Source organism: Nocardia sp. NPDC050408 (genome assembly GCF_044458905.1).
Lineage (GTDB): Bacteria > Actinomycetota > Actinomycetes > Mycobacteriales > Mycobacteriaceae > Nocardia.
This window is the reverse complement of the sequence record NZ_JBITIL010000008.1, coordinates 228,104-282,085: the sequence shown is the minus strand read 5'-3', so window position 1 is coordinate 282,085 and position 53,982 is coordinate 228,104. Positions and strand designations below refer to the sequence as shown.

Annotated in this window: 51 protein-coding genes, 1 tRNA gene and 1 rRNA gene (1 of these 53 running past the window's edge); 46 read left to right on the top strand and 7 right to left on the bottom strand. The window is 65.2% G+C overall.

What is annotated here, in order from left to right; all coding sequences use genetic code 11:
• The first annotated feature begins 160 nt into the window (after window positions 1–160).
• From rrf to recN, 7 genes are all read left to right on the top strand, one after another.
• Window positions 161–277: ribosomal RNA gene (gene rrf / locus ACIBJI_RS24840) — 5S ribosomal RNA — on the top strand.
• 1,018 nt (window positions 278–1,295) lie between these two features.
• Window positions 1,296–2,171, top strand: a complete 876-nt coding sequence (locus ACIBJI_RS24835) for a tetratricopeptide repeat protein (RefSeq protein ID WP_397086137.1) — start codon at window positions 1,296–1,298, stop codon at window positions 2,169–2,171.
• Between the two features lie 470 nt (window positions 2,172–2,641).
• Window positions 2,642–3,538 carry an HAD-IIA family hydrolase gene (locus ACIBJI_RS24830; protein WP_364354573.1) on the top strand — a complete coding sequence of 299 codons (897 nt, stop codon included), beginning with the start codon at window positions 2,642–2,644 and terminating at the stop codon, window positions 3,536–3,538.
• Between the two features lie 13 nt (window positions 3,539–3,551).
• Window positions 3,552–3,860: a hypothetical protein gene (locus ACIBJI_RS24825; RefSeq protein ID WP_364354570.1), complete on the top strand. Its 309-nt coding sequence runs from the start codon at window positions 3,552–3,554 to the stop codon at window positions 3,858–3,860.
• Window position 3,861: 1 nt separating this feature from the next.
• The gene (locus ACIBJI_RS24820) at window positions 3,862–4,683 is read left to right on the top strand and encodes a TlyA family RNA methyltransferase (protein WP_364354567.1); all 822 of its coding nucleotides are present in this window, start codon (window positions 3,862–3,864) and stop codon (window positions 4,681–4,683) included.
• Entirely contained in the window at window positions 4,680–5,672 is a 993-nt protein-coding gene (locus ACIBJI_RS24815) for an NAD kinase (RefSeq protein ID WP_364354564.1), read from the top strand. Before ACIBJI_RS24820 ends, ACIBJI_RS24815 begins: the two co-directional genes overlap by 4 nt.
• The gene (recN, locus tag ACIBJI_RS24810) at window positions 5,650–7,419 is read left to right on the top strand and encodes a DNA repair protein RecN (protein WP_364354561.1); all 1,770 of its coding nucleotides are present in this window, start codon (window positions 5,650–5,652) and stop codon (window positions 7,417–7,419) included. Before ACIBJI_RS24815 ends, recN begins: the two co-directional genes overlap by 23 nt.
• Before the next feature lie 5 nt (window positions 7,420–7,424).
• Here the strand turns inward: recN and ACIBJI_RS24805 are convergent, their stop codons facing one another.
• Window positions 7,425–7,844 (bottom strand): SRPBCC family protein, encoded by a 420-nt coding sequence (locus ACIBJI_RS24805; RefSeq protein ID WP_364354558.1) that lies wholly within the window; start codon window positions 7,842–7,844, stop codon window positions 7,425–7,427.
• A gap of 159 nt (window positions 7,845–8,003) precedes the next feature.
• Between ACIBJI_RS24805 and steA the strand changes: the two genes are divergently transcribed.
• From steA to der, 12 genes are all read left to right on the top strand, one after another.
• Complete coding sequence (gene steA / locus ACIBJI_RS24800) at window positions 8,004–9,218, top strand: putative cytokinetic ring protein SteA (RefSeq protein WP_364354555.1); 1,215 nt, start codon at window positions 8,004–8,006, stop codon at window positions 9,216–9,218.
• Complete coding sequence (locus ACIBJI_RS24795; protein ID WP_396960537.1) at window positions 9,215–10,162, top strand: copper transporter; 948 nt, start codon at window positions 9,215–9,217, stop codon at window positions 10,160–10,162. Before steA ends, ACIBJI_RS24795 begins: the two co-directional genes overlap by 4 nt.
• A 130-nt stretch (window positions 10,163–10,292) precedes the next feature.
• The gene (locus tag ACIBJI_RS24790) at window positions 10,293–12,014 is read left to right on the top strand and encodes a CTP synthase (protein WP_396960538.1); all 1,722 of its coding nucleotides are present in this window, start codon (window positions 10,293–10,295) and stop codon (window positions 12,012–12,014) included.
• Window positions 12,015–12,674, top strand: a complete 660-nt coding sequence (locus tag ACIBJI_RS24785) for an NUDIX domain-containing protein (RefSeq protein WP_396960540.1) — start codon at window positions 12,015–12,017, stop codon at window positions 12,672–12,674. It begins immediately after the preceding gene.
• A gap of 12 nt (window positions 12,675–12,686) precedes the next feature.
• Window positions 12,687–13,637 (top strand): site-specific tyrosine recombinase XerD, encoded by a 951-nt coding sequence (gene xerD, locus ACIBJI_RS24780; RefSeq protein ID WP_396960542.1) that lies wholly within the window; start codon window positions 12,687–12,689, stop codon window positions 13,635–13,637.
• A 172-nt stretch (window positions 13,638–13,809) separates the two neighbouring features.
• The gene (locus ACIBJI_RS24775) at window positions 13,810–14,274 is read left to right on the top strand and encodes a cupin domain-containing protein (protein ID WP_364354541.1); all 465 of its coding nucleotides are present in this window, start codon (window positions 13,810–13,812) and stop codon (window positions 14,272–14,274) included.
• Window positions 14,275–14,499: 225 nt separating this feature from the next.
• The gene (locus ACIBJI_RS24770; protein ID WP_364354598.1) at window positions 14,500–15,444 is read left to right on the top strand and encodes a ParA family protein; all 945 of its coding nucleotides are present in this window, start codon (window positions 14,500–14,502) and stop codon (window positions 15,442–15,444) included.
• Window positions 15,445–15,614: 170 nt separating this feature from the next.
• The gene (locus tag ACIBJI_RS24765) at window positions 15,615–16,418 is read left to right on the top strand and encodes a segregation/condensation protein A (protein ID WP_364354595.1); all 804 of its coding nucleotides are present in this window, start codon (window positions 15,615–15,617) and stop codon (window positions 16,416–16,418) included.
• 638 nt (window positions 16,419–17,056) lie between these two features.
• A complete protein-coding gene (scpB, locus tag ACIBJI_RS24760) occupies window positions 17,057–17,725 on the top strand; it encodes an SMC-Scp complex subunit ScpB (RefSeq protein WP_396960561.1) in 669 nt (222 codons plus the stop codon).
• 363 nt (window positions 17,726–18,088) lie between these two features.
• Entirely contained in the window at window positions 18,089–19,273 is a 1,185-nt protein-coding gene (locus tag ACIBJI_RS24755; protein ID WP_397086122.1) for a pseudouridine synthase, read from the top strand.
• A 32-nt stretch (window positions 19,274–19,305) separates the two neighbouring features.
• Window positions 19,306–20,016, top strand: coding sequence for a (d)CMP kinase (cmk, locus tag ACIBJI_RS24750; RefSeq protein ID WP_364354532.1), 711 nt, complete (start codon window positions 19,306–19,308; stop codon window positions 20,014–20,016).
• 64 nt (window positions 20,017–20,080) lie between these two features.
• Complete coding sequence (der, locus tag ACIBJI_RS24745; protein WP_364354529.1) at window positions 20,081–21,496, top strand: ribosome biogenesis GTPase Der; 1,416 nt, start codon at window positions 20,081–20,083, stop codon at window positions 21,494–21,496.
• A gap of 52 nt (window positions 21,497–21,548) precedes the next feature.
• On the opposite strand, the gene ACIBJI_RS24740 is transcribed toward der, so the two are convergent.
• On the bottom strand, window positions 21,549–22,373 hold the full coding sequence (locus ACIBJI_RS24740) for an NAD(P)H-binding protein (RefSeq protein ID WP_364354526.1): 825 nt from the start codon (window positions 22,371–22,373) through the stop codon (window positions 21,549–21,551).
• 84 nt (window positions 22,374–22,457) lie between these two features.
• On the opposite strand from ACIBJI_RS24740, the gene ACIBJI_RS24735 reads away from it, so the two are divergent.
• The 3 genes from ACIBJI_RS24735 (at window position 22,458) to ACIBJI_RS24725 (ending at window position 24,799) form a co-directional block, all read left to right on the top strand.
• Window positions 22,458–23,408: an Lrp/AsnC family transcriptional regulator gene (locus ACIBJI_RS24735; protein ID WP_364354523.1), complete on the top strand. Its 951-nt coding sequence runs from the start codon at window positions 22,458–22,460 to the stop codon at window positions 23,406–23,408.
• 78 nt (window positions 23,409–23,486) lie between these two features.
• Window positions 23,487–23,780, top strand: a complete 294-nt coding sequence (locus ACIBJI_RS24730; RefSeq protein ID WP_364354520.1) for a metalloregulator ArsR/SmtB family transcription factor — start codon at window positions 23,487–23,489, stop codon at window positions 23,778–23,780.
• 17 nt (window positions 23,781–23,797) lie between these two features.
• A complete protein-coding gene (locus ACIBJI_RS24725) occupies window positions 23,798–24,799 on the top strand; it encodes an LLM class flavin-dependent oxidoreductase (protein ID WP_364354517.1) in 1,002 nt (333 codons plus the stop codon).
• Here the strand turns inward: ACIBJI_RS24725 and ACIBJI_RS24720 are convergent.
• Window positions 24,796–25,326 (bottom strand): hypothetical protein, encoded by a 531-nt coding sequence (locus tag ACIBJI_RS24720; protein ID WP_364354514.1) that lies wholly within the window; start codon window positions 25,324–25,326, stop codon window positions 24,796–24,798. The two genes, ACIBJI_RS24725 and ACIBJI_RS24720, sit on opposite strands and share 4 nt — an antisense overlap.
• A 123-nt stretch (window positions 25,327–25,449) precedes the next feature.
• Between ACIBJI_RS24720 and ACIBJI_RS24715 the strand changes: the two genes are divergently transcribed.
• Window positions 25,450–26,202: an acyl-[acyl-carrier-protein] thioesterase gene (locus ACIBJI_RS24715; RefSeq protein ID WP_396960558.1), complete on the top strand. Its 753-nt coding sequence runs from the start codon at window positions 25,450–25,452 to the stop codon at window positions 26,200–26,202.
• Between the two features lie 93 nt (window positions 26,203–26,295).
• Window positions 26,296–26,369, top strand: a tRNA-Pro gene (locus ACIBJI_RS24710).
• A 110-nt stretch (window positions 26,370–26,479) separates the two neighbouring features.
• Here ACIBJI_RS24710 and ACIBJI_RS24705 read toward each other — a convergent pair.
• The 4 genes from ACIBJI_RS24705 to ACIBJI_RS24690 all read right to left on the bottom strand — a co-directional run bounded on the left by ACIBJI_RS24705 (window position 26,480) and on the right by ACIBJI_RS24690 (window position 30,568).
• A complete protein-coding gene (locus tag ACIBJI_RS24705) occupies window positions 26,480–27,841 on the bottom strand; it encodes a site-specific integrase (RefSeq protein WP_397086118.1) in 1,362 nt (453 codons plus the stop codon).
• 273 nt (window positions 27,842–28,114) lie between these two features.
• A complete protein-coding gene (locus ACIBJI_RS24700; protein WP_397086116.1) occupies window positions 28,115–28,417 on the bottom strand; it encodes a hypothetical protein in 303 nt (100 codons plus the stop codon).
• A 421-nt stretch (window positions 28,418–28,838) separates the two neighbouring features.
• Window positions 28,839–29,276, bottom strand: coding sequence for a helix-turn-helix domain-containing protein (locus tag ACIBJI_RS24695; RefSeq protein WP_397086114.1), 438 nt, complete (start codon window positions 29,274–29,276; stop codon window positions 28,839–28,841).
• A gap of 542 nt (window positions 29,277–29,818) precedes the next feature.
• Window positions 29,819–30,568 carry a helix-turn-helix domain-containing protein gene (locus ACIBJI_RS24690; protein ID WP_397086112.1) on the bottom strand — a complete coding sequence of 250 codons (750 nt, stop codon included), beginning with the start codon at window positions 30,566–30,568 and terminating at the stop codon, window positions 29,819–29,821.
• 764 nt (window positions 30,569–31,332) lie between these two features.
• On the opposite strand from ACIBJI_RS24690, the gene ACIBJI_RS24685 reads away from it, so the two are divergent.
• The 22 genes from ACIBJI_RS24685 to ACIBJI_RS24580 all read left to right on the top strand — a co-directional run.
• Window positions 31,333–32,142, top strand: a complete 810-nt coding sequence (locus ACIBJI_RS24685; RefSeq protein WP_397086110.1) for a helix-turn-helix domain-containing protein — start codon at window positions 31,333–31,335, stop codon at window positions 32,140–32,142.
• 189 nt (window positions 32,143–32,331) lie between these two features.
• Complete coding sequence (locus ACIBJI_RS24680) at window positions 32,332–33,696, top strand: cytochrome P450 (RefSeq protein WP_397086108.1); 1,365 nt, start codon at window positions 32,332–32,334, stop codon at window positions 33,694–33,696.
• A 114-nt stretch (window positions 33,697–33,810) separates the two neighbouring features.
• The gene (locus tag ACIBJI_RS24675; RefSeq protein WP_397086106.1) at window positions 33,811–34,155 is read left to right on the top strand and encodes a hypothetical protein; all 345 of its coding nucleotides are present in this window, start codon (window positions 33,811–33,813) and stop codon (window positions 34,153–34,155) included.
• 1,071 nt (window positions 34,156–35,226) lie between these two features.
• Entirely contained in the window at window positions 35,227–35,802 is a 576-nt protein-coding gene (locus tag ACIBJI_RS24670) for a hypothetical protein (protein WP_397086104.1), read from the top strand.
• The gene (locus ACIBJI_RS24665; protein ID WP_397086102.1) at window positions 35,799–37,037 is read left to right on the top strand and encodes a cutinase family protein; all 1,239 of its coding nucleotides are present in this window, start codon (window positions 35,799–35,801) and stop codon (window positions 37,035–37,037) included. The genes ACIBJI_RS24670 and ACIBJI_RS24665 overlap by 4 nt, the downstream gene beginning before the upstream one ends.
• Window positions 37,037–38,188 carry a lipase family protein gene (locus ACIBJI_RS24660; protein ID WP_397086100.1) on the top strand — a complete coding sequence of 384 codons (1,152 nt, stop codon included), beginning with the start codon at window positions 37,037–37,039 and terminating at the stop codon, window positions 38,186–38,188. The genes ACIBJI_RS24665 and ACIBJI_RS24660 overlap by 1 nt, the downstream gene beginning before the upstream one ends.
• A 294-nt stretch (window positions 38,189–38,482) precedes the next feature.
• A complete protein-coding gene (locus ACIBJI_RS24655) occupies window positions 38,483–40,054 on the top strand; it encodes a cutinase family protein (RefSeq protein ID WP_397086098.1) in 1,572 nt (523 codons plus the stop codon).
• A gap of 130 nt (window positions 40,055–40,184) precedes the next feature.
• Window positions 40,185–40,916 carry a hypothetical protein gene (locus ACIBJI_RS24650; protein WP_397086096.1) on the top strand — a complete coding sequence of 244 codons (732 nt, stop codon included), beginning with the start codon at window positions 40,185–40,187 and terminating at the stop codon, window positions 40,914–40,916.
• Window positions 40,917–41,212: 296 nt separating this feature from the next.
• Window positions 41,213–41,581, top strand: a complete 369-nt coding sequence (locus ACIBJI_RS24645) for a hypothetical protein (RefSeq protein WP_397086094.1) — start codon at window positions 41,213–41,215, stop codon at window positions 41,579–41,581.
• Entirely contained in the window at window positions 41,578–41,874 is a 297-nt protein-coding gene (locus ACIBJI_RS24640; RefSeq protein WP_397086091.1) for a hypothetical protein, read from the top strand. The genes ACIBJI_RS24645 and ACIBJI_RS24640 overlap by 4 nt, the downstream gene beginning before the upstream one ends.
• Window positions 41,875–41,999: 125 nt before the next feature.
• The gene (locus ACIBJI_RS24635; protein ID WP_397086089.1) at window positions 42,000–42,908 is read left to right on the top strand and encodes an alpha/beta fold hydrolase; all 909 of its coding nucleotides are present in this window, start codon (window positions 42,000–42,002) and stop codon (window positions 42,906–42,908) included.
• Complete coding sequence (locus ACIBJI_RS24630) at window positions 42,905–43,138, top strand: hypothetical protein (RefSeq protein ID WP_397086087.1); 234 nt, start codon at window positions 42,905–42,907, stop codon at window positions 43,136–43,138. The genes ACIBJI_RS24635 and ACIBJI_RS24630 overlap by 4 nt, the downstream gene beginning before the upstream one ends.
• 18 nt (window positions 43,139–43,156) lie before the next feature.
• Window positions 43,157–43,801, top strand: coding sequence for a hypothetical protein (locus ACIBJI_RS24625; protein WP_397086085.1), 645 nt, complete (start codon window positions 43,157–43,159; stop codon window positions 43,799–43,801).
• A gap of 15 nt (window positions 43,802–43,816) precedes the next feature.
• The gene (locus ACIBJI_RS24620) at window positions 43,817–44,623 is read left to right on the top strand and encodes a hypothetical protein (RefSeq protein ID WP_397086082.1); all 807 of its coding nucleotides are present in this window, start codon (window positions 43,817–43,819) and stop codon (window positions 44,621–44,623) included.
• A gap of 206 nt (window positions 44,624–44,829) precedes the next feature.
• Window positions 44,830–46,077, top strand: coding sequence for a hypothetical protein (locus ACIBJI_RS24615; RefSeq protein ID WP_397086080.1), 1,248 nt, complete (start codon window positions 44,830–44,832; stop codon window positions 46,075–46,077).
• The gene (locus ACIBJI_RS24610; protein ID WP_397086077.1) at window positions 46,074–47,546 is read left to right on the top strand and encodes an SCO6880 family protein; all 1,473 of its coding nucleotides are present in this window, start codon (window positions 46,074–46,076) and stop codon (window positions 47,544–47,546) included. Before ACIBJI_RS24615 ends, ACIBJI_RS24610 begins: the two co-directional genes overlap by 4 nt.
• Before the next feature lie 158 nt (window positions 47,547–47,704).
• The gene (locus ACIBJI_RS24605; protein WP_397086075.1) at window positions 47,705–49,267 is read left to right on the top strand and encodes a hypothetical protein; all 1,563 of its coding nucleotides are present in this window, start codon (window positions 47,705–47,707) and stop codon (window positions 49,265–49,267) included.
• Window positions 49,268–49,432: 165 nt separating this feature from the next.
• A complete protein-coding gene (locus ACIBJI_RS24600) occupies window positions 49,433–50,401 on the top strand; it encodes a C40 family peptidase (RefSeq protein ID WP_397086073.1) in 969 nt (322 codons plus the stop codon).
• A gap of 516 nt (window positions 50,402–50,917) precedes the next feature.
• A complete protein-coding gene (locus tag ACIBJI_RS24595; RefSeq protein WP_397086071.1) occupies window positions 50,918–51,598 on the top strand; it encodes a hypothetical protein in 681 nt (226 codons plus the stop codon).
• Window positions 51,595–52,140 carry a hypothetical protein gene (locus tag ACIBJI_RS24590; RefSeq protein ID WP_397086069.1) on the top strand — a complete coding sequence of 182 codons (546 nt, stop codon included), beginning with the start codon at window positions 51,595–51,597 and terminating at the stop codon, window positions 52,138–52,140. Before ACIBJI_RS24595 ends, ACIBJI_RS24590 begins: the two co-directional genes overlap by 4 nt.
• Window positions 52,137–53,255, top strand: coding sequence for a hypothetical protein (locus tag ACIBJI_RS24585; RefSeq protein WP_397086067.1), 1,119 nt, complete (start codon window positions 52,137–52,139; stop codon window positions 53,253–53,255). Before ACIBJI_RS24590 ends, ACIBJI_RS24585 begins: the two co-directional genes overlap by 4 nt.
• Before the next feature lie 124 nt (window positions 53,256–53,379).
• On the top strand, window positions 53,380–53,982 hold the 5' portion of the coding sequence (locus tag ACIBJI_RS24580; RefSeq protein ID WP_397086065.1) for a hypothetical protein. Its footprint extends 273 nt past the window's final position; the window shows 603 of its 876 coding nt (coding positions 1–603); its start codon is at window positions 53,380–53,382; its stop codon lies off the right edge, out of view.

Below are 53,982 nucleotides of genomic sequence, written 5' to 3'. Positions count from 1 at the left end.
GTACTAATCGGCCGAGGACTTACCAACAAAGAAGCTACGCGTCCACTGTGCGGTATCTGAAACAACACACAGATCACCGAGAAGACAGACACGAGGAAACCCCTTTTATGTTGGGGGTGGGTATCGGGTTTGGCTCTCTGTGTGGATAGTTTCATAGAGTTACGGCGGCTATAGCGGTGGGGAAACGCCCGGTCCCATTCCGAACCCGGAAGCTAAGGCCACCAGCGCCGATGGTACTGCACTCGACAGGGTGTGGGAGAGTAGGACACCGCCGGAACATCCTTCACGATAGGGGACCCAGAACTGGGTCCCCTATCGTCGTTTTTGTACCTATATCTATGCCGTGCTCGGGCCCGACCGCCGTCACGTGATTGAATTCAGGGGTTCGACAACCTCTGGCCGAACTCTAGAAAGGGGCCACCGTGTCGGAACAGAACGACGGCCGGAAGTCCTTCCGGCAAGGAGGCCCCGACCGCGATCGAGGCAGTGCCTCTCGCGGCTCTTCCGACCGAGGTGACTCCAGCGAACGGCGCGGTTTCAAACGTAGCGGCGACTCGACCCGAAGTGGCTCGAATGACCGCGGCGACTTCAACCGCAGCAACGATTCCAACGACCGCAGCTCCGGCGACCGCGGTGGTTTCAAGCGCAGCAGCTCCGGCGAGCGCGGCGACTCCGGAAGTCGTGGCGGCTCCAACCGCGGTGCCGATGATCGCGGCGGTTTCAACCGCGGCGGCGCCGGTGGTCGCAGTGGTTTCGAGCGCGGCGACTCCGGTCAGCGCGGTGATTCCGGTGAGCGTGGTTTCAACCGTGGCGGTTCGGGCGAGCGCAGTGGATTCAAGCGCTCCAGTGATTCCGGTGACCGCGGTGGTTTCAGCCGTGGCGGCTCCGGTGACCGCGGTGGTTTCAACCGGGGCGGCTCCGGCGAACGCGGCGGGTTCAACCGCAGCGGCGATTCGGGCCGACGCGGCGATGCAGGTGATCGTGGTGGCTCGGGCGAGCGCGGCCGTTTTGATCGGGGCGATTCCAGCGATCGTGGTGGTTTCAGCCGTGGCGGTGATTCCGGTGAGCGCCGTGGCTTCAAACGCGGCGGCGATTCCGGACAGCGCAGTGACTCCGGCGATCGAAGTGGTTTCGGCCGTAGCGGTTCCGGGGACCGTAGCGGTTCCAACCGCGGTCCCGGCGACCGCGGTGGTTTCAGTCGCGGCGGTTCGGGTGAGCGCGGCGGTTTCAACCGTAGTGACTCGGGTGAGCGCGGTGGTTTCAAGCGTGGCGGTGACTCCGGTCAGCGCGGCGACGTGAACGAGGGCGCCGGGTTCAAGCGACGCGATGACGCCGGTCAGCGCGGCGGTTTCAACCGTGGCGGTGACTCTGGTGGTCGCGGTGACTCCGGTCAGCGCGGTGGCTGGAACCGTGGCGACGACCCGCAGGATCGCCGTCGGGGTGGTGAAGGCGCACGTGCCGGGACCGGTTCGGCTGAGCGACGCGCACCGCGTCCCGAAGAACCCGATCTGCCCGATGACGTCCAGGCCACCGACCTCGAAACCGAGGTGCGCCGCGACCTGTTGAGCCTGGACAAGGGCAACGCCGAAACCGTGGCCCGGCATCTCGTGATGGCGGCCCGACTCATCGACGACGACCCGCGTCTCGCCTTGGCCCACGCACGGGCGGCGCGCCAACGTGCGGGCCGTATCGCCGTGGTCCGCGAAACTGCGGGCGTCACCGCTTACCACGCGGGTGAATGGGCCGAAGCCCTTTCCGAGTTGCGCACCGCCCGCCGGATGTCCGGCGGTTCCGGTCTGCTCGCCGTCATGGCGGACTGCGAACGCGGCCTCGGTCGCCCCGAGCGCGCCATCGAACTGGGGCGCAGCGATGAGGCCCGCGCCCTGCGCGGTGACGAGGCCACCGAACTCCGCATTGTGGTCGCCGGTGCCCGCATGGACCTCGGCCAATACGACCAGGCCGTAGTCACCTTGCAGACCTCGGACCTCGACCCCTCCCGCACCGGCTCCGCCGCCGCCCGCCTCTTCTACGCTTATGCCGACGCCCTGGTCGCGGCGGGCCGCACGGCCGAGGGACTCACCTGGTTCCTCAACGCAGCCTCCGCCGACCTCGATGGTGAAACCGACGCCGAGGAACGCGCCGAGGAACTGACCGGCGACGCCGAGCTGTAGGGCACAGCGGCTGGGACTCGACCCGAAGAGTTCGTCGACTCAGGTCGCACGTGCAGAAGGGATCCAGTCGGCCGCAAGGGCATGGAATGCGGGCGCAGGTGCCCGGGTTTTGTCGGAAGCGGCGGCACAGTTTCACGTCGGGCCTGTCCAACGAAGGCGTGGCTTCTGAGATTGTGTACGGCCCTGCCCAATATCCGCCAGTTCTGGTCTGCTCGTCGTCGGGGCTGACTGCGAACGCGGTCTCGGTCGTCGGCGAACGTCCATCGAAGTCGGCTGCGAGTCGCGGAAACACGGTGGTCGGTGTTGCGCAACACGCTGGCTATGCGACGTTGCACGTCGCGCTGGCAAATTCGAGTGTGTGCTCGAAATGGGCTTGCGGCATACGGTCGGTCGACGCCGTCATTTTTCCTGTCGGCGGACTGGCGTAGGGTTCGGGAAAGTGTCGGTCGGTTACGTGGAGTGAGAGTGGTGTGAAGCGGCTACGAGAGCGGTATGAAGCCCTGCTGCTGGATCTGGACGGCACGCTGTATCGCGGGCCCGAGGTGATCGAGGGCGCGCCGGAGGCGTTGGCGGATTCCGTTGTGGCACAGCGGCTTGTCTATGTCACGAATAATGCGAGTCGTGGTCCTGATGTGGTTGCGCGACATTTGGCCGAGCTGGGATTCGCGGCGGAAACCGATGATGTCGTGACCAGTGCGCAGGCCGCGGCACGGTTGTTGGCGGAGCGGCTCGATCTCGGGGCAACGGTGTTGATCGTCGGCACCGATGACCTGGCCAAGGAGGTCGAAGCGGTCGGGCTGCGTTCGATCCGGCGTTTCAATGGCGCTGCGCCCGCTGCTGTCGTACAAGGACATTCACCCGAAACCGCCTGGCCGGATCTCGCGGAGGCGGCCTACGCGCTGAGCGCCGACGCATTGTGGGTTGCCGCCAATACCGATAAGACGCTGCCGAACGAGCGCGGCCTCGCGCCCGGCAACGGTGCCATGGTCGCCGCGCTGCGCGCCGCCTCCGGCAGAGAGCCGGTAGTAGCGGGCAAACCCTATGCGCCACTGCTCGAGGACGCCTTGGTGCGCGCCGGAACGCGCAGCGCGCTGGTCGTGGGCGACCGCCTGGACACCGATATCGAGGGCGCCAACCGCGTCGGCCTCGAATCGTTGCTGGTCCTGACCGGCGTGAGCACCCTCGACGAACTACGCGACGCCCCGGCGGACCTGATCCCGACCTACGTCTCGGCGTCATTGGACGCACTGAACCATCCGCCGGTCGAGGACGAGGCGACCGACCTCGCCGACGACTTGGCGCAACGCTTACGGCGTAACCCGGGACGAGCCGTAAGGGTGCGGGCGTCCGGTTCGGAAATCCGATAGCGTTGACCTCACGATGACTACTCCGATGCCACGCCCCAACGGCCCCGGCTCCGGCTCGAACGGACCGCGCCCCGGCCCACCGCTGCCCGGCCAGCATCTGCCGGGTGCACAGGGACGCCCGGAGCCTGCCGATCCGACGCGGATCCGCGCCGAGATCGACAGTCTGCTCGCCGAACTCGACGCTCGTCCGGCCTGGACCGGCCTGGCGGCGCCCCCTCCGACAGACTCCGATTCCGGCGCCGATATCACCCGGCGCGCCCGCATCCTGGAGCAGGCACATGAGGTGCTCGTACAGGCACTGGCCACGGTGGACAAGATCTGAGGTGGCCAGGCGCGCGCGGGTGGACGCCGAATTGGTTCGCCGCGGATTGGCGCGATCGCGTGAACATGCGGTCGAGTTGATCGGTGCGGGCCGCGTCCTGATTGCTGGAACGGTCGCCGTGAAGCCTGCGACCGCGGTGGAGACGGGCACGCCATTGATCGTGCGTGAGGAGCCCGACGAGGTGTCGTGGGCGTCGCGTGGTGCGCACAAGCTGCTCGGCGCGCTCGAGGCATTCGAACCCCAGGGCTTGACAGTTGCGGGGAAGCGCTGTCTGGATGCTGGTGCCTCGACCGGAGGCTTTACCGATGTACTGCTTTCCAGGCAGGCGCGTGAGGTCGTCGCCGTCGATGTCGGTTATGGCCAGCTGATCTGGCGGCTGCAGAACGATGACAGGGTGCGGGTTCTCGATCGCACCAATGTCCGCGTCATCACCCCAGAATCCATCGGCGGCACGGTAGACCTCGTCGTCGGCGATCTGTCGTTCATCTCGCTGAATCTGGTGCTTCCCGCACTCGCGGCCTGCACCGCAGCGGGGGCCGACCTGTTGCCTATGGTCAAACCCCAGTTCGAGGTGGGCAAGGAGCGAGTAGGCTCCGGCGGTGTGGTGCGGGATCCCGAATTGCGCGCGGAAGTAGTGCGCGATGTCGCGGCGGCCGCCGCCGAATTGGGCTTGCGCACCGTCGGGGTGGTGGCCAGCCCGCTGCCCGGCCCATCGGGCAATGTCGAATACTTTGTGTGGCTGCGTAAAGACGGGCAGTTCGAGTACGACGGCGAGCAGGTCGCGCTGCTCGTCGAACGTGCGGTTGAGGAGGGTCCACAGTGAACGCGCTGACGCCGGCCGAATCCAGAGAGATTCTGCTGGTTTCGCATCCGGGCCGGGCGGAGATCATCGAAACCGCCCATCGCGTGGCGAAGATATTCGCAGATGCGGGCATCGGGCTGCGCGTGCTCGCGGACGAGGCGGACAGCACCCGATTCGACTGTGAGTCCGACACCGCGAGCGGGACAGCCGTCGCGGAACCGGGCGGATACCCGGCACGCGTGGTCGAACACTGCCCGGACGCGGCGGTCGGCTGCGAGATGGTGCTCTCGCTCGGCGGTGACGGCACCTTCCTGCGCGCAGCAGAATTGGCCAGGCCAGCGGGGGTGCCGGTGCTCGGAATCAACCTGGGTCGCATCGGTTTCCTCACCGAGGCCGAGGCCGAACACCTCGATGAGGCGTTGGCCAGCGTGGTCCGCGGCGACTACCAGCTCGAGCATCGGATGACCATCGACGTGAACGTCCGGGTGGACGACGAGATCGTCGAAACCGGTTGGGCGCTCAATGAAGCCAGTATCGAGAACGCCTCGCGTATGGGTGTGCTCGAGGTGGTCCTGGAGGTCGACGGGCGTCCGGTTTCGCAATTCGGCTGCGACGGCATCCTCATCTCCACACCGACCGGATCTACCGCCTACGCGTTCTCCGCGGGCGGCCCGGTGGTGTGGCCGGAACTCGAAGCGCTGCTGGTGATTCCGAGTAATGCGCACGCCCTGTTCGCGCGGCCGCTGGTGACCAGTCCGGAGTCCAGGATCGCGGTCGAATCCGTTGCGGCTGGCCATGATGCGATAGTTTTCCTGGATGGCAGGCGCACCCTGGCATTGCCGAAGGGTGGACGGCTCGAGGCGGTCCGCGGTGGCGAACCGGTGCGGTGGGTGCGGTTGGATTCCGCGCCGTTCGCCGACCGGATGGTGCGCAAATTCCAATTGCCCGTGACAGGCTGGCGTGGCCGACGGCGAACGGAGATCACACGTGCTGACAGAGATCAGGATTGACGGGCTTGGCGTCATATCCACGGCTACCGCGCAATTCCATGAGGGTCTGACGGTTCTGACCGGTGAGACCGGTGCCGGTAAGACGATGGTAGTGACCAGTCTGCACCTGCTCAGCGGGGCACGGGCCGATGCGGGACGTGTCCGGTTGGGTGCGGAACGGGCCGTGGTCGAGGGACGGTTCACCGTCGACGAGGTGAATACGACCGCGCAGAAGCAAGTGCAGGAAGTCCTGGAATCGGCTGCGGCCGAACGCGATGACGACGGCAGCATCATCGCGATCCGCACCGTCGGCAGTGATGGACGCTCCCGTGCGCATCTCGGGGGGCGCGGTGTACCAGCTTCTGTCCTCGCCGATTTCACCGCGCCGTTGTTGACTGTGCACGGTCAGAACGACCAACTGCGGCTGCAGCGTCCGGATCAGCAGCTGTCGGCGCTGGATCAGTTCGCCTCCGGTGCGGTCGGTTCACTGCTGCGTAAGTACCAGGTGCAGCGGCGATCCTGGCTCGACGCCCGCAATGAGCTGGTCGAACGTACTGCGCGCAGTAGGGAACTCGCGCTGGAGGCCGACCGGCTGAAGCATTCGCTAGCCGAGATCGATGCCATCGCACCGGAACCCGGTGAGGATGAGCGCATAGTCGACGAGGTGCGTAGGCTCAGCGATCTGGATTCGCTGCGTGAGGCCGCCGCGATCGCGCACGATGCCTTGGCCGGTCCCGCTGATTCGCCCGAAGACGGTTCGGGCGCACTGGAATTGCTCGGCGCCGCGCGTGCCCGCATCGAATCGGCCCACGATCCGGCACTGACCGCGCTCGGGCCGCGGCTCGATGAGGCCATCGCGGTGGTCGTCGATCTGACCACCGAACTCAGTGGCTATCTTTCGGATTTGCCTTCGGACCCGGGCGCTTTGGATTCGCTGCTCACCCGGCAGGCGGAATTGAAATCGCTGACCCGCAAGTACGCGCCGGATATCGATGGGGTGATCGCGTGGGCGGCTGAGGCGCGCACCCGTCTCGGTTCGCTCGATGTCTCCGAAGAGGCGTTGGCCGCGCTGGCGGCGGAGGTGGATATCGCCGCGGACCGCGTTTGTGAGGCAGCGCGCAAATTGACTGCGGCGCGTACCAAGTCGGCGGGCAAGCTGGCTTCCGCGGTGAGCGCCGAACTCGGTGGGCTCGCGATGGGTAAGGCGAAGCTCGAGGTCGTGGTGCGGCCGGTGCCCGCGAGTCCGCAGGATTCCGCGCCACTGACGGTGGATGGGCAGGAATTGCATGCGGGTTCGACCGGTGTCGACGAAGTGGAATTCCGGTTGTCCGCGCATTCCGGCGCGCAGTCATTGCCGTTGAGCAAGAGCGCATCCGGTGGTGAGCTCTCGCGCGTGATGTTGGCACTCGAAGTGGTGCTCGCCAGTTCGGATCACGGCGCGACCATGGTGTTCGATGAGGTCGATGCCGGTGTCGGTGGCCGGGCCGCGGTCGAGATCGGCCGTCGGCTGGCACGGCTCGCGCGCACCCATCAGGTGATCGTGGTGACACACCTGCCGCAGGTCGCGGCATTCGCCGACACCCATCTCGTGGTGGACAAGTCCGATGACGGCAAGGGCAAGGTCAACAGCGGTGTCCGGGCATTGACCAAGGATGAGCGCGTCATCGAATTGGCCCGCATGCTGGCCGGTCTCGATGACACCGAAACCGGCCGAGCTCACGCCGAGGAACTGCTCGAAACCGCCCGCGCCGAACGCGCCCTCGCCTGACGGGGTCAGCGCAGGGCTTTTTGGGCGCCCTTGATGAACTGGTTGATGAGGTTCTTCAGGCCCAATTCCAGAACCTTCGCGGGAACGGGAAGGCTGGGCTCGGACTCCATCGTGTAGGAGACCAAGGTGCCGTTGTCGGCGTCGGTGAAGGTGATGGTGCCGACGTGCCGTTTCACCGGGACACCCTTGATGATCTTGTATTCCATCAATTCGCCGGGAACGAGCTTGGTGGTCTCCTCGACGAAGCCGACGCCGGCCTTGCCGATGAGGTATTGCGCACCGACGCCATTCGGGGTGGGCGATCCGGGGGTCTTCAGGGTGAAATCGACCGGGATGTAGGGGTTGATGCCATCGCGCTCGGTGAAGAACTTGTAGACGACATCGCGTGGTGCCGCGATCACGGCGTCGACGGTGCTGCTGACCATGGTGTCTCCTCTTCGAGATATCTGTGACCCGCAGCATACGGGTACTGGTCGGTGCGCTCCCTGCGCGGCGTGGTGTTCGTGTTATCACAGTGACGAATGTGATTGGTGATGCGGCGCGCCTCCACCAATGGTTGAGGGTTTGCGGCCAGGATCGGCCCCATGAAGATGTTGGCGTTGTTGTCGAAGAGCACCGAAGTGCTACCGGGGCTGACCGGGGTGGCTCGGGTTGACCGCAACACCAGGCGTCTGCTGAAGCGGGTCGGGCCCGGTGATGTCGTAATACTCGATGAGATGGATCTGGATCGGTTCACCGCCGATCGGTTGGTCGAGGCGGGCGTGGCCGCGGTGGTGAATACTTCGCCATCGATATCCGGTCGCTACCCCAATCTGGGACCGGAAGTATTGGTCGCCCACGGAATCCTGCTGCTGGACACTGTCAGTTCGGATGCCTTCCGGATCAAGGACGGCACCAAGGTCCGCATAGACGAGGGCGTCGTCTACTCCGACAAGCTGGTCAAGAAGGAGCCCGAGGTCCTGGTCACGGCCATCCAGCTGACCGAAGCCGATATCGCCGAGCGGATGATCGCGGCGCGCAACGGCCTCGCCGATCATCTGGAGGCATTCGCGGGCAACACCATCGAATTCATTCGCACCGAGAGTGCGCTGCTCATCGACGGTATCGGGGTGCCGGAGCTGGAGCTGGACATGAAGAATCGGCATGTGGTCGTGGTGGCCGACGGCCCGGACCATGCGGACGATCTCAAGCGACTAAAGCCGTTCATCAAGGAGTATGCCCCGATCATGGTCGGCGTGGGCCGTGGCGCGGACACCTTGATGAAGCAGGGCTACCGCCCCGATCTGATCGTCGGCGACCCGGACGACATCACCACCGCCACCTTGAAGTCCGGTGCCGAGATGATCCTGCCCGCCGATACCGATGGCCACGCCAAAGGTCTGGAGCGCATCCAGGATCTCGGCATCGGCGCGACGACCTTCCCTTCATCCGGCGCACCTGCCGACCTGGCCCTGCTGCTGGCCCACCATCACGGCGCATCGCTCATCGTGACCGCCGGTGCCGCCGCCTCACTGGACGATTTCTTCGACCGCGGTCGCCGCGACAGCAATCCGGCGACCTTCCTCACCCGACTGAAAATCGGCACCGAACTCATGGATGCCAAGGCCGTCGCCACGCTCTATCGAAACCGGGTGTCCGGCACCGCCATCGCGATGGTCGTACTCGCCGCCCTGGTCGCGGTGATCGTGGCGATGCTCGCCTCGAATATGGGGACCGAGGCAGTGGAGTGGGCCGCCGATACCTGGAATCGGTTCGATCTCTGGGCACGCGGCCTAGCCGGTGCGGGAGGCAACCGATGATTTCGATTCGGCAGCATGCGGTTTCGATTGTCGCGATCTTCCTGGCCCTCGCCCTCGGCGTGGTGCTCGGGTCACAGACCGTGGCGGCGGACCTGCTGTCCGGATTGCGCGCGGATAAAACAGATCTGCGCAAACAGCTCGACGTGACCAACGATCGGAACCGGCGCCTCGGCGATGAAATGAATGCCGCGGACCGATTCATCGCCGGATCGGCGGGGCGCATCCTCGGCGGCACGCTGACCGATCGCAGCGTCGTGCTGTTCACGACCCCCGATGCCGAACCCGCCGATGTCGAGGCCGTCGCAAGAGATCTGGAAACCTCGGGTGCCACCGTGACCGGCCGCATCGCACTCACCGATGCCTTCCTCGACGCCGCCGAGGGTGACCGGATGCGCACCGCGGTCACCAATGTCATTCCCGCGGGCGCGCAGCTGCGCACCGGTCAGGTGGATCAGGGCAGTATGGCGGGGGATCTGCTCGGCCTGGTGCTGCTGCTCGATCCGGCGAGCGCGCAACCGCGCAGCACCCCGCAGGAGTTGAGTCTGGTGCTGGAGACGTTGCGCGGCGGCGGGTTCCTCGCCTACGGCGACACTCCGACGCAGGTCGCGGATCTCGCCGTGGTCGTCACGGGCGACGGCGCGAAGTCCGGCGAGAACAGTCAAGGCAGCAATATCGCCCGATTCGCAGGCGCTCTGCGTGGGCGCGGTGCTGGTGTGGTGCTCGCGGGTCGGTCCGGCGCCGCCGACAATCCGGGCCCGCTCGCGATCATTCGTTCCGATGCCGCGCTGGCCACGGCCGTCACCACCGTCGACAATCTCGATCGCGATATCGGTCGCGTCACCACCGTGCTCGGCCTGAGCGAGCAGCTCAACGGCGGTGCGGGCCGATACGGAACCGGCACCAAGGCGACCTCCCTCACACTCGTCGCGCCGCCCGCGAGCTGATCCGCTCGACCCGCACTGCCCCGTGCTGCGAACATGGCGCACGGACTGAATCCGATCAATGGCAGCGACTCGGTGGCAAACGTGCGTGGTGTGTGATCAGACCAGCAATTTCGTGTTACCGTGAAGACCCGTGGGTCATACACGGAATCAGGCGCGAACGGCCACGAAGCACATCTTCGTCAGCGGTGGTGTCGCCTCCTCATTGGGTAAGGGTCTTACCGCCTCCAGCCTCGGTCAGTTGCTGACCGCGCGCGGACTGCGGGTGACCATGCAGAAACTCGACCCGTACTTGAACGTCGATCCGGGCACCATGAATCCGTTCCAGCACGGAGAAGTGTTCGTCACCGAAGACGGCGCGGAGACCGATCTCGATGTCGGCCACTACGAGCGGTTCCTCGATCGCGACCTGTCCAAGGACGCGAATGTGACTACCGGGCAAATCTATTCGTCGGTGATCGCCAAGGAGCGCCGGGGCGAATACCTCGGTGACACGGTGCAGGTGATCCCGCACATCACCGATGAGATCAAGAGTCGCATCCTGGCGATGCAGGGCCCGGATCTACAGGGGCAGGTGCCCGATGTGGTGATCACCGAAATCGGTGGCACCGTCGGCGATATCGAATCGCAGCCGTTCCTCGAGGCCGCGCGCCAGATCCGCCACGATGTGGGCCGGGACAATGTGTTCTTCCTGCACGTATCGCTGGTGCCCTACCTCGCGCCATCGGGTGAGCTCAAGACCAAGCCGACCCAGCATTCGGTGGCGGCGCTGCGCAATATCGGTATCCAGCCCGACGCGCTGATCCTGCGTTGTGATCGCGAGGTGCCGCAGGCGCTCAAGAGCAAGATCGCGCTGATGTGCGACGTGGATGTGGACGCGTGCATCTCTACCCCGGACGCGCCGTCGATCTACGACATCCCCAAGGTGCTGCACCGTGAGGGCCTGGACGCCTATGTAGTGCGCCGGCTCGGGCTGCCGTTCCGGGACGTGGACTGGACCGTGTGGGGTGATCTGCTGGATCGGGTGCACCAGCCGCGGGAGACGGTCGAGGTCGCACTGGTCGGCAAGTACGTCGATCTGCCCGATGCGTATCTGTCGGTGACCGAGGCGTTGCGCGCGGGCGGATTCGCCTCGCGGGCCAAGGTGAATATCCGCTGGGTGCAGTCCGATGAGTGCGAGACCCCGTCGGGTGCGCAGGCCGCACTGCGCGATGTGGACGCGGTGCTGATTCCGGGCGGGTTCGGTATCCGCGGTATCGAGGGCAAGGTCGGCGCCATCAAATATGCGCGGATCAGGGGGCTTCCGCTGCTGGGCCTGTGTCTGGGTCTGCAGTGTGTGGTCATCGAGGCCGCGCGTTCGGTCGGTCTGGCGGAGGCCAATTCGGCCGAATTCGAGCCGGACACACCGCATCCGGTGATTTCCACCATGGCCGATCAGAAGGAGATCGTCGCCGGTGAGGCCGATCTCGGCGGCACCATGCGTCTCGGCGCCTACCCGGCGACGCTGCAGAAGGGGTCGGTGGTAGCGCAGGCCTACGGCACCGACCAGGTCTCCGAGCGGCACCGGCATCGCTACGAAGTCAACAACGCCTACCGCGACAAGATCGCCACCAGCGGTTTGAAATTCAGTGGTACCTCACCGGACGGGCATCTGGTCGAATTCGTCGAGTTGCCCGCGGATAGGCATCCGTTCTTCGTGGCCACCCAGGCGCATCCGGAGCTCAAGAGCCGCCCCACCCGGCCGCATCCGCTGTTCGCGGCGCTGATCGCGGCGGCACTGAAATATAAACTGGCCGAGCGGCTTCCGGTCGATATCCCGGACGAAGAGTTCGCGAACGCAGATCAGGCGTCGTAGATGAGTGATAACGGGGGAGCCCAGCCGGGCAGCCACGATTTCGAGACCGTGGCGAGCAAGACCATGTACAGCGGTGCCATCCTCGCGTTGCGGCTCGACCAAGTGGCCATGCCGGGCGGACGCGTCGTCGAGCGCGAGGTGATCGAACATCATGCGGCGGTTGCGGTCGCGGCCATCGATGATGCCGACAATGTGGTGTTGATCAGACAGTATCGGCATCCGATCGGTCAGCGGCTGCTCGAGCTGCCCGCCGGACTGCTCGATGTGCCCGGCGAGGATCCGCTGGCTGCGGCCAAGCGTGAATTGGCCGAGGAGACCGGACTGGCCGCCAGGGAATGGTCGGTCTTGGTGGATGTCGCGCTCTCGCCCGGATTCACCGATGAGGCGCTGCGGGTATACGCCGCTCGGGGCCTGTACGAAACCGACCGGCCGGAGCCGGAATTGGAGGAGGCGGACCTGGAATTGGTCCGACTGCCGGTGGAGGAGGCTGTGCGGGCTGCATTGGCCGGTGAGATCGTCAATGCCACGGCCGTCGCCGGTCTGCTCGCGCTCGCGGCCGCCAGGGCGAGCGGGGCGCAGTTGCGACCGGCCGACGCGCCATGGCCGGGGCAGCCCACCGCGTTCCTGCGCCGCAAGGCGCAGCGGCAGTCCGCGGACTGACGGGTCTGGGCGGTGCTCGCACGGGAGGTGGACGCCTACCTCGATCATCTTGCGGTCGAGCGCGGCGCCGCCCGCAACACCCTCGGTGCGTACCGTCGCGATCTCGATCGGTATCGGGATTTCCTGACCTCGCGCGGGATTACGGCGCTGGAACAAATTTCCGAATCCGATGTCGCGGAGTTCACGATGGTGCTGCGGGCGGGTGGGCAGACGCACCCGCCCCTTGCCGCGAGTTCGGTCGCTCGTGCGCTGATCGCAGTGCGCGGGCTGCATCGCTTCGCCGCGGCGGAGGGCGTGACGAGTGCCGATGTCGCACATGCGGTGAAGCCGCCGACCCCCGGACGGCGGTTGCCGAAAGCGCTGCCTTACGACCAGGTGTTGCGGTTGCTGGAGGCCGCGGGGGGCGGGTCGATCGGTGATGCGAACGGGGCCGGAGCCGATGGTGGGCCGCGCGGATTGCGTGATCGGGCGCTGCTCGAGCTGTTGTATTCGACCGGGGCGCGGATTTCGGAGATGGTCGGACTCGATGTGGACGACCTCGATGCCGAGGAGCGGGCTGTTGTATTGCACGGCAAGGGCGGCAAGCAGCGCATGGTTCCGATCGGCAGGCCCGCGCTGGCGGCCGTCGATGCGTATTTGGTGCGGGGGAGGCCGGTGCTCGCCGTGAACGGGAAAGGGACTGCGGGCGCGCTGTTTCTGAATGCACGCGGCGGTCGGTTGTCACGGCAGAGTGCCTGGCAGGTTTTGCAGACCGCCGCTGAGCGGGCTGGTATCGGAGCCACGGTTTCGCCGCATACGCTGCGTCATTCCTTCGCAACGCATTTGCTCGACGGGGGTGCGGATGTGCGCGTGGTTCAAGAACTTCTGGGACATGCTTCGGTGACGACCACTCAGATCTACACATTGGTCACTGTGAACACGCTTCGTGAGGTTTGGGCCACCGCTCATCCGCGCGCTCGCTGACTCTGTGCCTTGCGCAGGATTTTGCGCGCCGAGTTCGGGTTAGCCCGACGGATCCGTGTGCGGTGTACAAAACGTGCGCAGAGCGTATCGACCGGGAAGAAATGGGACTACGGTCCGGTTGTGTTGGATGCGGGATCGGGTGGTCTCGGCATGCCGATGTGAGGTGAGTTGGATGGCAAGGGCTTTCATCGTTCAGGAGCGCGATGTCGAGGCGGTATCGCTGCCCGGCGGCGGTTCGTTCCAATTGCTCGAGGACAGTGTGAACACCGACGGGCTGTTCGGAGCGAATCGGCTTGTCCTGCAGGCTGGCGCGGATGGGACCAGGCCGCACCATCACACGAAGTCAACGGAAATCTTCTATGTCCTGGACGGGACAATGGAATTCCTCGTCGACGGCGAACGTCATGCGGTCGCGAAGGGTGGTCTGGTGGTGGTTCCGCCGGGTATTGTGCATGCCTTCGGGGCCTCCGTGGACGGTCCCGCCGAGTTCTTCGCGGTACTCACACCAGGTATCGTCCGGTTCGAGTACTTCCGGCAACTCGGTCGTATCGCTCGGGGTGAGGCGGATTGGGACAGTATGGATGAACTCCACGATCGGTTCGACGTCCATTTCGACGGCGGACCGGATTGGCGCTAGGGGAGCGGATGCCCGCGCAGGTAAACGCGGGTGTCGCGTGTCCGAGCGTGGGTCTTGCGCTGTCAAGCGGTAGCGTCTATCGAGAGCTGGACCGTGCGAAAGTTAGGTCGGGCCTGATCGGCCTCGCTACGCTCGGGCAGATGATGCCGGAGGCGGCGAAGGCAACGGGCAGGAACGTATAAGGAGCAGCGGATCGTGACGACAGCCGGTGCGGCAGAGCCGCCGATGAGTGCTGGGGCGCAGCCGCTTACGGGTCCCCGAACGGGTCCGTACTCGGCAGCCGCGGCGGAAACGCTGTGGGGCGACGGCGCCGAACCCGTCCCCGAGGACGCGACGCTCGGTCCGACCGGGCGCCCGCTGCGTGTCGTGCCCGAACCTCCGCCGATCGAGCATCACGGTGATGCGCTGATCGTCGCGATGTGCAATCAGAAGGGTGGCGTCGGCAAGACTACCTCGACCATAAACCTGGGCGCCGCGCTCGCGGAGTGCGGTCGGCGGGTGCTGTTGGTGGATTTGGATCCGCAGGGTGCGCTGTCGGCGGGATTGGGTGTGGCCCTTCACGATCTCGATCTGACCGTGCACAGCCTGCTTATCGGATCCAAGGTCTCGATCGACGATGTCCTGATGGAGACCCGGGTCGAGAATCTGGATCTGCTGCCGAGCAATATCGATCTGTCCGCCGCGGAAATCCAGCTGGTCAACGAGGTCGGCCGGGAGCAGACGCTGGGTCGCGCGCTGGAATCGGTGCGTGATCGCTACGACTACATCCTCATCGACTGCCAGCCATCGCTCGGCCTGCTCACGGTGAATGCGTTGGCCTGCTCCGATGGCGTGATCATTCCGATGGAGTGCGAGTACTTTTCACTACGCGGACTCGCCCTGCTCAACGACACAGTGGAGAAGGTGCGGGACCGCCTGAACCCGCGGCTGAGCCTGTACGGCATCGTTGTGACCATGTTCGATGCGCGGTTACTACATTCGCGTCAGGTCATGGCGCGGGTCGTCGAGGTATTCGGCGACCTGGTGTACGACACGGCGATCATGCGCACCGTGCGCTTTCCGGACGCCAGCGTCGCAGGTGAGCCCATCACTACGTGGGCACCGAAATCCAGTGGAGCCGAAGCATATCGGGCGATGGCGCGGGAAGTCATCCACCGGTCCGGCCGGTGATCGGCGGTACTGAACCGGCACCATCGACGAACACGGATACGCTCGGCTCGGAGTCTGATGAGTTCGTCGATCGGGACTCCGACGCCGAGCGTGCCGCTTCGACCGCGGATAATCCGCCAGGCAGAACTGGCGCCGAGGGCGAGCCGACGGCGCAGACATCCGGGTTCCAGCTGCGGCTGAGCAACTTCCAGGGGCCGTTCGATCTGCTGTTGAATCTGATCAGTTCGCGCAAGCTCGATGTCACCGAGGTCGCGTTGCATCAGGTGACTGACGAATTCATCGCCTACACAAAGGCATTGACCGCCAGCATCGGGCAGCAGGCATTGCGTGCGGACAAGATCCTGGATCAGACTACCGAATTCCTGGTGGTCGCCGCGACATTGCTGGATCTCAAGGCGGCGCGACTGCTGCCATCCGGTGAGGTGACCGACGCCGAGGACCTCGAACTGCTCGAGGCGCGCGATCTGCTCTTCGCCCGGCTGCTGCAGTACCGGGCGTTCAAACAGGTCGCTGAGTTGCTCGGGGAGCTGGAAGCGGTCGCGTTGCGGCGATACCCGCGCGCGGTCGGACTGGAGGAGCGCTACGCCGACCTGTTGCCCGAGGTTACGCTGGGAGTTGACGCAAACCAGTTCGCTGTGATCGCCGCAACGGCTTTCCGGCCGCGCCCGGCGCCGCGGGTCGGACTCGACCATCTGCACCAGCACGCCTTCTCGGTCGCCGAACAGGCCGCGCTCGTGCTCGAACAGCTCAAACTGCGCGGACCGGGCGGCTGGACGACCTTCGGCGAACTGGTCGCCGACTGCGAGATGCCGATCCAGATCGTCGCCCGCTTCCTGGCGCTGCTCGAGCTGTACCGGGGCAAGACGATCGAGTTCGACCAGCCCGACCCGCTCGGCCCGCTCTCGATCAGCTGGACCGGCGACCCCAAGGACGACACCGCCGACACCGTGACCATCGAGGAGGACTACGGGTGAGTGAGCGCACCGACGATGCGACACCCCTCGAGCACAACGGCATCGAGCGTGACGCCGCGATCGCGAGCGAGCTGGTCGATGGTGGTGCACTGATCGCGCAGAGCGACGACGCAGTAGGCGCGAGCGCGGTGAAGTCGCGCGACGAGGTGGCATCGTCGAGTGGTGAGCGCATCGAAGCCGCGCCAGATACGACCGCGCCAGGAACCGATGGCGGTGCCGCGGATTCGAGCGGCGACGACGCCGGGGATGCGGCGACCTCGAGCGACCCTGGACCAATTGAGACTGTAGGCAGCGCAATTGTCGACCGGGATTCCTCAGACACGGCTGAGCCGGGCCAGGGCGAGCAGGCATCGGTCGGAGTCGAGGGCGCCGCAGGACGCACCGATGCGCCGATGACGAGCGGTGGGGGCGAGGAACCCGCAGCTTCGGCAGGTGCGACCGTAAACAGTCCATTCGACGAGGCGAATTCCTCGGGCCCGGCCGAGTCGAACAGCAGCGAGCGGGCAGCGCCGAATGATGAGGATGACGCAGGCGTAGCGGGAGGAGCTGGCGAGACACCGCTGACCAGCGGTCGGGGCGCGGCGGCCGCAGGTTCGGCAAGGGTGAGGAAGGCCGCGCGTGCGACGAAGAGCAAAGAGATAGCCGGTTCCGACGACGAAGTGGCGGAGTTCACGCCCGAACCGCTCGATGACGATGAATTCCGGTCGGCGTTGGAGGCGGTGCTGCTCATTGTGGACGCTCCGGCCCCGGTAGAACTGCTGGCCGACGCGTTGCAGGACAAACCGGTGCGGGTGGAGCGGGCGCTGCACGAAATGGCGGCCGAACTGTCCGCGCGGGCCAGTGGCATCGATCTGCGTTTCGTGGGTGACGGGTGGCGCTTCTATACTCGCAGCGAGTATGCGCCGTATGTGGAACGGATGCTGCTCGACGGTGCCCGGTCGAAATTGACCAGGGCCGCTTTGGAAACATTGGCGGTGGTGGCATACCGCCAACCGGTGACCCGGACCAGGGTCAGCGCGGTGCGCGGCGTGAACGTCGACGGCGTGATGCGAACCCTGTTGGCTCGCGGATTGATCGCCGAGGCCGGGGTCGACCCGGAAACGAACGGCACGCAGTACTGCACGACCGAATTGTTCCTGGAGCGGATCGGACTCGCATCGCTGTCCGATTTGCCGCCACTGGCGCCCCTGCTGCCGGGCGTCGACCTGATCGATGAGATCAACGAGAGCCTGGACACGGACCCCCGTTACACCAGGCTGAGGAAATCCGCCGAGACCGATTTGGATCTCGGTACCGAAGAAGACTGACAGGACAATATGAATACGCCCGCTCGCCGAGATGGCACACCGGATCGTAGGACCAGAAGCGACCAGCCCCCCAGGGGCGGCGCAGGCCGAAACGCACGCGATATGCGTTCAGCCCAACGGGGAAGTACGCAGCGCGGGGCCGCATGGGGCGGTTCCGAGCGCGGCTCCTCGCAAGGGGGTTATCGGGGGAGTTCAGAAGGTAGCGATCGTGGTTACCGCGGTTCGTCGCAGGGCGAACAGCGTGGCTCCTCGCGTGGCGGCTACCGCGGAACCTCGCAGGGCGACAGTGGCCATCGTGGCTCGTCGCAGAGCGATAGTGGATATCGAGGTTCCGCCGAGCGCGGCTCCGATCGACGTGGCACGTTGCAGGGTGGCTCGGGTTATCGCGGTTCGTCGCAGGGCGAGAGCGGTTATCGGGGTTCGTCGCAGGGTGGCTCGGGTTATCGCGGTTCGTCGCAGGGCGAGAGCGGTTATCGGGGTTCGTCGCAGGGTGGCTCGGGTAATCGCGGTTCGTCGCAGGGCGGCTCCGATCATCGTGGTTCGCGCGGCGAGGCCAATCGTGGTGCCGCGCAAGGCGGTTCGGGCCCGCGTGCCTCCGGTTCGCGCGGCTATGCACCGGGAAGCCCTGCGCAGCAAGGTAATCCGTCGCGCCGCACAACGTCGGCCGCGCTGTCCGCGCCTGTCGGGAAGAAGCCCAAGAATCCGAAGCCGCAGAAGAAGGTCGTCTCCGCGCCGCTGCTGAGCAACGCCAAGCCGGCCAAGAAACAGCACGTCGACCAACCCGCCGAGGGCGGCCACGAGAAGTTGCCGTGGGGCGAAGGCGAGCGGCTGCAGAAGGTTCTCGCCAAGGCCGGTGTCGCCTCGCGCCGCGCCGCCGAGGAGATGATCGCCCAGGGCCGGGTCGAGGTCGACGGCGCGATCGTCACCGAACAGGGCCTGCGGATCGATCCGCAGCATGCCGTGGTCCGCGTCGACGGCACCCGCGTGATGGTGCGTGAGGAACTGGTCCATATCGCGCTGAACAAGCCCAAGGGCTGGCAGTCCACCATGTCCGACGATCTGGGCCGCCCGTGCGTCGGCGATATCGTCGCCGAACGCATCGCGGCCGGTCAGCGCCTGTTCCACGTCGGCAGGCTGGACGCAGACACCGAGGGGCTGCTGCTGCTCACCAATGACGGTGACCTCGCGCACCGGCTCATGCACCCGTCGTTCCAGGTGCCCAAGACCTATCTAGCGACGGTGAACGGTGAGGTGCACAAGTCGATCGGCAAGCGCCTGCGCGATGGTGTCGAACTCGACGACGGTCCGGCCAAGGTCGACAAGTTCCAGGTGCTCGAGCTGGGCGAGGGACGTTCGCTGGTCAAGATCGTGTTGCATGAAGGACGCAAGCACATCGTGCGCCGACTGCTCGATGCGGTCGGCCATCCGGTGACCCGGTTGGTGCGCACCAATATCGGTCCGGTCGCCTTGGGCGATCAACGGCCCGGCACGCTGCGCGTGATCGGCCGCGATGAAGTCGGCAAACTTTACGAGGCGGTGTCGTTGTGAACGGTGTAGAGATTCCCGTGGAGGTCCCTGCGATGGTTGAAGGCACCACGCCGCTGGTCGTTGCCATGGACGGGCCTTCGGGTACCGGCAAGTCCAGTGTGTCGCGGCGACTGGCAACCCGGCTCGACGCCAGTTACCTGGACACCGGTGCGATGTACCGCGTCGCGACGCTGCGGGTGCTGCGCGCCGGTGTCGAGTTGACCGATTCGGCGGCGATCGGTGCCGCGGTGAAGGAACTGCCGCTGACCATCGGCACCGATCCCAGCCGCGAGCTGATCCTGCTCGATGGTGAGGACGTCTCCTCCGAGATTCGCGGCAATGCCGTCACCAAGGCGGTGTCCGCGGTGTCGGCCGTTGCCGAGGTGCGCGAGCTGCTCGTTGCCCTGCAGCGTGAAATCGCTTCCGCCGCACAGCGAATCGTGGTCGAGGGGCGCGATATCGGCACCGTCGTGCTGCCGGATGCCGACGCCAAGATCTACCTCACCGCCTCGGCTGAGGCCCGCGCGCAGCGGCGCAACCAGCAGAACATCGCCGAAGGTCGCGGCGATGACTACGAGGGCGTACTCGCCGACGTGCAGCGTCGCGACACCCTCGACTCCACTCGCACGGTGTCCCCACTGCGTCCGGCCGACGACGCGGTGCAGGTCGACACCAGCGAACTGAATATGGATGAGGTCATCGACGAGCTGTATCGCGTTGTGGTGCGACAGGTTTCGATCGGCCGGACAGGTAGGACATTGTGAGCGAGCGAACCAAAGACACGGCAGTGTCACTCGTGACGGAGCCGAGCGCCGGCGAGGCGCAGTCATGAGTGAAGACGTTCTCGCGGGCGACGGCGTCTGGAGTGACGAATCCGATTGGGAGATAGCCGACCTCGACGGTGAGTTCGGCGAGGACGAACACCTCGCGATGCCGACGGTCGCGGTCGTCGGCCGCCCGAATGTCGGCAAATCGACGCTGGTGAACCGGATCCTCGGTCGCCGTGAAGCCGTCGTCGAGGATATTCCGGGCGTGACCCGCGACCGCATTTCCTATGAGGCGAACTGGGCGGGGCGCCGTTTCCTGGTGCAGGACACCGGTGGTTGGGAGCCCGACGCCAAGGGCCTGCAGCAGTCGGTCGCCCGCCAGGCCGAACTGGCGATGGAGACCGCCGATGCGATCCTGCTCGTGGTCGATGCCGTGGTCGGCGCGACGGCCACCGACGAGGCCGCGGTGAAGAAGCTGCGTCGCTCCAAGATTCCGGTGATCCTGGTCGCCAATAAGGTCGACGACGAACGCGTCGAGGCCGAAGCCGCCGCGCTGTGGTCGCTCGGTCTCGGTGAGCCGCGCATGGTCAGCGCCGCGCATGGTCGCGGCACCGGTGACCTGCTCGACGATGTCCTGGAAGTCCTCCCGGAGACCCCACGTGAGGGCACCGGCGGCACCGGCCCGCGCCGGGTCTCGCTGGTCGGCAAGCCCAACGTCGGCAAGTCCAGCCTGCTCAACAAGCTTTCCGGTGATGAGCGTTCGGTCGTGCACGATGTCGCGGGCACAACCGTCGACCCGGTCGATTCGCTGGTCGAATTGGGCGGCAAGATCTGGAAATTCGTCGATACGGCTGGTCTGCGTCGCAAGGTCTCCCATGCCAGCGGTATGGAGTTCTACGCATCGCTGCGGACCAAGGCGGCGCTGGAGGCCTCCGAGGTCGCGATCATGCTGATCGATGCCTCCGAACCGATCACCGAACAGGATCTGCGGGTGATCAGCATGGTCGCCGACTCCGGTCGCGCGCTCGTGTTGGCCTTCAACAAATGGGATCTGGTCGACGAGGACCGACGTCTGCAGCTCGACAAGGAAGTCGACCGGGATATGGTCCGGGTGCCGTGGGCTCAGCGCGTCAATATTTCCGCGCATACCGGACGTGCCGTCCAAAAGCTCGTGCCCGCAATGGAAACCGCGCTCGAATCGTGGGATAAGCGCATCCCTACCGGTCGGCTGAACAACTGGCTCAAGGAAGTCATCGCGGCGACGCCGCCGCCGATGCGCGGTGGTCGGTTGCCGCGCGTGCTGTTCGCCACGCAGGCCACCACCCGGCCGCCGACCTTCGTGCTCTTCACGACCGGGTTCTTGGAGGCGGGTTACCGCCGGTTCCTGGAGCGTCGCCTGCGTGAGGAGTTCGGCTTCGACGGTTCACCGGTTCGCATTTCGGTTCGCGTACGCGAGAAGCGGGAACGCAGGAAGTAGTCCTCGGAACGGACGTCGTTGTCCAGCAACGGCGTCCGTTCCGGATACGCCATCAGTAGAAGTCGGCGAGGTGGTCGGTTACCCACTCGGCCAGGGAACGTGCCGGGCGACCGGTGATATCGGCGACGGTGGTGGTGATTTCGGGGCGGGGAGCGGCCAGCATCTTGGTGTAGCCGTCGAGCAGGACATCGACGAAGGAGTCGGGGAAGGTGGCGTCGTCGAGTAGGCGCTGTCTGGCCTGTGCGCTTGTGAGTTCGGCCCAGCGCAGGGGGCGCCCGAGTACTTCGCCGATGACACGTACCTGCTCGGCCTGGGTGAGTAACTCGGGTCCGGTCAGCGTGTATGTGACTCCGGCATGGGCATTTTCGGTGAGTACTCGGGCCGCGACGGCCGCGATATCGGTCTCGTGGATCAGGCACATCGGCAACTCGCCGTGAATGCCGTGCACGATATCGCCGGTTCGGATCTCGTCGGCCCACCAGAGCGTATTGACGGCGAAGGTGCTCGGACGCAGGACCACAGATTCGATTCCGCAGCCGTGCACCAGCTTTTCCTGATCTTCGAAGCTGAGGTCCGAGATGCCCCCGGTACCGAGGAATACGATGCGGCGGGCGTGCTCGGTGATGAGATCGAGTGCGTTGGGCAGTTGTGCGCCGGTGTGCAGCGGCCACAGCAGGAAGACAGCGTCGATGTCATCGAGACAGTCGACGAGGGTTTCGGGTTCGGATAGTTCGGTGTGTACGACCTGCACGTCGGGCGGGAAATCGGCAGACGCTGGGTTGCGGGTGCCCGCGCGCACGGTGTGGCCTGCAGCGCGCAGGTGCGGGACGAGCTGGCTGCCGACGTTTCCGGTGGCGGCGAGGACGAGGATTCTCATGCCTCGATCCTGGTGGCGGGGAGCGGCTTCAACCAGAATCAGGCCTGATATTGCTGAAAACTGTCGAACTTGGAGGGTTCGGTGATGGATACCGTCGAAAGAGGGCTCATTCACGCGCTGCAGCTCGACGGCAGGGCATCCTTCCGAACCATCGCCGAAGTTCTCGACGTTTCCGAGAACACCGTGGCACGTCGGTATCGTCAGCTGCGGAATACGCATGGGCTCAGGGTGATCGGACTGGTGAACGGTCAGCGGCTCGGTTACCTCCAATGGACGATTCGGTTGCGCTGCACCCCCGAAGCCGCCGGTTCCGTCGCGAAAGCCCTTGCGGCACGGGACGATACATCCTTCGTATACCTGCTCTCCGCTGGCACCGAGGTTTCCTGCACGGTGCAGACCCGCAGTAGCGAAGAGCAGGAAGCCTTACTGCTGCACAAACTTCCACGCACGAGTCGAATCGTCGCAATGTCCGCGCACTTGCTGCTGCGCGGATTCGTGCTGCCCGACGGTTGGCGGGGTTTGGCCGCGCTGACACCCGACCAGGTCGACCATCTCAGGTCCGCCCCCATCGACCCCGAGGACGGACCCCTCCACCTCGACGAAGGTGATAAGTCCCTGCTGCGCGCCCTCAACCACGACGGCCGCACCTCCTACTCGGACCTCGCCACTGCCACCCAGTGGGCCGAAGCCAAAGTCCGCCGCCGCATGGCAGCATTGCGCCGCAACGGAATACTGCAGTTCCAGCTCGATATCCCCTCCGCTGCACTGGGATTCCGGACCGAGGCGCGGCTCTGGATCGCCGCACAACCTGCCGCCACCGTCAGCGTCGGCGAGGCGCTGGCCCGTCACCGCGAAGTCTCCTTCGCCGCCGTCACCACCGGCGCTACCAATCTGGTCGCGGCCGTCAACTGCCGTGATCCTCGAGATCTCGGTCGCTACTTGACCGAACGCATCGCCGAAGTCCCCGGCATCGCCACGCTCGAAACCGCTCCGATCATTCGCACCCTCAAACGCGCGGGTTCGCTGCTTCTCTGACGTGTGCTGCGTCACGATGCTGAGCCGCCGCATCCGGCGTAAGTTCGTTAATTAGCGAAATACCGAAGGGAGGTGGATGTGCTCGACGAGTGCAAAGCGTTGGCGAATGAGACCCGCTTGCGCATCCTCGCGTGGCTCAAGGAACCGGACGCGAACTTCCCGCAGCGGGGCGAGGACACCGCCGAGCTAGGGGTGTGCGTCGGTCTCATCCAGCAGAAGGCGGGGACCTCGGCCTCGACCATATCGGCGCACCTCGCGATCCTGCAGCGCGCCGGATTCCTCAGCGCCACTCGCCGCGGCCAGTGGACCTACTACCGCCGCGACGAAGCCCGCATCCTGGCCTTCACCGAAGAACTCCACCGCGTTCTCTGAGCTACGAAGGAAGTTTTATGCCCACCGCACTGTCGATCCTCGATTTGGCGTCGGTCGCACCCGGCCGCAGCGCACGCGACAGCTTCGAAAACAGCGTCGCGCTGGCCAGGGCCGCCGAGCGCAACGGCTATCGACGCGTCTGGTATGCCGAACACCACAACATGCGCTCGATCGCCTCCAGCGCCACCAGCGTGCTCATCGGTTACGTCGCCGCGCACACCGAGACGATTCGACTCGGCGCGGGCGGCATCATGCTGCCCAACCACTCGCCGCTGGTGATCGCGGAGCAGTTCGGCACCCTGGAGACGCTGTTCCCGGGGCGGATCGATCTCGGACTCGGCCGCGCGCCGGGCAGTGACCAGAAGACCATGTTTGCGCTGCGCCGCAACCCTTCCTCGGCGGACTCCTTTCCGCAGGATGTGCTGGAGTTGCAGGGCTACCTGTCGGGCAACTCGCGGGTCCCCGGTGTGCAGGCCGTGCCGCGCGCGGAAGGCATTGTGCCGCTTTACATTCTGGGGTCGTCGCTATTCGGTGCGCAGCTCGCCGCTCAGCTCGGCCTGCCGTATGCCTTCGCATCCCATTTCGCGCCGGACGCGCTGCACCAGGCGGTCGCCGTCTACCGCGACAGTTTCCGGCCCTCGGAGCAGTTGGCCGAGCCGTATGTGATGGCCGGTGTCAACGTGTTCGCGGCCGAGGACCACGATGCGGCGGTGGCGCAGAAGACGATTTCCTATCGTGCCCGCGCGCGAGCCATGATTCGACGGGGAGCGGCGGGCGCGGACTTCACAGATGAGGAGATCGATGCGTTCCTCGCCTCACCGAACGGCAGCCAGCTCAGCGCGATGACCAGGTACACCGCTGTCGGCACACCTGCCGAAGTCCGTTCGTACCTGGCGGAGTTCGCGGGCTCAATTGATGCGGACGAACTCATCGTCGCTCACCACGCCACCGAAATCGATGACCGGCTCCGGTCCGTCGAACTCACCGGCGGCCTCATCGCCGAGCCGGTAGCGCCCTAACTCACCGAGCCGCCGACGATCAGGTTCGCGGTGATGGTGCCGTCGGCTTCCTTATTGCCGTAGACGACGACCGCGGCACCGACCGTCACATCCGACACGCTGCGGCCGGTGACGACCAGCACCTGGGTAGCTGCGTTGACATGAACGTTCGTCGTGGCACCCAGAATCCCTTCCACCGCAAGCGTTTTGCCATCGTTGGCAGTGACCTTGCCGATGGTCAGCCCGCGATTGACCTGGACCGCGTTCGCCGGGACTGCGGTGGCATTGGTGGCCGCCGACCCGGCGGTCGGTGCCGAATCGGGTGCCGAACCCATGGACGCGATGAAGAAATACACCACCAAGGAAAGCAGGACCGCGAAGCTGGTGCCGATGAGCATGCCGAGATCGGGATAGTGCTGCCCTCGCTTCGACGGGATTGTGATGGCAGTGAGTATCACCGGGTCGATGGCCAGCTCCGCGCCGCCGCTGGACTCCTTGCTCGGGAGGCCCTTGGGCTGGTTCGACCACGGCGTGGCCGGGGGACTCATAGCTTCAACGTTATTTAACCGACTGCGAATACCTATCACCACTGGCGGGAGCACTTCGACACCGTTGACACGCCAAGCGGGTCGGGGTGCGGCCGAAGCGGCGGTACCTGGCATTATCCGTGCATGGTCATTCCCAGCGTGCTGCCGGAACGCCCTACCGTTGGAACCCCGTTCGAAACCGGCTGGCCGGTCCGCCTGGCCGATACCGACCGGGACCAGCGTCTGCGCCTCGACGCCATCGCCCGCTACCTGCAGGACATCGGCTTCGAACACCTCGACGCCGTCCAAGACGGCGACATCCACCGCGGCTGGGTCGTCCGCCGCACCGTCATCGACGTCCTCGAGCCAATCGAGTTCGGTGAGCACGTCACCCTGCGCCGCTGGTGTTCGGCCCTATCCAACCGCTGGTGCAATATGCGCGTGCAAATCTGCGGCAGCAAGGGCGGTCTGGTCGAAACCGAAGGATTCCTCATTCATTTCGGCACCGAATCCGGTGTCCCCGCCCGCATGAGCGACCGCTTCATGGCGCCCATGTTGGCCAGCACCACCGAACACCGCCTGCGCTGGAATGCCGCACTCACCGACCCGCTACCCACCGGGCCCGACATCGAAGAAGTGCCCTTCCCCCTGCGCGTCGCCGATTTCGACTGGCTCGATCACGTCAACAACGCCATCTACCTCAGCGCCCTGGAAGAACTCCTCGCCACCCACACCGACCTCACCTCCGGCCCCCACCGCACCGTCATCGAATACAGCAAACCGTTGACAGCAGGCGAGCAGGTCCGCGTAGTCGGCCGCCGCACCGGCAGCACACTAGACGCCTGGTTCGCCGTAGCCGACGACCCCCGAGCCGCCGCCCGCGTCACCCCACGCTGACTCCCGCCCCACCCGCCCCACCGATAACCAGGCGATTCGGCGTCTGACCGTCCCCTGAGGTAATCTTTCCGAGCGCCCGAACACCAGGCGCAACGGGCTGTGGCGCAGCTTGGTAGCGCACCTGACTGGGGGTCAGGTGGTCGCAGGTTCAAATCCTGTCAGCCCGACAGACAAAAATCCCTTCCGACCAGCATCGGAAGGGATTTTCTCGTATCCGGGCGAGTGTTCGGCACTCTGAATGTGCCAGCAGTGTGCCAACGCATGGAGAGCACTCGGCTTATTCGAAGAGCGCGGCTCCGGCCGCACGCAAATCTTCGGGCTGCACGTCGCTGTAGATCGATAGAGCGACCGCGGGGTCGTGGCCATGCCAGGCCGCAACGATGTGTGGCGGGATACCGCGGGCCAGCATGAGCGACACCGAGGTGTTACGAAGCCCCTTCAACGGAATGCGGCGTAGCCCGGCGCGCTCCCGTTTCCGCTGGAACTCGTCGCTGTACCACTCGGGCCGGACCGGCGTGCCGTCCTCGTGCACCGCGATCAGCCGATCGTCCGACCACGGGATACCGAGTGCCTGGCACTCTGCCATCTGCCGGGTCTTGAGTGCCCGCAACGCCTCTACAACATCTCGCGGCGGGGGAAGGTCCCGACGGCTGCGCCTGGACTTGGGCAAGTTCTCCTCGGTCTCTTTGCCGATCGCCACGCGCCCTCGGCGCACCCGGAGTTCGGACTCATCGAACCGTGTCCACCGCGCGCCGAGTACCTCACTGCGACGCATTCCGTAGCAGGACAGCAGCCAGCAGGCATAGAGCCGTTCGGCGCGCACAGACTCCCGGAAGGTCTCGACCTCCGCCACCGCCCACGACTTTGCCTTATCGTCGTCGTCCTCGGTGATGGCGTCCGCCGGTCGTTCTACGAGCGCAATCACGTTGCGCGGCAGCGTGCCCTGGTCGACGTAAGACTGTACGACCATGCCGAAGGTGGTCAGTGTCGAGCGGACCGTGACCGGTTTGACTCCGCGCTCTTCCGGGGCGAGCTGCGCGGGTTGCGCGGCGACGTAGACCGCCCGCCAGGGTCGCTTCACCCGACCGGACCGGATGAGACCAGATAAGCAGGTGTGGACATCCTTGTCGGGGAACTGCGCCTTGATCTTCGCGGACGAAACACCCTCTGGGTACTGTGCGACGAACTCGGCGACCTGGGACATGAGGCTGTCGGGGCGGTAGTGCCGAGGGCTCATGCGCCCTTCGGCGAGCATCCATTCCACCAGCGCGTCACCGTCGGCCTTGGTGAGTTCCGCGAGTTTCTTGCCGCCCAATCGCCGCCGTACCGGCTTCAGATCATTCCGGTAACCCTGCAGTGTGATTCGTCGGATTCCGCGCCGACCGGCGAGCCATTCGTCGCATGCCTGGTTCAGGGTGATCTCCAGGCGCCGCACGTAGCGGCCTTCGGCGACTTCCGTTGTGATTCGGCGGTATTCGCGTCGCGCCTCGGCCAGCGTGCGATAAGTGAACCGCTGGCGGTCACGGGTACCGTCCGGCTTGGTGCCCACATCGACCATGAAGTGATATGTCTTGCTGCCGTTCTTGGCCGTGCGGGTGTCTATTGGCTCGGCACGCCGCACCTTGGCTGATCTTGACATTTCGAACTCCTTGTCTCGCTTTCTTTTCCGGGCTGGTTGGAGCGACAGGAGAAGCAGCACGTGAGGCGATGCGGGGCAAACGCGGTGCCGGAAGCAGCGACTCTGTCACGGCAACACCGGCACCCTCCTGGCAGCAACGGTGATCCGCCGTGCGGGCGACATTTCGGATAACGAGCCCCCAACCACACGGCGTCGTCGAGTGCAGCCGCCAGCCAGCATCGTCGTAACCGTTCGCTCGGATACGCCCTCGGCCTCGCATGTGAGGTGGATTTGCTACCGAGCTGGCGTATCATCGACGGTCCGGCGCGAGGCGATCCACTCGTTGCGCGCCTCGTCGACGGTAAGGTCCGTCAGGCGCACGTACTTGCGCGCCGCGATTTCTGAAGTGATCCGGCGGTACTCATGCCGCGCCTCGGTCAGAGTGTTGTGGGTGAACCGCTGGCGGTCTTGCTTTCCGTTTGATTTGGTGCCGACGTCGATCGGGAATGTGTAGGGCACGGTGCCGTTCTTGGCGGTGCGTTTGTCGATCGGTTCGGCGCGACGTGCTTCCTTCTCGGGTGGGATCCCTTCGGTCATATGGGTGTACCGCCGTGTGTACGTTGCCAATTCGCCTTTTCGCGTGGTGTCGGCGGCGGCGAAAGGCCACGGTCGGGTCGTCGGTCGATCGCAGCTACACGAAGGTCTGCCCTCCGCCGTTGTTCTCGCTCGGTACAGTCAGAGACGGCGTGGGCGGGAATGATTGGCGCGCGAGTGCTTGAGGGCGTGGGCGCGGGAGTTGCTGTCGAGCGCCGTCGCCTGTTCGATGGCCTGCGGCCACAGCGTTAGGTTCGCCAGGGACTTGGTTTGCTCGGAAGAACCGTCGTGCCTGCCTGAACGTCACTCAGTTGCACCTCGTGAGAAGCTATTGTGGTTGGGCTGCTTTGACTGCTTGATCTGTGGTCACGGCGTCGGCGTTAAGTCGGCGGACACCAGTTGGCGGGTCGCCGAGGTGTTGCCGCTACCTCGGAGGTGAAGGGCCATCCGTGGGGGATGACGGGGGCTTGTGAATGCGGCGGGCAGCGCTGGCGTCCTCCAGGGTGTCGTTGTCTCCTGGATCGGCCTGCAATTGGAGTACCTGGCGTACCCATCTCGACGGGATCCGTACTCGGTTGCCGACCCGGATGGACGGCACCTCACCTGATTTCACCGCCGTGTAGACGGTAGACCTGCCGACACCGAGGAGACGGGCCGCGTCGGGCACCGAGACCGTCGGCTCGTTAAGCAGACGCTCCAGCGTGTCCGCAGCACTTGCCTTCATGCCTTCATATTGCGTGTCACCGGCCAATTGATCGGACGTGCGCAGTGCGTGCGCACCAACTGCTACCGGGTAGGTGGGTTCGTGCGGGTCGGAGTTCGCCGTGTGGTCCGGTGACACGATCGGTTCGTTTTCGCTCATCGGCTGCGTGCGACTCGGTCACGTTGCCAGCGAACAGGACTCCTATGCTGCGCGCGGCATTCAGTGCTGTTGCGCTGTGATGCTCGACAAGCGGCGCTGTCGCTGATTGTGGCTGTCGCCATTTAACGACCTCGATTCACCAGCCGATCCGTGAATCATCCCCGTAACCAATAGAAGCGGATTCGAGACGAATTCGCCAGTCCCAATTCCGTATGTTCCGGTTCTGTTGCTGCACGGTTGATTTCAGGTTGCCGCTCGTGGGCGGGATGGTCGCTGGAACGGGGACCTGATCAGGTTCACGGGAACACAGCGGCAGGGCTCGTTCGGTGTGCCGGTTTGTATGGTGTCGGCGGCGCATGTCGGCATGTCTGTGTGACATGCCGCACGGTGTATAGGGCCGAAGACGTCCCTGTGTGTCGGTTGACGGCGCAGAGGTGCAGGCGGTCCGGTCGGCCGCCTGCACTGTGCTCTGACAGGGTTCGTCGGGGCAGGAACTCGGCATGGTGGACTTTTAAGTCTCTGTGCCCCAACGATTTCTGGATCTACTGGATCGGTGGTCCGGAGTAGGGCCGGCGGAAGCCGCAGGACAGGAAGATGTCCTGGGTGCCGAAATGGTCGCTGGTCTGGACGGCGAGTGAGAACGGTTCACCGGTGGTGGGATCTCGCCAGTGGAACAGGTCGGTGGGTGCGCGGCCGTAGGCGATGTCGATGTTGTCGCGCCAGAGCTGATTGAACTCGCTGCTCTTTCGGAGCTGTTCGAGTAGTTGTAATGCTCTGGGGGAGTTGCGGTGTCGGCCGAGGACGGCCTTGGTGGTGGCGACGATATGCGGTGCTCCCCGTTCCCAGTCGACGATGACATCGCGGGCGGCGGGATGAAAATACCAGCTCAGGATGCTGCCTCCGGCAGCGTTGAGGCCGGGAAAGGCGCGCACTGCCGACGGGTTGGCGGCCAGGACGTGCCAGGTGTAGTCGATGTAGACGGCCAAGACGTCGTTGTGTTCGTGGTAGTCGAGGAGCTCGAGCTGCCCGGACGTGATGAGGCGGGCTCGGAGTTCGTCCAGTGGTGCGAGATCGACTGGGGGTTCCCAGAGTTCGTACAGGTGGCGGGCCTGCATGTCGTTGAGTTCGTAGCCGATGATGAGTCCGTCGACGACTTCGCGTTCGGGTGGGTAGCGCTTGGTTTCGATCTGTGTGAGGTAGGAGGCGCTGATGCCGATGAGCGGAGCGGCTTTGTCCCGGCTCAGATCTTGGCGCGTTCGCAGCTCCCATATCCATTCGAAGAAGTCCGGCATCTGTGCCACCTGCGACCGAGGCCTGCGCCGTCGGCGTAGGCGGCGGTCCGGGCCACGTCCTTGATTCTGACTGTCCATTTAGACGTTCCCTCCCTTTTGGTGTCTTCCGCTGTGAGACTGCGATCGAATATTGCGAAGAGTTATCCGAGACGAACCCTCGCGGACCGCGCCGCACGCGCCGCGGTACGCGCCGAGGTCGACGGTCGCACTTACGCCATCAAAACCTCGGAAATGGTTGCGGCGCTACCCTTTCAAGGGACAACGTTTTTGCCAGTCAAATTCTTTGGCCATACGCCTGACCATCCTGACCAGCACGGATCCACGTATTTGGCAATAGCCTTGTCCATCCAGAGATTCTCGGCCGCGGCTGCGGCCGCTGCCGCTTGACGCATTTCGGCCGAGGCCCACCCGTGGTGACCATTCCAGCGAATTGGCACCAAATGGGTTCAGGCGAACACGGTCACGCCATAGCGCAACAATGGAGCGCCCGAGCATGATGGCCGCAGGCTGCGCGGCGGTGAGACTCTGCTCGATCGCGGACCCGCTCGAGGAGTTGAAGTGTCGACCGCTGAAGCAACCTTTTCGCAATCGTACGATGGCCTTACGCGCTTGCCGGATTGATCTAGGTCTGATAGGACAGAAGCAGCTTGGGGGAGTCTGCGGTGACGTTTCCTCGTCATCTTGTCATGGCGAGGCGATGTCTCTGATAGCGATGACAAGACGGGGAGGACGACAACGTGAGCTCGACTCCTGCAAGACGAGCCATGGCACAGCGGCGTGGCCGCGCCCAAAGACCCGACAAGGCCGAGATGCCCAACCTCGGTGACTGGTTACGTAAGGTCCGTGAGCACCGGAACCACACTCGAAAGTCCGCCGAGGCGCGTACCGGCGTCAGCGACTCCTACATCAAACAGATTGAGAATGAAGGGCTTATCCCGCTTCGGGGTGTGCTGGACCAACTCATCGTCGGCTACCGGCTTGACGAGATGCAAGCCCGTTTCACTCGGGAACTAGCCGAGCCGCCCCTCGAGCTGACGCCGATTGCAGAGCTGCGCGAACGCGTGAGCACGCCGGACCGCCTTGCCGCATTGAAGTTCTTCGACCAGGTCGGGATCATTTGCGTATTCACCGACCCCTTGTGGAATGTCCTTGTGGGCAACCAAAGCTTCTACCAGGCGGAACCCGATATCGTAGCCGCAGGCCACAACGTCGCACTGTGGCATTTCCGTCCCGGCGCGGCCAGATCGCCTGCCAAAGATGTTGCCCTGCAATGGGATTACGAAGCGACCGGGCTCATGGCACTGGTCCGTGCGGGACTCGGTCGCTACCGCGATTCACCCCAAGCCGCCGACTTGCTGGAACGACTCCGCGCGAGCGACGAGTTCAATGAGCGCTGGCAGGGCGGAATCCAGGTCGCCTACGGCCGTGAGCCAGACGATCTATGCCACATGCTAGATCCGGTAACCAAAGAGCCATTCTCGGTCTCCATTCAGGTCGGTGAACTCCCTGACACCCGCGATGTCCGCTTCCAACAGGCGATCCGACGGCCATACGCTGGTCCACCGCTCTCCTGATCGGTAATCAGCGGGCTGTGGGTGACACGAGCACCCCCATGACGCTCGCGTCCCACGCACGCACCCATCACCATTTGGGATGTTCTGAACATCCGAATGTTGATAGCATCCAGAATGATTGTTCTGCTCGCTGGCGAATGCAGTGCCGCGCTCTCCTGGGGAGTAGTCAGCTGATAAAGGGGGACCCCTATGAACGTGGATAAGTCCGACCTCGACCGCATCCCTCTCGTTCCGGGTGGTCTGCCGTTGATCGGACATGGCGTGGCGCTGATGCGAAACCCCCTCGGACTTCTCTCGGCACTGCCGGAACACGGTCCTATGTGCCGAATCCGGCTCGGGACAGACACTATCGTTTTCGTCTCCGATCCCGACCTGACATCGCAGGTCTTCGTGGACGACAAGGTCTACGACAAAGGGGGACCCTTCTATGCTCGGGCCCGAGAGGTCGCTGGCGATGGACTCGGCAGCTGCCCGCACAATATGCATCGTCGACAGCGTCGCCTTTGCCAGCCAGCGTTCCGCTCGGACCGGCTCCCGTCGTATGTGGAGAGCATGACCCGGTCGATCGAGACCACAGTGCGGGGATGGCGCGACGGTCAGGTAATCGACCTGGGTGTCGATCTGTCGGCCATGACATTCCGGGTTGCGACAGAGGCTATCTTCTCAACATCACTGTCCGACAGTCAGATTCGTCAATTCGCCACAGATCTGAGCGCGATTGCTCACGGATTGTTCCGGCGGACAGCATTGCCCTCTATCATTAATCGCCTACCGACCCCCGACAACCGACGCTACGACGCCACCGCGCGCCGCGTACGGCAACTTGCCGCATCCGTCATTGCAGAGCGACGCGCCGAACAAAAAGACCGCGGCGATCTGTTGTCGGCATTGCTGGAAGCGCGCGATGCACAGGACGGCGCACAGTTCACCGACTCCGAGCTGATCGACCAAGTATTCACATTCTTCTTGGGCGGCGCCGAGACCACCGCGGGTTGTCTCACCTGGGCGTTGTATCTGCTCGACCACAATCGCGACGTGCAGCAGCAGTTACACGAGGAGGTCGACTCGGTTCTGGGCGGCCGCACAGCGACACGCGCAGACCTTCCCTCGCTCCCACTCACCAACAGGATCATCACCGAAACCCTTCGGCTGTACCCGCCGACCTGGGTGCTGACTCGACAGGTCACGGCGGATACCGAATTGGGCGACATCCTGCTCCCGGCAGGGACAAAGATCGCGGTGAGCCCGTACGTCATTCATCGCAGCGAACGGATATATGACGACCCGAGTGCGTTCCGTCCCGACCGCTGGATTGACACCACACCGCATCACCACCGCAAGACGTTCATCCCGTTCGGTCTCGGTGCTCGCCGATGCATCGGCGAGCAGTTTGGGTTGATCGAGGCCGCGCTCGCATTGGCAACGATCACCGGTCGGTGGCGACTGTCGTCCCCTACGCAGCGGCCGATCTCGATGTCGATGACGCAGATTCCGATACCCGACGGGGTGCAGATGCGAGTGACCACAAGACAGGTCCCCGCACTCGTCGAGTGATCAACGACACCTGTTCGCCGAAAGCTGTTCTACACCAACGACGACGGGGCACGGCGATGGAAAAACTACGAACTAGATCCATACGAGAACCGGCCGCCGCCGGACCGTGACTCGGTGCACCAATGCTCGTGGACCTACGACGAGGAAGGTAACCGTTGCTGGACCGCCGACCGTCGGGCCGGTGAGGTCTTCGCCGCTGCCGAAAGCGCATGCCGCCGCGGCGGCCGCGACCGGTACAGCCTGGTCCCAACGGTCGGTCACTGGTTCAAGGGGCAATCGCAGCGGCGGCCGGACGCGATGAAAACCACCACCGCGCTGACCGAATTCCGGGTCATCGAAACTCCACTGGATCTGGCGCTGTTCGGCGGAACCGGTGCTGCCGCCGTGGATCCGTTGGTGTGGCTCGGATCATCTGCCCGTGATCGCCACCTACGACGAAGCTGTTTGCCTGCAAGCTGATCGGCTGACGAAAGAACGCGCACACCGCTGGGGGTGAGAACTGCACGGAGTTGAACCGCCCCTGTCCTTCACGACTCGACATGTCGCAAGACGATCGGAGGCGAACAACACCATCACGGACGCGGTGCTCGCGCTCGTGGCCACACGACCCCGCAGACGCGGACTCGCCCCGACGTCATCCTGAGCTGCCGAGATGGTGTGCGATCCGTTTCCATCACTTCCGGCTGGTAGTGGCAATGTCGTCTTCGCCGCTCGGGAGACGTTGTCTCCCGAGCGGCTGGGAGTGCTGCGAGGGATCAAAAATGGCCGTGTTCGGTCGCGGTGGGGAGAAATCTCTTTGACAACAGCATTGTTAAATGGCGGGGTTTGCACTGGTAGATCGATCGGCGAATTGCGCAATGCTGTTGTATAGGATGATCTTGTTGGTAAAAGGTCTGGATTCGGAATGGGTTTCGCGGTTTGGATAAGGAGGCAATCTAAACCGCATCGAAGGGAAAATTCGTGGATCCGTTTGTTGTTCTATCGTGGGTGAACATCGGCTTGTCGGTGTTGTCGAACGGTTTGTCGCTCGCGGCTCAAGCGCTGTCTCTGATCGTGCCGTTCCTCTGATAATTCTGCCCTGAAGAGGGCCTCCTTACTGGGGAAACCATGGTGGGAGGCCCTGGAGGGCCGCGCTCAGCGCATTCTTCGACTTCCCTATTTCGCCTTCGTGTAGAAGGGCTATTTGGCGTGCCGAAATACCGAAATACAACAAATCGCGCGGCGCCGCGCAAGAGTCCCAGTCCGAACCATTCGCATTCGATTCACGGCAACTCTGTTCGAGTGGGGCGTGGCAGACGGATCGCGCTTGCGAGCGCGATCCCTGTGGTGGTGGTCTTGGTTTGCAGCGGCGTTGCGTCAGCGGCCATCTCGGCCGATCCGATCGCGGATCAGCCGGGCGTAACCGGTCCTGAACAGCCAGGCACCGCCGCACCCGCACCACCGCCTCCCAGTCCTCCCGTGCAGGAACCCCAACCGCCTGCGTATTACGAGCAACCACCAGCGGTACGTAACGAAGCACCCAGCCGGCCGGTGCCCTCACGCGCTCCAGTCGCGCCGGTTGAGCTGGGGGAGTTGCATCTGCCCGAACCGGTGCCACCGGTCGCGCCGATCGAGCCACCCGCGGACACGATCCGGATCGGGCAATTCGAAACGCCGTCACCGGATTGGCTGCCACCGGAGATCCGAGACTGTATCAACGACACCGCCGCTGGTGCCGAAGCCCAAGTGGCGCAAGCGTTGGATTCGATCGGTCTCCCGCCCGGCCGCTCGGACCGGGTCAGTGGCGCCACCACCGCGGGTGCATTGCTGGGCGGTGCAGCCGGTGCCGCGATCGCGGGTGCTCCCAGCGCGGCCGTAGGCGCGGTCGTGGGTGGTCTCGTCGGCGGCACCATCGGCGGGATCGCCGGGGCCGCAGCGGGAACGGTGATCGAGGTCCCGGTAATCGGGACCGTCACCTCCGGTATCGCAGGAACAGCGATCGGTGCCGCGATCGGCGCTGCGGTAGGAGCGGCGATCGCCGGAGTCCCGGTCGCCGCGGTGGGAGCAGCGGTTGCCGGCACCATCGGTGCCGGGTTCGGTGCGGGCGTGGGAGTGGGTCAGCCGTGACAACGTCCATGACTCGACGCGTCCGCGCCACCACGATCCTGCTGGCGCTATCGGCGGCATCCGCTCTCGCCACCGCGGCGGGCGGTGCCCAGGCGGTGCCGATCGGACCGGGCTGCCCCGCCTTGTATGTCCTCGGTGTTCAGGGGACCGGTCAGTCCTCACCGGCAGCGGACCTGGTGGCCGACACCGGCGTGCTCGGCACGATGTTGGCGCCGGTTACCACCGCGGTGCCGGGACTGGTGCAACACAGCTACATCGCCTACGGCGCCGGATTTGGTGGCATCGTGCCCGGTGGTGGCCCAGACCCATACGCGGCGTCGGTGGCCGACGCACACAACCAACTCGCCACCGCCGCAGCGCAAGTGATCGAGCAGTGCCCTGGCACGCTGATCGCCGGTGTCGCCTATTCCCAAGGTGCACAAGCGCTAGCGCAGTTCGCCCAGGAGGTAGGGGCAGGGGTTGGTTCGGTGCCCGCGGACAAGATCGCCGCGATCGCCCTGTATTCCAATCCGGTCCGCATCGAGGGCAGTCCAACCTTTCCCGGTCGACCGGGGCAAACCGTTCCGGACCCGGCACCGGGTACCAGCGGAGCGGCCGTGTCGAGTGTCCAGATAATCAGCGCTGCGGCCGCTGGTAGCGGAATCGCGAGCACCGGAGTGGGTTACGGCGCGCTCGAAGGACGCGTCGCCGATGTCTGTGTCGATGGTGATCTGGCGTGCTCGGCACCGGATCAGGCGGCGCTGCTGCGCCTGGGTGCAGAGATCGCCGCCCAAGCAAACCTGGCAGACCCGATCTCGGCAGTCGCATCGATCAACGCACTGCTGTCGCAGGCCCTCGGGGACGCCTGGACCATCGTCATCAACAACGACATCCAGGTCGGCGGCGGCAATGTCGACTACGCCCCACAACAACTCCTGTCAGCCCGATTGATCGACGCTGCCGACCCGCGCATTCCGGCGCCGACGCCAGAAGATGCCGGTGCGGCGGCTGCGCGCTGGAACGAGATCACCGCCACCATCGCCGGCAACCCAGTGGGGTTGTTGCCGAAGCTGGTCGGGCAACTCAGTGCCGCATGGGCGCAGTTGCTCGCCGACAACGCCGCCTTAACGAACCCAGGTGTCTGGCTGCATTTCGCCGACACCGTCGCCCGCCACAACGGCTACGCCGCAACCGGCCAACTGACCTCGGGCACCGCGTGGCTCACCGCACTCGCACACGACCTCGGGAGCCGATGATGGCCGAGCCCCTCACCGACGACGAGTTCTACACCGCGACACCGATCGAGATCGGCAGCACGCGCGGCGAGCTCCTGCGAATGCGGGAAGTCACTGTCCCGCAACTGCGTTCGGTCGCACACGCCTGGCAGATCGTCTACGTCTCGAGCGACTCCTACGGCGAGCTGATCCCGGCTTCGGGCATCGTTATCGTCCCCGACATCGCCACCCATGTGGGTGTAGGACCCATTCTTGGATACTGTCCGGTGTTCCGTGGGCTCGGTGGCCGGTGCGCACCCTCGCAACTGCTGGCCGACGGGACCGAACCCGAAGCCGACTACATCGCGATCGCATTGGATCGCGGCTGGACCGTCGCGGTCGCCGACGGCCGCGGACTCGGCATCACAGGGCTCGGACCACATACATTCCTGGCTGGACGCTGCGCCGGGCAAACCATCCTCGACCTCACCCGCGCCACACAGCGACTACCCGGCCTGAACGACGACACCACGCCGATCGCTTTGTGGGGATACGCCGACGGCGGCCGAAACGCCTTATGGGCCGCGGAAATCCAGCACGAATACGCACCCGATCTCGACCTGCGCGGTGTCGCCGCCGGCGCGGTGGTCGCGGATCCGGGGGAATTGGTCGCCGAGATCGACGACGGACCATTCGCGGGCCTCGGGCTAGCCGGGTTGGTCGGGTTGGCCCGCGCGTATGCGCACCTGCCGATGCTGCACTTCCTCACCACCGAAGGCCACCTCGCCGTCGCCAACGCCGAAAACCTCAACGTGACGCAGATACTCGCGCGATACCGGCAACCGTTGGGACGCTGGTGCGAGCGGGCTGACCCGTGGGAGGACCCGATGTGGCGATATGTGCTGGCTCGGGAACGCTGCGCACAGCAACCACCCCACATCCCGGTTCACCTCTATCACGGCACACACGACACCCTCATCCCCGTCGAATCAGCGCGGCGACTGTTCAGCGACTATCGCGGGTTGGGTGTGGATCTGAACTGGCGCGAATACCCGGTCGATCACCTACAAGCCGCCACCGATGGAGCCGGTGAGGCCATCGCACACCTGGCCGACTACCTGCAGCGCATCCCATCGAGGTCCATCCGGTCGACGCCATCGACATCACCGGCAACGACGCCCCCGGATTCCTGAAACCCCCTCCGGGAACCCTGCCCGCGCTCGTTGCACCCCTTGCCAGCGGCGCGGGCAGGCCCGGAGAACAACCACTCCCACCGATCGAGGCCAAACAGTTTGCGACACAACGACCAGCAAAACATTCCTACCTCGGCAAACGGGACAGCGCGACCGCACGAACCCGCGCCGCGACGATCCCACTAGAGCGGTCCGGTGCACAGGAGCGGCCGACACCGGTGCGCCACCGTGCCGACCCGCCCGCTTGAACGCGACTCATCGCACTGCAACTCAGGACTGAGAGGAGAAGACACCATGCGCACCAGCACAATTCGGGACAAACAGGCGACACGTACGTCGATGCCGAGCCACACACTGACGGCGATCGTCGCGGCATCGACGGTCCTCGCGAGCATCGTCGCGACGGGGTCTGCCTCAGCGCAGTCGCCGAGTCCTGATGCCCCGCTCGATACGACTTGTCCCGCGCTGTATGCGCTCGGCGTGCAAGGACCTGAGGAGAGCTCACCGGATGCTGCGTCAACCACTGACACCGGTGCGCTTGGACAACTGTTCGCACCGATGCTCAGCGCGGCACAGGGTTTGGCCCAGCGCGCCTACATCCCCTACGGCAGCCGCGGCCAGGGCTCCGAAGAACCCTACGACCAGGCCGTCGCGACCGCGTCGGCGCGGCTCGAGGACACTGCCGCCGAAATCGTGCACCGCTGCCCCGCCACCAAGATCGCTGTCGCTGGGTATGCCCAAGGTGCTGCGGCAGTCGTGGCGTTCGCCCAACGGGTCGGCACCGGCACCGGCAAGATAGGTGCGGACCAGGTTGCGGGCATCGCGTTGCTGGCCAACCCCGCTCGCGCCACCGACACCGCCGTGCTGCCGGGACGCGCCGGTGCCACAACACCCGCCGCCGCGCCCGGCACCACGGGAACCCAGGTGTCGAAGATCGCCTTAATCGACACTGCTCCCGGCGGCTCCGGTATCGCTCGAACCGCCGATACATCAGTGAGTTTCGGCTCTTTGACTGGACGCGTCGCTGACTTCTGTGTTGCCGGTGACATCACGTGCGCGGCTCCCGCCGAAGGGCCGTTGGCGACGACGGTCGCCAACATCGCCGCGCAATCGGATCTACGTGACCCCGTCGCCGCTGTCTCCACGATCGCCCAGGCCCTCGGCGCGACGGTGTACAAGACCGCTGTCGGTGTGGTCAACGAAGACGTCCAAGGCAACAGCCTCGATCAGTTGTCCTATGAGCCGAGCAAGTCGATCAGCCAGCGCCTGGCCGAAGCCTCGAACCCCGCAACGCCACTGCCCGGCCCCGACCAGGCCCTCGCCGCGCTGATGCGGATCGGCACCATCGCGCTGAACGCGGTCACCACGGTGGCACAGACAGTGTTCACCCCGGCGACGATCACTGAACTCGCAACGGTTGGCATGACCGACCCGGTGGCCGCGATCGCCACCCTCGGCACCAAACTCGCCGCCGCCGTGGTCGAACTCGTCCCACCACAGACCGGGATCCGGCTGGTCAACCAAGCCTTCGATGCGATTACCACCAACGTCACCGACAACACCCAGCTCTACGGCATCGCCAGCTCGACCCAGTACAGCGACACTTCAGGGCGCCACGGTTCTTACTCCAGCGCCGCGGCCACCCTGACTGGGCAATCGCCGATAGCGACTGCGGCCGCCTGGTTCGCCGCCGCTGCCCGTGACATCGCCGCCGTCACCGCGCCCGCGACACCGGCATCAGCCACAACCCCAGCTGTGACAACTTCTACCGCCCCTCCCATGACACCAGCCGTGCCGACAACGACTGCGCTACCGGCCAGTTCGACGGTGACCACAAGCCCGGCAGGCACAACGCCCGCCCCATGACCCCTTCGGGGGAAGACGCGATCAGCTCGCACCTTCTCCTTCTGAGCTGATCCGTGAATCAATCCCCGGCGACTTCCCCCGAAGGGCCCCGCTCACTCCGACACGAGTACCCAGGAGGTGAAAACCCCACATGGCAACCGAGTCCGGCACCGACATCCGCAGCGACGACGCGCACGGGTGGGGATGGCTCGACGACAACACCGCAGTCGAATTGCCCAAAATCGGTTTGCGCGCAGCACCTTCCGATCAGTACGGCAACGACGAGTGGGACTGGCTGAACAACCCACCACCTCCGCACGGCGGCACCCTCGGGCCCGACGCTGAAGCCGAACCCGGCCGATGGCGCGGACTCCCATCAAAGGCATGGGCTGCCCTCGGCGCAGTGGCCCTCTCGGCCACGAGCCTGGTCATCGCCGGGGGCTTCGTGGCCAGAGAGGAACAGCCACCGACCGCGGCACCGACCATGACCGCCGCGCCGCCACCGTCCATACCGCCGACCCGCCCTGCGTGCCAGGGCTTGACCGCACCCGTGGTGACAGCCACCGCCGAGGGTGCCGACCCAATGACACGGGCGATCGCTGGATTCGAATACGCCTACTACCAGGGCGACGCTGAGGCCGCACTGCGGTTCGTCGCACCGGAAGCAGGGATCTTGCCCGAGGCGCTGGCCGCCGGTATCGCCTCGATCCCGAAAGACACCCGCCACTGCGTCGCGATCACCCCGATCGCGGACACAACCGCGACGGTGCACCTGGTGGAACTACACCCGGACAACCAGCGCATCGACTACCTCCAGGTGATCAACGTCCGTATCACCGATGCCGTGGCGGCCATCATCAACATCCAGAAGCAGGGCACGTGATGGTCACTACAGCCCTCCATTTCCATCTGAGCGCCCACCGCGATCCAGACAGCCGATTCGGTCCGGGCACGATCGACCCACCGCCACCAAAGCGACGCGCTCCCATTCGCTCCGCCCCGCTATCGGTCACCGGCCCACACCCGCCGTTGTTCGCGGTGCTCGGTGCACACGGCGGAGCAGCCACTTCCACCCTGGCACGGTGGTGGGCACCCGCCGCTGACACCGGACTGGCGTGGCCAGCGTCGAACCGCACGACCCAACGTGTCGTAATCGCGGCCCGTTTGTGCTTGCCGGGGTTGACTGCAGCGGCCGAGCGGCTGCGGGAATGGCACTCCGGGCTTGCCCCGGATGGTGTTGTGGTGCTCGGGCTGGTGCTGACGGCGGTGCGGCCGGGCCGGGTGCCCGCGTCGGTGCGCCGCTACCGCGATGTTGTCGCCGAGTTGATCGAGCACGTGTATGCGATCGGCTGGCACGACGATCTCGTGGCCTGCGAGCTCAGCGAGCTGGCCGAGTATCTGCCTTTCGACCCCCCGCCCCGACGACGTGCAGCCATCACCCAGACGGTCCCCAGCGATGTCCACCGCACGGCAACCGCGATCATCACCAACCTCGCCGTGCTGAGGAAACCGGCTGTGGCTCAACCTGATTCGGGAACCGAACCATGACCAGCACGGACCTGATCACCGCTGCGGTCGATGTGCTCGCCCAGCAGGTCAACATCACTCCGAAACCACCTCCGGGCTCGGAGAAGTTGATCAACGTAGTCAATTACCTGTCCTGGCTGGTGATGCTCGCCGGGATCGCCGCACTGATCTACGCGGGCGGCAAGTTCGGGTGGGAACGATTCCACGGGGGCAGCCTGGAATCACCCAAGATCGTCCTGGGCGCATTGGTCGGCGGCGTCATCTCGACCAGCGCCGGACTGATCATGCAAGCCGTCGTCACCGGCACAGGGTGAGCGCTATGCGCCAAATCCCATTTCCTCCACAGGCTTCCACGCCCCTGTGCCTGCGGTGGGGCCATGCCCATCGTGTTCGAACAAGGGCCGGATTCCGCTCCGCAAAACTGCAAGGACTTCACGTGATGACCTCTCCCCAACCGTGCCCGCTGACTGTTGCCACCACCGACGGCATAGAACTGTCAGCCAGCAGGCTCGGGCGCTCCGACACAGCGGCCACGATCGTCTATGTCCATGGTCTGCTCACCGACGCCAGCTACTGGACGCCGTTGACGCAGCATCTGCATCACCAACTCGGCGGTGCGATCGGCCAGATCACCTACGACCAGCGCGGACACGGCGGCTCCGCATGGCCCACTCGATCCACGGGCACGACGCTTCGCCACCTGGCCGACGACCTGGATATCGTCTTGGCTCATGCCACCGGTGCGGTGATCCTGGCGGCGCATTCGGCGGGCAGCCTGGTGACCCACGCCTACGTGAAGCACTACCCAGAACGTGCCTGCGCGCTGTCGGGGCTGGTGCTGTTCAACGGTTCCTGCGAGTTCCCGGAATTCCCCTCTCTGCCAAAGCATTTCCTGCGAATTGCGGCGCGGATGCGGCGACTGCGGCACAGTCGGTTCGACGGTATCGCCGCCGCCGGGTATGCCCTGCTGGAACGCCGGTTCCGCCGCCTGAGTGAGCAACTGGGGTCCAAGGCGCCACTGATCGCCGGGCAGCGCCGGGGTGACCCACGGGTATTGGCCGACCTCCTGCACAGTTGCAGCGCGCACTTTCTCGAACCGGCGACAGCGGCCGCCATGCGTTCGATCCCGTCGTTCGTCCTATCCGCCGAGCGCGACCGGGTCGTGCCGCCCACGCAATCACTGCGGCTGGCCGATGCGATCTGGGCCGACTACGAAATCGTTCCCGGTGCAGGACATTCCCTGCCCCACACCGACCCCCAGACCGCGGGCGCGGCGATCTTGCAGGCACTAGAAGTCGCCTACCGAGACGAGAACTCCGGGGCCCCGGCGCGAGGGGCGCGGCCATGAGCGCCAAACAACTCCCCAAGGAAGTGATCATCCCGATCACTCAACTGCTCGGGTACCTGGCCTGGATCGTGCTGCTGCTGTGCATCGGACGCGCCATCTGGCTGGCAGGGCTGCTCGCCGTCCGGATCTATCGCGAGGAAAGCGTCGAAGGCCTCGTCGGCACTCTGCTCGGCGCCACCCTGCTCGGCTGCGCCAGCGGCCTCGCCGTCGCGATCGTCCCGACCAACTGAACTGGATTGGAGGACGCCATGCACGCTCCGAACGGAGATAAGGCCACCACAGTGCTTGTGCTGGCTTCGGCCGTGGCGCTCGGGGCGGCGGTGTTGACCGGGTGCGGCAACGACCGCACCGAGACATCCGCGCCCGGCGAGCAACCGCAGGCCGATGTGCACTCACCCCCGACCGGGCTGCGATGGACGCCATTCCAAGGCGTGGAATTGCCGGTCGGTGACCAAGGCCCGAAAGCTGTGAACGGCTCGGTCGCAACAGGTTTCGACCAGGCACCGGTCGGTGCCGGACTTGCCGCGATCCACGCGACCGTGCGCATGTCGGTCGCTACCGACAGCCAATGGCCGCTGGTCGGACAGCAGATGCTCGCACCCGGGCCCGGCCGCGACGCCTGGGCGGTCACCCGCGCGCAGATCTCGATCACCAGCGTGATCACCAACGGTGCACCGAAAATCCTGGGCTACAACATCACCCGCTATACCAGAGATGCGGCGGATATCGCGATCTATACGCGGCAGTCGGATTCCTCGCTGACCCGCAACACCGCGACTGTGCTGTGGCAGTCCAGCGACTGGCGCCTGCTCATCCCAGACCGACCAACCACTCCCACAGTGACTGCGGTGGACACCACACCAGTCGACATGGTCGCCCTAGCAGGGCATTGAGAAGGGAAGCGTGTCATGGCATCTCGTCGCCTGCTGATCATCCTGCTCGTCGGCATCGCCGCCGTCGTCGCAGCAGCCTTCGTGCTGGCCGTCACCGGCACCGACAACACCCCCAACCCGCCGCAGCCCAGCGACAGCCCACTTGAGCCTACATCGCCGGAGCAGACCACGCCGGCTCCTGCCTGGGCGTCGCGTCCACCGACGATCGACATGTTCGGCAACCGCCTCGAGGTACCTGATCGCGACGAAGGCGTTGCACTGGAACAAGACCCGACGACACGACCAGACCCCGGTCGCCTCGACTATCTGACCACGCCGCCAGCGCGAATACAGTGGCAACGCGGATGGGGCGGTGCAGCACTGCCGTTCTCCGGCAGCGACGGCCCGACCACAATCACCGCCGGTGTGGCCTCCGGATTCGCCAACACACCCCAAGGCGCCGGACTGGCCGCCTACGACGCACTCGCCCGAGCACTGGCCGCGCCCGATGGTGTGTGGCAGCAGGTGGTTACCGAGCGCTTTTTCGGTGGCGGCCAAGCAATGGTCGACCGGTTCGCGCGGTCCCGCAAAAGCACGCCCGACGCGTCCGGCTACGTCGTTGTCCCGGAGGGATTCCGGATCCTGCCCGGATATCGGCCGGATTTCGCGGTCGTTCAGATTGCAGTCAAAGCCATCGGCGGAGCCGCCTACTCGACGTGGCCGATGACCTGGACCGACGGTGACTGGCGTGTTCGCGTCCCCGATGACATCGAAACACTATGGGCACCCGGTGTTCTCACCGCATCGCTCGCCGATTTCGGGTCCTGGAAGGCGATGCGATGAACGCCACGACCTACATGGGCGCTCCATTGAACAGCAGAAACGTCTGGCGTGTTCAGCTGCAGCTACCGGGGCTTTGCGATATCCCCGGTGGCCCTAAAGAGGCATGCCAGCTCGGGTCACAGGCGGCCAGCGACACGGCGAAATCAGTCTTTGATGACATCGTCGACAAATTGATAGATAGCTTCGGCGCCGGATTGCGGATGGCGATGACATGGTGGCTCGATCTGCCCTCACCCCAACTGGCAGCGAGTACTGGTGAGCCGGGGCCGCTGCTCGGGTCGATTCGCGACTACACCAGCGGCCTGCAAGTGCTGTTGATGACCGCCGGGATCATGTTCGCCGCTGCCCGGCTGGCGTTGGCCAAACGCGGCGGTGTCGCAGGCGAAGCGCAGGAATCGTTCATGGTCTTCGGCAAAGCGGTCTTCGCGAGCATGATGTTCGCCGTCGTCATCACCACTGGGACCCGTGCGGGCGACAGCTTCTCGACATGGGTGGTCAACGACGCTGCTGGTGCCGACGCCGCGGGTGTGGTGTCCCGATTGGCGGGGTTCGACCTGCGACACAATTCGTTCCTGGGCTCGGGGCTACTGCTGATTGTCGGCATCTTCGGGATCATCAGCATGCTCGTGCAACTGGTCATGCTCGTCGTTCGACAGGCACTGCTGATCCTGGTTGTCGCGGCGATCCCCATCGCGGCTGCTGCCGCAGGTACCGGGCCAGGTTCGCAGGCCTACAAGAAGATGTTGACCTGGGCGTTGGCGTTCGTCCTGTGGAAACCCGTGGGCGCGTTGGTGTATGCGATCGCGTTCACCGCAGCAGGTACAAAAGGTGATGGGCAGCAGCAGGATTCGCAACTGGTGCTGCTTGGTTTGCTGCTGTTGTTGATGGTGCCGATCGTGCTGCCCGCGCTGATGCGACTGATCGCGCCAGCTGTGGCGACGCTCGGCGGCGGGGGAGGTGCCGCAGCGGCGTTGGCTGGTGCCGGGCTGGGGGCGGCGATGTCCTCGGCCGGAAGAAGTCGCGGCGAAGCTCGCCCGGTCAGTGAGCGCGAATCCTCACCCGGGGGTGGCGGGTCCCCGTCGCCACCCGATGAGGGCGGTGGCGGTGGACGTCCCATGCCGGACGGCGGAGGCGGGGGCGTAGCTGGTGGCGGCGCTCGGGCCGGTGATGGAGGTGGCGGCGGGGCCGCTGTGGGATCAGGTGGTGGTGCGAGCGCGCCTGCGGACACGTCCGGTGCGAAAGCGCCCGGTGGCGGCTCGGAGGCCGCGAGCAGCAGTGGTGCGGCTGGTGCGGGTGCGGCTGGCGCAGGTGTTGCTGGTGCCGCCGTAATGGTCGCCAAAACTGGGGCTGGCATTGCGCGCCAGGGTGTTTCGGCAGTCGATGCCACCGCGACCGATGCCGCTGACGGTGGTTTCGATCTGGACGCGCCGGTTTCGGGGGAGGTGCGGCGATGACGACGCGTATGTACGGCAGGTGGGAAAAGCCACGGTCGGCAGGGTTTTTCGGGCTCACCTGGGGTGCGTCGATGTTCGGGCTCGCACTGGTGATCACCGTGATGGTCGGCTTCATGCTCACCCGCTCCCTGACTGCGGCCGGGGTACTGGTCAGTGGTGGCGCGCTGGTGTTCATCCCGCTGGTCGTGAGCCGCAACGGCCGCACTGGGTGGGAATTGATCGTGCTGCGCACCCAGTTCGCTATGGCACGTGCCCGTGGTGAGCTGGTGTACAGGTCCGGGCGCTTCTCGCGAATCCCAGGAACGTCAAGATTGCCTGGGCTGCTGGCTGATTCGCGGCTCTCGGAGTACGAGACCGCGGGCGGGAAGCGGTTCGCGATGATCCACATCCGCCGCACCGACCATTACACAGTGGTGCTGCGGGTGATCCCGCGCGGCAAGGAACTGGTCGACCAATCCCAGATCGATACCTGGGTCGAGGGGTACGGGCAGTTCCTGGCCACACAAAGCCGTGGCGGGGAAGTCGTCGCGGTAACTGCGGTGTTGGAGAACGTGGTCGAGACACGGCTGCGGCAGCGCCGCGAGGTCGCTCGGCTGGTCCGCCCTGATGCCCCGGCTTATGCGAAAGCGGTGATGCGGGAAGCCGCTGCCGATATCGGCGGGGTCGGTGTCCGTATCGAGGCCCGTATCGCGTTGACCTACCGGGCCATCGGCAAAGGCCGCATCCGCCGCGATGACGCCGAACAGGCCCGTGAGATCGGGCAACGCCTGCAAGGAGTCCTGTCGCATCTGGCGCGGGCCGGGTTGCCTGCGACCCCGCTACACGCGTGGGAAGTGATCGGACTGGTCCGCACCCGCTATGACCTTGCAGCCCAGCGCGACGTCGAGTCAGCGGGGGCGACGATCACGACTACCCCGTCGTGGGACACCGCAGGCCCGATCGCACATGCGGATCGGTGGGATCACTACCTGCATGACGGTGCCCGCTCGATCACGTGGGAAATGGATGCCGCCCCGCGCGGCGCGGTCCTGGAATCCGGGTTGGAAGAGTTGCTGCGTCCCCGCGCGGACGTGCCACGCAAACGTGTCGCGATCGTGTACCGGCTGCACTCGGCGGCCGAGGCCACCAAGCTCGTCGACTCCGACTTCCGTGACGCTCTCGCGGCTGAACAGACCGAACGTGGAATGGCTTCGGCATCGGCGTCTTTGCGGGTCGGCAACACCAACGCTGCCCGCCAGGAACAAGCGCGTGGCGCGGGATTGACCAGATTCGGGGTGTTGATCACGGTCAGTGACCATCTCGAGGCGGACCTGCCCGGTATCGAAGCATCGGTACGGGGCATGTCGGATGCGTCCCGGCTCGGAGTGCGCCGCTGCTATGGCTCGCAGGCCAGCACGTTCGCGGCGAGCTTGGGGATCGGGTTGATCCTGCCCGAGCACACTTCCATCTCCAAGAGGGTCTCAATGTGAACGGGAACCGCACGACTAAAAAGAACGCTCACCAGTCTGATCGGCGCCGAAAGACGGTCAGTATCGCCGGAATCCGGGTCCTTACACCGGCGTCACGCGCCCAGGTAGAAGCGGATGCGGCGCTGCCGGGGTGGCGTGGAGGACGTGCCAGGTTGGCGATGTCTGCAGATGATCACCGCCGGGCGAACGTGGCTCGCCGCGTCGAGGATCTCGACCGCGACGGTGGCTTTCAACGAACGCTGGCCCGGCTGACCGATCGCGGTTACGCCGGCCTCGGGGGTGGGCGTGCCGCGGTGGTCCCGTCGATGCCGGAATGGAGGGCGACCACCGTACAGGTCGCCGGGTTGTGGCCGTTCGCGATCGGCGCCAGCGCCCCCATTGTCGGCACACCGGTCGGCAGCCACTACATCACCGGTGCCCCTGTGCATTTCGATGTGATGTCCTGGTTCCTGCGGGGATATATCACCGCGCCGATCGCTTTCGTGTTGGCGCTCAATGGTTTCGGGAAATCCAGTTTGATCCGGCGGATGGTGACCGGCGCGGTCGCGGCCGGGGAAACCGTGCTGTGCATGGGCGACACCAAGCCGGACTACCGCGACCTCGTCGAACACCTGGGTGGGCAGGTCATCGACGTCGGCTACGGGCACGGGCACCTCAACCCCCTCGATGTCGGCGCCCTCGGAGAGATCATCGATCGGCTGCCCGATCCGGACCAGCGCCGCCAGGTCGCCGCGCGCGTGGAAGCCGGACAGGTCAATATCGTCGCGGGGCTGATCGAACTCGTACGCGGCAGCCGCGTCGCGGACTACGAAGAAACCCTCATCGCGGCGGGTCTTCGCGAACTCTACAGTCCCGCAGGCAGATTCACCCCCGACGCGCCGCCGGTGTTGTCGGATCTGCTGGCGGTCATCTCCGGGGGTGGAGAACAGCTGCGCCAGTTCGCCGAAGAAGACGACGACCGCAGCTACCGGGCCAGCACCAAAACTCTGCGCCGCTCTCTGCGGGCACTGGTCGAAGGCCCGTTCGGTGCCATCTTCGACGGCCACACCAGCACGCCGCTGAACCTGGACAGTCCCGCGATCTGTGTCGATGTCTCCCGTATCCCCGAAGGCGACACCAAACTCCTCGCGGCGGTGCTGATGGTGTGCTGGTCCCAAGGTTTCGGTGCCGTCGCCGCCGCACACGCCCTCGCCGATGCCGGACTGGCCCGCAAACGCACCTACGAAGTCGTGATGGACGAAATCTGGCGCGTTCTCGGAGTCGGGGAGTTCATGGTCGACCGCGTCGATGCCCTCACCCGACTCAACCGTGTCTTGGGCACCGGGTTGATCATGTGCAGCCACACCATCAAAGACCTAGCCGCCTTCGATTCGGTTGCCGCAGTATCCAAAGCGCTCGGCTTCTTCGAACGAGCCCGCGCGAAAATCATCGGCCCCGTCGGACCGGAGGAGATCAACCGCATCCGCGCCGCGGTCGGTATCACCGAAACCGAGAAACTACTGGTCACCTCCTGGGCCGCGCCACGCCCACCCAGCGACGACAACACCGACACCCGCGAAACCCCACCGGGCACCGGATGCTTCCTGCTCAAAACCGGAGAATCCGGCGAACCCGGAATCGCGTTCCGGCTCACCTTCACACAAACCGAGCGTGAATCCGATATCCACAACACCAACCGTCGCTTCCAAGACATCGGAACCACCCAGGAGGCGGGCAGGTGAACGGTGATGGATACTTCGAAAACACTTGCAGCGGCGGCAGTTTCACTGCCGATCGCTCTGATCTTGATGTTGCTGATCTTCGTCGGAGCCGACCCGGCGACCTCGTGTGCGGCGACATTAGCACCCAGCTCTGCAGGTGGGGAGAGTGGATCGGGAAAGGCCAGCGTGGCTGGGCTGAACGAAGCCCAGCTGAAACTGGCTCGCAATGGTGTCGCGATCGGCAAACAGCGGCGGATGCCCGAATCGGTGATCGTGGCCGAGATCGCTGCGCAGGCTACCGAGTCGACGTTCCGGAATCTGGCGAATTCCTCGGTGCCGGAATCACTGTCCTACAGCAACGACGGCGTCGGCCACGACCACGACTCGGTCGGTCCACACCAGATGCGGGTCAGCGTATGGGGATCGGTCGGCATCACGGCGTTGATGGACCCGATCTACCAGATCAATTGGTTCTACTCCCAAGCCGCGAAAATCGGTGGCGCCGAAGAGATGAGCCCTCCACAGCTGGCTCAGGCTGTCGAACAGTCCGCGCCCGCCGCCTATGCCGGGCAACTCGATCTCGCCCGCCAGTTGTATGCGATGTTCGCCGATATCGACCAGGCCTCGATGCCCGCACCACAAGCCGGGCAACCACCGGCCGGATGCGGTGCCACCGGATCGGGTGCACCGCTGAGTGCCGGCGGGCCTTTCGGACAAGCGGTCGTGGCCGCGGCGCGGCGATGGATCGGCACTCCGTATGTGTGGGGAGGCGGCAACCCGGACGGGCCGACCGGCGGCGGATTCGATTGCAGCGGTTTGACCTTGTACGCGATCTATCAGGCCTCTGGTGGGCAGATCCGGCTGACACACTACACCCAAGCCCAGCAGGATCATCCGTCTGCACAGCCGGTGCCGTTCGAGCAGAGGCAACCGGGAGACCTGGTGTTCTTCACCGAACCCGGCGCCACGGATTCCCATCATGTCGGGATCTACGCGGGCCGCAACGAACAAGGTCAGGACCTGCTGCTGCACAGCCCACAGACCGGGCAAACCATCACTCTCACTCCACTGAGTGCATGGACCGGCGAGCACATGGACGTGCGCAGATACAACGCGCCCTCCACCACCACGACAGAGGTCTCAGCGTACGAGTGACCCAGACCGAGGTCGCGGGATGGTGGTTCGACGCTGACGCATGGGGATCGGTGCTGGCTTCAACCCGGGAACAGGCTGCATCGCAACTGCTCAAACGGTGGAGAACGCGCACGAAGACGACCACGTTGAGCGACGCCCACGTGCGTGTCGCGGCGCCGAATATGGCGGGGATCCGCTCGAGTGACGCCGCCACACACCAACTGCCACCAAGCCCCGGTGAACTGATCGGCGCCGCCCAAAGAGCCCGGCGCAGTGGCACCAGGACCGATGGCACGGGCATCACTTCCGATCTGGGGACAGATGGCGACACCGCCATCAGAGACGCATTGACGCCGCGCTCGGGGGCAGTACGAACCGGGCTCGCAGGGCGAGGACATCGCCGGCGGCGACACTACACACCACACAGCGGCGCAGGCGTCGCCCATTGCGGATCCGGCCCCATGACCGCTCGGGATGAATACCACTGCACCGCAATCGAACCGACCACGAATGAATTAACAAGAAAGGCAGTCACCAATGGCCGGCACAACCACTGTCACCTCGGCTGACGCACACGCACTCACCCTCCCACAGTTGGTGGTGCGGGTCTTGGCGCGTGAGCTGCGCGGTTGCACCAGTTACCGGCAGTTGGATCGTGTCGCTGCCGAACACCGATTCAACACTGCGGAACTGTTCGCCGAATTCACTGCCGCGCTGCGAACCGAAGCGGGTATCGACTACACGGGGCTGCGTGAGAACGAACTGGCACGAGAGCAAGCCCACGCCAGGCTGGCTGAACGCGGGACACGCGGACCACACCTGCTGTTGTGGTCTGCCGCCACGAGCGAGCAGTTCACGCTGTGTCGCGCCGACGGGCGAGTGATCTGGCGGCAACGCTTCGATACCCTCACCCTGCCCACAGTGATCGAATCCGAAGTCGATGCAGTTAAAGCCGCTGCACGCCAAGCGATCTGGCTGGCCGGGCAAGCCCGCCACGACTGGGGCGCCCCGGTCGCGACGCTGCACCTGATCCTGGCGTGCGGAAGCAGCGATCTGCTCGAGAACCTCGAGCGGTCGGCGTTCATCGCCGGACTCGTGCTGGACCTGATCACCGACCCGGATCACAACCCCGCCGATGAACAGTCCACCGGTACCAGCCCCGTCGACTGGTGCCATATCGATCTGGGCACCCTGATCCAGCATCGGATCCCGACGTGAGCGGCACCCGACCCCTCGCAGTGGTCGTGCTAGCGGCAACGAGCACCACCGTCCTGGGTGCTGGCTGCGCCCACGTACCGACCATCCGCAGCGAGAAAGTATGCACCGCAACCGGATTCGCCGCACCCTACACCACGGTCGATCCCTGCTCGGGCGAGGCCGTGCTGAGCGCCGCCATCTCGGCGGTCTTCACCTATCAGCCCGAGATCCAGGCCGATCAACGCGTCGCGTTCCAGCATGCAAAACCGTTGCTGGCAGCGGAGTTCGCCGCCGCCGGTGAATCGGCGGCACCGGTGCTCACGCCGATCACCGCGGCGACATGGCAGCAATGGCGCACCCAGTCAGTAACCGTGGCGGCCACCGCGCGAACCACCCGCGATGACCATCCGCCCGATACCGCGACCTCGATGAGTCGTGTCCTCGCGGTCGATCTGCATCCCAGTGACGCCAGCCCCGCGATGGGATTCGCGGTCTACGCGCACGCCACCCGTTCGGGCCTGTCGAGTCCGTGGCTGGTCGCGGGTTTGGAGGTGATCGGGTGAGTGGGGATCCGGTCGAAGAGGGCGGTCAGGCGGTGCGGCAGGGGTTCATCCAGGCGTTCCAGACCGGAGCGATGGTCGGCAACTTCCTGCAACGCCGTGGCGGCGAGTCCCGCTCTGTAGCAGAGCATCTGCAGCGAATGGAGGACGCCGGTGCCCGTGAGTTGCGCGATCGGCAACTGCACTGGGCGAAAATACAGGGCTACGTCGATCGCCACACACAGGGACAGCGGCTGTTCGAACTCGACGAGCAAGCCAAGCTCGATGATCAGACCCGCAAAGCAGCTGTGCATCAGCGTCAACTGGACGGATACAACGACCGCGCGCGGTGGGGCGAAGCCTTGAACAAAGCTGAAATCAAGGTCAAGAGTGAGCAGACCCGACGAGGCAACGCGGATCTGCAACGTCGCGATCGCGAGAGCGCGGCCGAGCAGCGCCGCAAAAACGAGATCCACCAGCTGCAGAAAGCCGGGTACGGGGACCGGGCGAAGTACGCGAAAGGCTTGTACGACCTGGATGTCGAGTACAAGAAGCTGCTGATCGATATTCGCCGCCGCGCTGCTGGTTTCAGCGAGACCTTGTCCACCGCGAGCGGCGACGACGTCGCCGCAGGGATGCACGCCGCGGCCGGTTTCGCCGCCACCCAGCACACCGCGGATCTGTCCGAGGAGCACCGCACCCATGCCGCCGCCTATGATGAGCGGTTCACCGACGACACCGGTCTGGATCCGCAGACCTACCTCGACGGCGACCCCGACCCCGCGCAGCCGGGGACGGTGTTGGTCCCCGACGGCACCAGCCGCGATGATGACCTGCCCTACATCGACGTCGAGACAGTCGACATCGACCAGATCGACATGGAGACCCGCACCCGGTATCCGGAACCATTGCTGGACGCGGTCGCCGGGCTGACCGAGGAACTGACCCTCGGTGTCTGGGCCGAACACCTCCTCGACGACGTGGTCGACCCCGACCAGGGCGTCGTTGCTGATACCGGGAACGGTATCGCCACCGCCATCGAGGACGCCGGACTGACCAGCGAGGTCGGTATCGGAATCGACGCCGACCTCGGACCGGCGCCGACTGGGCAGGCGCTCGGTGTGGACGTGGGGATCTAACGATGAGCGCCGCGAGGTCGAGGATTGGCCGCTGCATCGACGACAGGGGTGGGTGGTTGTGATGGTCGAATCGGCATCGGCGCTACCGCCAGTCCAGCAGGGGTTGCTGACTGCGATTCAGAACATGAGCGTCGATATCCGTAACGCCGCTGATCGGGGTCGATTCGGTTGGGACCGGTTGGATCTGGGCGTCGCGCACCGCTGGCAGCACCAACTGCAACATCTCAACGAGGCCCGCGAGATCATCACCAGTGAGGCCGTCGCTGTAGGAGTGCCGCCGCGGCTGATCGACCACGTCTATCAGCGCGGCACCAACGGCATCCGGTGGCATCCCGATCAGACGATGCCCACTGCCGAGGCCGTGGACCGCGCACAGCTGCTGGCCGGATTAGCCACCCAGGTCGACCGCCTGCAGGAGATGGCCGCGGTCCACACCGCCTACACCCACCGATACAGCGACTTCACCGGTGAACCACAGACATGGCTCCAGCTGAGCATGAAAGCGCTGCGCGAGCACATCGGCGCGCTCGCCCACGCCCTGGACCTCTCGCCAGCTGAACGCGAACAATTGTGGCCCGACGCCACCAGCATCGCAGCGGCCACCGCACGAGCGCACAGCCTCGACGATGAGGCGTTGACCGAGCAATGGCGCAGCCGGGCCAGCCTGTCGAACCTGATCGCCGAATCCCTGCCGATCGATGTCCTGCAAGGCGCGGGCATCACCGGC

What these genes read in the sequence shown, in the direction of transcription:
- ACIBJI_RS24825 (WP_364354570.1), top strand. Translation starts at nt 3,552, where the DNA reads ATGACTACTCCGATGCCACGCCCCAACGGCCCCGGCTCCGGCTCGAAC.
- ACIBJI_RS24805 (WP_364354558.1), bottom strand. Translation starts at nt 7,844, where the DNA reads ATGGTCAGCAGCACCGTCGACGCCGTGATCGCGGCACCACGCGATGTC.
- steA (WP_364354555.1), top strand. Translation starts at nt 8,004, where the DNA reads ATGAAGATGTTGGCGTTGTTGTCGAAGAGCACCGAAGTGCTACCGGGG.
- ACIBJI_RS24795 (WP_396960537.1), top strand. Translation starts at nt 9,215, where the DNA reads ATGATTTCGATTCGGCAGCATGCGGTTTCGATTGTCGCGATCTTCCTG.
- ACIBJI_RS24785 (WP_396960540.1), top strand. Translation starts at nt 12,015, where the DNA reads ATGAGTGATAACGGGGGAGCCCAGCCGGGCAGCCACGATTTCGAGACC.
- ACIBJI_RS24775 (WP_364354541.1), top strand. Translation starts at nt 13,810, where the DNA reads ATGGCAAGGGCTTTCATCGTTCAGGAGCGCGATGTCGAGGCGGTATCG.
- ACIBJI_RS24770 (WP_364354598.1), top strand. Translation starts at nt 14,500, where the DNA reads ATGAGTGCTGGGGCGCAGCCGCTTACGGGTCCCCGAACGGGTCCGTAC.
- cmk (WP_364354532.1), top strand. Translation starts at nt 19,306, where the DNA reads ATGGTTGAAGGCACCACGCCGCTGGTCGTTGCCATGGACGGGCCTTCG.
- der (WP_364354529.1), top strand. Translation starts at nt 20,081, where the DNA reads ATGAGTGAAGACGTTCTCGCGGGCGACGGCGTCTGGAGTGACGAATCC.
- ACIBJI_RS24740 (WP_364354526.1), bottom strand. Translation starts at nt 22,373, where the DNA reads ATGAGAATCCTCGTCCTCGCCGCCACCGGAAACGTCGGCAGCCAGCTC.
- ACIBJI_RS24735 (WP_364354523.1), top strand. Translation starts at nt 22,458, where the DNA reads ATGGATACCGTCGAAAGAGGGCTCATTCACGCGCTGCAGCTCGACGGC.
- ACIBJI_RS24725 (WP_364354517.1), top strand. Translation starts at nt 23,798, where the DNA reads ATGCCCACCGCACTGTCGATCCTCGATTTGGCGTCGGTCGCACCCGGC.
- ACIBJI_RS24720 (WP_364354514.1), bottom strand. Translation starts at nt 25,326, where the DNA reads ATGAGTCCCCCGGCCACGCCGTGGTCGAACCAGCCCAAGGGCCTCCCG.
- ACIBJI_RS24715 (WP_396960558.1), top strand. Translation starts at nt 25,450, where the DNA reads ATGGTCATTCCCAGCGTGCTGCCGGAACGCCCTACCGTTGGAACCCCG.
- ACIBJI_RS24705 (WP_397086118.1), bottom strand. Translation starts at nt 27,841, where the DNA reads ATGTCAAGATCAGCCAAGGTGCGGCGTGCCGAGCCAATAGACACCCGC.
- ACIBJI_RS24700 (WP_397086116.1), bottom strand. Translation starts at nt 28,417, where the DNA reads ATGACCGAAGGGATCCCACCCGAGAAGGAAGCACGTCGCGCCGAACCG.
- ACIBJI_RS24695 (WP_397086114.1), bottom strand. Translation starts at nt 29,276, where the DNA reads ATGAGCGAAAACGAACCGATCGTGTCACCGGACCACACGGCGAACTCC.
- ACIBJI_RS24690 (WP_397086112.1), bottom strand. Translation starts at nt 30,568, where the DNA reads ATGCCGGACTTCTTCGAATGGATATGGGAGCTGCGAACGCGCCAAGAT.
- ACIBJI_RS24685 (WP_397086110.1), top strand. Translation starts at nt 31,333, where the DNA reads ATGGCACAGCGGCGTGGCCGCGCCCAAAGACCCGACAAGGCCGAGATG.
- ACIBJI_RS24680 (WP_397086108.1), top strand. Translation starts at nt 32,332, where the DNA reads ATGAACGTGGATAAGTCCGACCTCGACCGCATCCCTCTCGTTCCGGGT.
- ACIBJI_RS24660 (WP_397086100.1), top strand. Translation starts at nt 37,037, where the DNA reads ATGGCCGAGCCCCTCACCGACGACGAGTTCTACACCGCGACACCGATC.
- ACIBJI_RS24655 (WP_397086098.1), top strand. Translation starts at nt 38,483, where the DNA reads ATGCGCACCAGCACAATTCGGGACAAACAGGCGACACGTACGTCGATG.
- ACIBJI_RS24650 (WP_397086096.1), top strand. Translation starts at nt 40,185, where the DNA reads ATGGCAACCGAGTCCGGCACCGACATCCGCAGCGACGACGCGCACGGG.
- ACIBJI_RS24640 (WP_397086091.1), top strand. Translation starts at nt 41,578, where the DNA reads ATGACCAGCACGGACCTGATCACCGCTGCGGTCGATGTGCTCGCCCAG.
- ACIBJI_RS24635 (WP_397086089.1), top strand. Translation starts at nt 42,000, where the DNA reads ATGACCTCTCCCCAACCGTGCCCGCTGACTGTTGCCACCACCGACGGC.
- ACIBJI_RS24630 (WP_397086087.1), top strand. Translation starts at nt 42,905, where the DNA reads ATGAGCGCCAAACAACTCCCCAAGGAAGTGATCATCCCGATCACTCAA.
- ACIBJI_RS24625 (WP_397086085.1), top strand. Translation starts at nt 43,157, where the DNA reads ATGCACGCTCCGAACGGAGATAAGGCCACCACAGTGCTTGTGCTGGCT.
- ACIBJI_RS24620 (WP_397086082.1), top strand. Translation starts at nt 43,817, where the DNA reads ATGGCATCTCGTCGCCTGCTGATCATCCTGCTCGTCGGCATCGCCGCC.
- ACIBJI_RS24615 (WP_397086080.1), top strand. Translation starts at nt 44,830, where the DNA reads ATGACATGGTGGCTCGATCTGCCCTCACCCCAACTGGCAGCGAGTACT.
- ACIBJI_RS24610 (WP_397086077.1), top strand. Translation starts at nt 46,074, where the DNA reads ATGACGACGCGTATGTACGGCAGGTGGGAAAAGCCACGGTCGGCAGGG.
- ACIBJI_RS24605 (WP_397086075.1), top strand. Translation starts at nt 47,705, where the DNA reads ATGTCTGCAGATGATCACCGCCGGGCGAACGTGGCTCGCCGCGTCGAG.
- ACIBJI_RS24595 (WP_397086071.1), top strand. Translation starts at nt 50,918, where the DNA reads ATGGCCGGCACAACCACTGTCACCTCGGCTGACGCACACGCACTCACC.